This is a genomic window from Kribbibacterium absianum (assembly GCF_030067705.1).
In the GTDB taxonomy this organism is placed as follows: Bacteria; Actinomycetota; Coriobacteriia; order Coriobacteriales; family Atopobiaceae; genus Kribbibacterium; species Kribbibacterium absianum.
This window is the reverse complement of sequence record NZ_JASJEX010000004.1, coordinates 1-57,671: the sequence shown is the minus strand read 5'-3', so window position 1 is coordinate 57,671 and position 57,671 is coordinate 1. Positions and strand designations below refer to the sequence as shown.

Sequence of the window (57,671 nt, the reverse complement as noted above, 5' to 3'; positions counted from 1 at the left end):
TGCAGGGGACGGGCGGCATCGACTTCGACGGCATCGCCCGCGTGCTGCTCGTGCTCGTCGGCCTGTACGTGTGCAGCTGCGGCGCGCAGTTCGTGCAAGGGCTCATCATGACCGGGGTGACCCAGAGGATCACCTTCCGCCTGCGGGCCGACATCGCGGCCAAGATCGCCGAGGTGCCGATGGGCTACTTCGAGACCCACTCCAAGGGCGACGTGCTCTCCCGCATCACGAACGACGTCGACACGCTCGGCCAGTCGCTGAACCAGGCCATCACGCAGGTGATCACGTGCGTCACCCAGGTCATCGGCGTCACGGTCATGATGTTCGCCATCAGCCCGGTCCTGGCCGGCGTGACGCTGCTCACGCTGCCGGTGGCCCTCGTGATCGTGCTCGTCGTCGTGCGCTTCTCCCAGCGCTACTTCTTGGCCCAGCAGAACGAGTTGGGCGTGGTCAACGGCATCGTCGAGGAGGACTTCGGCGGCCAGTCCGTGATCCAGGTCTTCGATCGCGGCGAGCAGAGCGCGACGGAGTTCGACCGCGCCAACGACGACCTGTACGACAGTGCTTGGAAGAGCCAGTTCTATGGCGGCATCATGCAGCCGCTCATGAACTTCGTGTCCAACATGGGCTACGCGGCCGTGGTCATCGTGGGCGCCGGGCTCGCGGCGGGCGGGTCGATCACCATCGGCGACATCCAGGCGTTCATGCAGTACGTGCAGAACTTCACGTCGCCGATCACCCAGCTGGCCAACGTCTCCGCACAGCTCCAGGCCATGGCCGCGGCGGCCGAGCGCATCTTCGAGTTCCTGGGCGCGCCGAGCGAGTCGGAGCCCGCACGTCCCGAGACGCCCGGGGCGCGTCCGGGCGCGGTTCGGTTCGAGGACGTCGACTTTGGCTACCTGCCCGGCCAGACCGTGATTCATGACTTCTCGTGCGACGTGAGGCCGGGCCAGACGGTCGCCATCGTGGGGCCCACTGGCGCCGGCAAGACCACGCTGATGAAGCTCATGATGCGCTTCTATGACGTGGGCTCCGGGCGCGTGCTCGTGGACGGCGAGGACGTGCGCGACTACGAGCGGGGCGAGCTGCGTGGGCAGTTCGGGATGGTGCTGCAGGACACGTGGCTCTTCGAGGGCACGATTCGCGAGAACATCCGCTACGGGCGCCTCGACGCCACCGACGAGGAGGTGGAGGAGGCCGCGAGGATCGCGCGGTGCGACCACTTCATCCACACGCTGGCCGGCGGCTACGACTTCCGGATCAACGAGGAGGCGAGCAACGTGAGCCAAGGCCAGCGGCAGCTGCTGACAATCGCCCGCGCCGTGCTGGCCGACCGCCCGGTGCTGATCCTGGACGAGGCGACGAGCAATGTGGACACCCGTACCGAGGTGTTGATCCAGGAGGCGATGGACCGGCTGATGGAGGGGCGCACGAGCTTCGTGGTGGCGCACCGCTTGAGCACGATCCGCAACGCGGACCTGATCCTCGTGATGCGCGACGGCAACGTGGTCGAGAAGGGCACGCACGGGGAGCTGCTCGAGAGGAACGGCTTCTACGCGGAACTCTATAACGCTCAATTCGCCAACTGCGACTAACGCCTCCGGACGCTTGGGAGAGAGCCATTTGTCCACGTCTGGACGCTTGGGAGAGAGCCATTTGTCCACGCTCCGATCGGCTGGAGCGTGGACATTTCGCTTTGACGGGTGTGCCCGGCGCCGGCGATGAGTCCGCGCCCGTCGGGTTCCGACCACGGGTGGCAGGCGATACCGCGCCCGGACGCTCGGGAGAGAGCCGTTTGTCCACGCTGCGCCTGGCTGGAGCGTGGACATTTCGCTTTGACCGAAGCGTCCAACCGCGGACATTTCGCTCTCTCCGAAGCGTCCGGGGTAGGAGGTAGCTGGTATACCGACTGATGTCTCTCGATATGATTCAGTGTTTGTCTTGTAATCTTAACGGGTGCTGAATCTTAGATCTACAAGGGTAGATATCAAATGAGGGAGGGACAGGATGGCACGCGCACCGAGAAGGGAGGCATCCCGGCACCGGGGCGTCGGCGCCCGGGACGCGATGCCGACGGAGCCCCGCGTGGTCGCGGACTGGGACGAGCTCCGCACGATCGTGGAGCAAGGCGGGTCCCAGTGGCTCGTGCTCGAGGGAACGGTGCGCGAGACGAGCACCGTGACGGTGCCGCTTGGCTCGTCGGTGATTGTGGAGGGCCGCGACGTGCACGTGGTCCGCTCGGCCCAGCGCCGGCAGTTCGACGTGGCGGTCGGCGCGTCGGTCACATTCAGCGGCTCGTGGACGCTCGAGGGCCAGCGGTCCGCGCTCACGGGCGCCGCCTTTGCCTGCGGGGCAGTGGGATCCCACCTGTGCATCCGTGGCGCCGTGGCCGCGGTCGTCCCCGACGCCGAGCCCGACGAGGCCACCGGCTGCGCGAGCCTGTTCCAAACGGCCGGCGAGCTGATCCTGGAGGAGGGCGCGCGAGTGAGCGGATGGGTCGTCGGACGTGCCCAGGACCCATCCGCCAGCGGCGCGGCGATCCGCGTCGAGGGCGCCCGGGCCCGTCTCACGATGCGCGGCGGCGAGGTGCGCGACAACATGTGCGTGGGGTTGGGCGAGGCGCCGAGCCCGGCCGTGCAGGTGCGCGACGGGGCGCACTTCTCGTTGGAGGGCGGCGCCATCCTCGACAACAACCTCACCGGCACGGCGGCCGTCAACGGCGGCGGGGTCTACCTCAGCGAGGCGCGCCTCACTATGACCGGCGGACGGATCTCTCACAACGCGGCCTACTGCGGGGGAGGGGTGTACGCGGTGGGCGACGACCCGCGCCGCACGCTCGTGTCGCTGCTCGGTGGCGCGATCGAGGGCAACGCGGCCCAGTTCATCGGGGGAGGCGTGTACGCATCCGGGTCGCTTGCCGTGGACGGCGGCGAGGTGCTCGAGAATGCGGCGCTCTATGGCGGCGGCATCTACAACGGCGACGGCGTCCTGGCCGTGAGCTCCGGATCCATCGCCCGCAATTTTGCGATGAGCACCCAGTACGCGGGCGGCGGCGTGTACATCGGCCGCCACGGGCGCCTAAAGGGCACGGGCGGCACCATCGAGGACAACGGGTGCGAGGGCATCGGCGGCGGCGTGTACGCCAAGGGCGAGACGGAGCTCGCGGGCACGGACGTCACCGGGAACCTGGCCCAGATGGGCGGAGGCATCGCGAACGACCGCGGCGAGATGATGCTCGTCGCGGGCGTGGTGGAGGGCAACCGGGCCGTCACGGGCGGTGGCGTCCTCAACACCGGGTGCGTCGTGATCACCGGCGGCGTCGTCGCGCAGAACCGCGCCGTCGACGCCGCCGACGACCTCTGCAACCATGGCGGTTCGCTCGACCTCTCCCTCTGTGACTCCCTTGCGTGGTTCCCTGACGCCGAGGGTCGCCGTTCCTCAGAGGAGGGCGCCGAGCACGAGGGGCCGATCTCGCTCGCCCCCGCGGCTCTCGATGGGCCGCTCACGCTCCACGCCGAGGTGTCCGTCGCGGCCTGACGCCGCGCCAGGCCGCGACGGCCCCTTCGTTCACGACGGGCCCTCCCGGACCCGCCAGAGGAGGGCCCCGTGGGGTTGGGTAGGAATCTGCGACAATGGCTGACGATTCCGTTCGACTCCAGGGAGGGTCCATGGGCACAGACAAGCAGGGCGCGGTCCGGTTCGCCACGATCGGCACGTCGATGATCACAGGGCAGTTCCTCGAGGCGCTCGAGGTGGTGGACGGCGCCGAGCTCGCCGGCTGCTACAGCCGCGACGCGCAGAAGGCCGCGGATTACGCGCACGCCCACGGTGCCGAGAAGTCCTGGTCATCGCTGGACGACCTTGCCCGGGACCCGGACGTGGACGCTGTCTACATCGCGAGCCCCAACGCCTGTCACGAGGAGCAGGCGCTCGAGATGATCGCCGCCGGCAAGTCCGTCCTCGTCGAGAAGCCCTTCTGCCTGTCCCAAGGGGCCGCCGAGCGCGTGATGGAGGCCGCCAAGGAGCGCGGGGTCGTGGCCATGGAAGCCATGCGCCTGGCCCACGACCCGGCGTACCTGCAGATCCGCGAGGCCTGCGGCCAGCTCGGGCGGATCCGCCGCGCGTCGTTCCACTATGGCAAGTACTCGAGCCGCTACGACCTCGTCCTCAAGCACGAGCACACCAACATCTTCGACCCCAAGCTGGGCACCGGCGCGCTCATGGACCTCGGCATCTACCCGGTGAACGCGCTCGTGCTCCTCTTCGGCGAGCCTGACGACCTGTCCGGCTTCGCGGACACGATCGACGTCACCGGCGACGACGACCTCATCGACCTCTGCGGCACCGCGATCTTCGACTACCCCTCGATGATCGCCGACGTCGCGTACTCCAAGGTCACGACCGACCCGAGCCCGTGCACCATCGAGGGCGAGAAGGCCACGCTCGTCTTCTCGAACGTGAGCTCGCCGGAGGACGCCCGCATCGTGGCCATCGACGGCACGGTGACCGAGCTTCCCGCGCGCCATCGGGACAACGGGACCGACCACGAGGTCAACAACATGGAGTTCGAGATCCGCGACTTCACGGGCCACGTGAAGGCCAACCACTGGCCCGAGCAGGCCAACCACAACACGCTCGTCGCCCTGGGCATCATGGACGCCCTGCGCCTCAGCGAGGGCATCGAGTTCCCGGGCGACGAGCGAGACCCGGTCGCGTAGAATTCCTTTGACAGTTGCAGACATGAAGGAGGGCCCATGAGCCAGATGATCGACCGCCGGAGCGCTCTCAAGCTGCTCGGCTCCCTTGGCATCGCCGTGCCGATGACCGCCGTCCTGTCCGCCTGCGGGCAGTCGGGCCAGGCACAGGACAAGCCGCAGGGCCAGGAGGGGCCCGAGCAGACCGCCGCCGAGGAGGACGTCACCGTTCGGGTCGCGTCCCTGAAGGGCCCCACCTCCATCGGCCTCGCGGACCTCATGGTCCAAGAGGGCACACCCTACGAGTTCTCGATCTTCGGCACCGCCGACGAGGTGAACCAGAAGGTGATCTCCGGTGACGTGGACATCGCCCTCGTGCCGTCCAACGTGAGCTCGGTCCTCTATGCGAAGACCGACGGCAAGGTCCGGTGCATCGACCTCAACACCCTCTCCGTCCTGTGCCTCATCGACCGCACCGGCACGGTGACCGACCTCGGCGGCCTGGCCGGGAAGACCGTCTACATGACGGGCAAGGGCACCACGCCGCAGTACACGATGGAGTACCTGCTCGGGCAGGCGGGCCTCGCGGACCAGGTGACCCTCGAGTACGGCAGCGAGCCGAGCGAGGCCCTGGCTCAGCTGCAGCAGCACGAGGATGCCTGCGCGCTCCTGCCGCAGCCTTACGCCACGGTCGCGCTGTCCAAGGTGGAGGGCGCGGTGCTCGCGTTCAACCTCGGCACCGCGTGGACGCGGTACGCGCCCGAGGGGTCGCAGCTCGTGACCGGCGTGACCATCGTGCGCAGCGAGTTCCTGGACGAGCACCCGAGCGCCGTCACTACGTTCGTCGAGGCCCACAAGGCGAGCGTGGAGGCCGTGAACGCCGACCCCGCGGCCGCCGCGAAGATCGTGGCCGAGAAGGGCATCATCGACAACGAGGCCGTCGTGGCCAAGGCGATCCCCGAGTGCGGCATCGTCTGCACCACCGGCGACGAGATGGAGGAGGCCCTCGAGGGGTACCTGTCGGTGCTCCACGGCATGGACCCGTCCTCGGTGGGCGGCTCGATGCCGGAGGACGACTTCTACTGGCTCGACTAGCGTGGCGCCCGAGCGCTCTCACACAACGAGCGGACGCGGCCGTGCGGGCATCCGTGCGGCCGCTGCCCTTCTGTGGCTCGTGGCGTGGCAGGCCGTGGCGGGGCTCGTGGGGAGCGACCTGCTCCTCCCCGGGCCCGTGGAGACGGTCGCCGCGCTCGCGCGTCTCTGTGTGACCGCCGAGTTCTGGCGCGTGGTCGCGTGCTCGACGCTGGCCATCGTGGGCGGGTTCCTTGTCGCGTTCACGCTGGGATGCGCCCTCGGCGCCCTCGCCGCCCAGCGCCCGGCGGTGGACGTGCTGCTTGAGCCCGCCGTGAGCGCCCTCAAGACGGTGCCGGTCGCGTGCGTGGTCGTGGTGCTCTTGCTCTGGGTCGGCACCGGCGGCGTGACCTGGGCCTGCGTGTTCCTCGTGGCCTTCCCTGCGTTCTATGCGTCGATGCGGGGGGCCGTCCGCAGCCTCGACCGCGGGCGCCTCGACGCTCTGCGGCTCATGGGCGTGGGGTCGGTGCGCCGGGCCCTCGCGGCCGGATGGCCAGGGGTGGCGCCCGGACTCGCGGTCACGGCCGCCTCGGCGGTGGGCATGAGCTGGAAGGCCGGCGTTGCGGCCGAGCTCATTGGCCTCGTGGACGGCACTCTCGGCGAGCGCGTGTACCAGGCCAAGCTGCTCCTGGAGACGTCGGACCTGTTCGCGTGGACGGTCGTCGTGGTGCTGCTCGCGTGGCTGGCCGAGAGAACCTTCCGGGCGCTTCTTGCCTGGAGCGGCCGTGCGACGGGTCGTTTGGCCGTGCGGTTGGCGCCGCGGGAACGAGCCGTGGCGCCAGGCTCGGTCGGTCTCGCCCGCGCGTCGGCCGGGCACGGTGGCGATGTGACGTGGCAGGGGGTCGACCTGACCTTGGCGCCGGGGGAGCGCGCCGTGCTCTCGGCGGCGTCCGGCGCCGGCAAGACGACGCTGGTGGACGCCCTCTGCGGCCGGGTCCCGCTTTTGGCCGGCTCACGCGACGTGCCGGAGCTCGTCTCGGTGGTGTGGCAGGCCCCGTCGCTTGTGGAGGGGCTCACGGCCGAGGAGAACCTCCGGCTCGTCGCGCCGCGCGCCCTGTGGCCCCAAGCGGACGCGCTCGTGCGCTCGCTGGTAGGGGAGGACGCCGCGGGCCGTCCGGCGGCCACGCTTTCTGGAGGGCAGGCGCGCCGCGTCGAGGTGGCCCGAGCGCTTGTCGCCCCCACCTCTGCCGTCCTGCTCGACGAGCCGTTCGCCGGTCTTGACGAGGAGAGTCACGCGGCCGCTGCCAGCGCGGTGCTCGGACATCTGGCCGGGCGCCCGCTGTTGGTTGCGAGCCATGATCAGGAGGACGTGAGCCTTCTCGATGCCTCGGTGGTGCGGTTGCCGGGGTCTGCCTCCGATTAGGCAGGTGCTCAGAGCCTTCCGTATCCTCTGAAATCGCGCAATTGAGTGATGAAAGCGCGCTTCCGGCACATTCGGCAGGCGCTGCGAACCTGCCTACTCGCCTCGCGCGGCGCCGTCGAGCCCCAGAGAGGCGCGAATCGCCGCGAGCGCCGTCTCGGGTTCCAGCTCCCGCGCGCCCACGGGGCAGATGCGCACGCAGGCGCCACAACCGTTGCATCGGCGCAAGTTCGTGAGATAGGGCTCCTCCGCAGGGATGCATTGCCGAGGGCAGGCGGCCGGACAGGCGCCGCAGCCGATGCACAGGTCCGGGTCGCAGGAGGTCTTGACGTCCCTTTCCGGGTGGTCGGGGAGGGCAGGGCCTAGAGGGGGCTCGAAGCCCGGCAGGTCAAAGACCGTCTCGGCGCGGTCGAGGGTCTCCAGCGCGCTGCGGGCGAACGTGCCGAGCCGTGCCTCTTGTCCGTCTGACAACGTTGCTGGCCCGGCGCAGGGCGCTGCCGTCAACTGACTGTGGGGTCCCGCCAGTGCGAAGCCAGCAAAGGGGAGGAAACCCTGGCGCCGTGCCCATGTGTCCAAATCCTGGAGGGCCGTCCCAAAAGACCGGCTCCCATAGGTGACCACCAGCACCGCAGGCGTGAACGTGCCGCGAATTCCCGAGAGATGGGCGGCCATCTCCCTGGGTAGCCCTGCGTCGTGGACAGGGGCACCCAGCACCACCAGGTCCTGGGGCGCCAGCTCGAGCGCGACCGGGTGCCGCGTCGTGTCCACGGCCTCCGGGTCATGAGTAAAGACGCTGGCCAACCGTCGTGCGGCTGCAGCGGACGTGCCCGTGGGGCTGTAGCTCAGAGCCAGCGCGCGCTCAGGGGTCAAGGGGTACCTCCGTTTCTGGGAGTGCAGGACGGTGGTGGTCGACACATCCAAGGCTGCCAGATTCTTAGGCCATCAAGTATGTGCCTCCTGGCCCTCCAGCCGCACCACGTCATGATTCGGTGGATGGTTGATCCGCGACCGTCTACTTGAGCACTGCGACCTCCAATGAATGAGTCAGGCACATCCAGCGCCTCTCGGAAGCCCTTTACAACAACGGGATTGCCCTCTCATCAACGGTTGGGTGGTTCGATGATTGGATGAATGCGTTGTTCATGAAGAGTCGAGCATCGTGATGGCTCCGTGGATCGCGCGCGTTCCCGGCTCGGGTGTCCAAGCTGACGAGACGGCGCGTGACCGTCCCATTCATAGGGGAGAGTGCCATGGGTGCGGGGCTGTCGCGGCTGGACGACGCATAGGCCGCCCCGCCGAGTCGAGAGATTTAACACCATCGTTCTGGTGCCCCACTTTCATGTTGGGTCAAGATACTACCTAGGTTCAGCGGCGCTCCGGCGCCGCTCGGGGGTCGCGCGGAGCGCCGTGTCCGACGTGCCGCGCTGCGCAGGCCGTGCCCCGACGTTTCCATCGCCCGGCCGAGCCTCTCTCAGGGGCGTTCCGGCCGTTGGCCTTCTTCTCGAGGAGGAGCCATGTTCGACGAGAGGCTTGTCTCTGTTGGTGTCCGCGTCCAGGAGGAGGACGTCCACTGGGACCTCTCCGTGACGCAGCTGATCGAGGAGGCGCTGATTCGCCACGAGGGCGAGCTGGCGTCCAACGGCTCGCTCGTGGTGAAGACCGGCGACCGCACCGGCCGAAGCCCCAACGACCGTTTCATCGTGGACACGCCGGACGTGCATGACAAGATCGCCTGGGGCTCGGTGAACCGGCCGATGGACGAGGAGCACTACCGCCGCATCAAGCGCGGCATTTGCGAGCGGCTCTCCGAGCAGGACCCGTTCGTGATCCGCGGCCTCGCCGGCGCGCGCCGGCCGCACTCCCGCAAGTTCATGGTGGTCTGCGAGGAGGCCCACCAGGCCCTCTTCGCGAAGCAGATGCTCGTTCGCCCCAATCGCTTCGAGCTCTGGCGCTACGGCGACCCCGACTTCACGGTGCTCGCGTGCCCGAGCTTCACCTGCGACCCGACGGCGCACGGCACGAACTCGGAGGCGGCGGTGGTGATCAACTTCGCCGAGCGTGTAATCCTCGTGGCGGGCACCGGCTACTCCGGCGAGATCAAGAAGTCCATCTTCTCTGCGATGAACTACCTGCTGCCCGTCGAGGACGACGTGCTCACGATGCACTGCTCGGCCAACGTGGACACCACCACTGGCTCCGGGGCCGTGTTCTTCGGCCTCTCGGGCACCGGCAAGACCACGCTCTCGGCCGACCCGCGCCGCCAGTTGATTGGGGACGACGAGCACGCCTGGTGCCGCGAGGGCGTCTTCAACCTCGAGGGCGGCTGCTACGCCAAGACGATCGGCCTCACGCGAGTCCGCGAGCCGGAGATCTTCGGCGCGATTCGCTTCGGGGCCCTCTGCGAGAACGTCGTGCTCAACCCGCAGACCCGCAAGCCGGACTACGAGGACTCCTCCATCACCGAGAACACCCGCGTGAGCTATCCGGTCGAGTTCATTCCGAACGCGCTGCTCACGGGCGTCGCGGGCATCCCTGATGTCGTGATCTTCCTCACCGCGGACGCCTTCGGCGTGCTCCCGCCGGTGGCCCGCCTCACGCCCGAGGGCGCCAAGTACCAGTTCCTCACGGGCTTCACGTCTAAGGTGGCGGGCACCGAGGAGGGCATCGTCGAGCCGCAGCCCACGTTCTCGTCGATGTTCGGCGAGCCGTTCATGCCGCTTCGCCCGGAGGTGTACGCCCGCAAGCTGGGGGAGAAGATCGGCCGCCACGGGGTGCGCTGCTACCTGATCAACACCGGCTGGACCGGAGGCCCCTACGGCACCGGCCACCGCATCGACCTCGGCGCCACGCGCGCCATCGTGGACGCGGTGCTCGAGGGGTCGATCGAGGACAGCACCTTTGTGCACAACGACCTCTTCAACTTTGACGTGCCGCTCACGTGCCCGGGCGTCGAGCCGGGGATCCTCGACCCCAAGAGCACGTGGGTCGACGGCTGTGCCTACGACCGCACCGCGCTCGAGCTGGCGCTCATGTTCCAGGAGAACTGGGAGAAGCGCTTCCCGGGCCTAACGGACATCGCCGAGGCCGGCGGGCCCAAGGTTCCCTCCACGGCAACGGAGGCTGAGCCCCAGGGCGACCTCGACAGCCTGAAGGACCAGGACTGACCCGCTGAGACAGTCCAAAGAGACAGAACTGTCTCATCCGACCCGGTGGGACAGTCCAAAGAGACAGAACTGTCTCACGTGGCCGCTGCGGCCCCGGCCTGCCATCGGCGCCGGGGCCGTTTCCGGTATCGTGGAGGCCATCGCTCGGAAGGGGGAGCTGCCATGGCGCGGGTGTTCGTCTCGGATGTGCGGACGGTGGACTTCGAGGGGCGCCCTGCCGTGCAGGCGCTCGCGACGGTGGTCTCCGGCGAGGTGCGCGTGGGCGACCGGATCGAGGGCCAGATTGCCCGTGTCGTGGGCCTGGCGCAGACCTGTCGCACCTGCTCCTTCGGCGAGTCGCTCCAGGAGGGCGACCGCGGCGCGATCACCTTCGCGTGCGCCGGCTCGCACGACGTGGAGCCGGGCACCACTATCGGCATCGTGCCAAGCGAGTGACCCCGTCGGGCGCCGTCCTCGTATCGCACGCAACATGTGTAGCCGGCCTGGGCCATTGCCTGGGTCGGCCGTTTTCGTTACCGTTGCCCGCGCCCGCCGCTGGCTACGGCTCGTCGGCTTGGGTATCCCCTGATTGACCCACCCAACCGAAGGGACCCGCGTGCGCATCGCCTTTGTCATGGACGACCTCTCCACCTGCTCCAACGGCACCTCGCTCACGGCACGCCGCTACGCCGACGCCCTGCGCGCCAAGGGCCACGAGGTCCGGCTCCTGGGCATGGCCGCGACCGGCGCCGACACGTTGGCGGTGGACGAGCGGCACATCCCGGTCGTCACGCCGGTGTCTCGCGCCTGCGGGTTCCACTTCGCAAAGCCGGACAAGCAGGCGGTGGCCCGGGCAATCGACGGCGTGGACGTGGTGCACCTGTTCCTGCCGTTCGCGCTCGAGCGCGAGGCGTTGCGCCAGGCGCGGGCGGCGTCGATCCCGGTCTCCGCGGCGTTCCACCTGCAGCCGCAGAACGTCACGTCCAACGCGCGGATGGGGGAGGCGCCCCTGCTCTGTGCCGGCGTCCACCGCCTGTTCCGCGCCCAGCTCTATGACCACGTGCGCCACGTCCACTGCCCGAGCGAGATGATCGCCCGCGACCTGCGTCGCAACGGGTACTCGAACGCCTTGCACGTGATCTCCAACGGCGTCCCGGACCGTTTCACACCCGATGTGCATTTGGGGACTGTCCCCAAATGCACATCAGACACTGCGGGGCTGGTGCACATCGCCACCGTGGGGCGGCTCGCCCCCGAGAAGAACCAGGTCACGATCATCGAGGCCGTGCGCCGCTCGCGCCACGCGGGTCGCATCCAGCTCCACATCTTTGGCACCGGCCCGGGCGAGCGGGCACTCCGCCGCGCCGGCGCGAGCCTGCCGAACCCGCCGGTCATCGGGTTCCTCTCTCAGGAAGCGCTCGTGGAGGAGTTGCGCCGGTGCGCCCTGTACGTGCACGCGTCCACAGTGGACATCGAGGCGATGTCGGTGATCGAGGCCTTTGCCTGCGGTTGCGTGCCCGTCATCGGCGAGGCGCCTCTGTCGGCGCCTGCGGCCTTCGCGCTCACCGAGCGGTCCCTGTTCCCCGCGAAGGACGCGGCCGCGCTGGCCGAGCGCCTGGACTGGTGGATCGAACACCCCGAGGAGCAGGCCGCCTGGCGCGGACGCTACCTGGCCGAGGCAGAGAGCCTGCGCGTGGGTCGCTGCGTCGAGAAGTTCCTGGCCATGGAGGAGGCCGCCATCGAGGACGACCGCGCCTGGTACGAGAGGCGCTCGTCATGACGTCGCAGCAGCGGCGCGACCGCCTCTTCGAGGAGCCCACGCCGCGCCAGCAGCGCCACCAGAGCCTCCTGTACCGCTTCGTCCGCCCGATCCTGCGCGCCCATTGCTCCCTGTGGTTCGGCATGCGCGTGGTCCGACAGCCCGGTGCTCCGGACACGTTTGGCGGCAGCGTCGTGGTCGCCAACCATTGCTGCCTCCTGGACTCCTGCATGGTGGCCTGTGCCATCGCGCCGACAGAGGCGCGGTTCCTCGCCTTGGCCGAGAACGGCGAGGCGCGCGTCTACGGCCCGGTGGTCCGGGCCCTTGGCACGATCTTCACCGGCGAGACGATCGGGGAGGCGCGCTTCATGGTGCACCGCTGCAAGCAGGTGCTCAAGGAGGGCAACGCGCTCGTGGTCTTCCCGGAGGGCAACCTGGTTCCGTACGCCACAGAGCTGCAGCCGTTCCGGGACGGCGCGTTCCGCATCGCGCTCGGCAACGGCGCGCCTGTGGTGCCGGTCGCGCTCGTGCAGCACCGGCGCGCCTGCCTCAACCGCCTTCTGCGTCGGCGGCCGGGTTTCGACGTCCACGTCGGGGCGCCGCTGGAATCGCCCGAGCCTGGCTCGGCAAAACAAAGGGCCCGCTCTGCGCAGGAGCGGGCCCGGACGGCCATGGAGGACATGCTCGATGGCTGCTAGGGACATTTCCGACCTGTCGGCCACGTCCCAAAAGATCAGGCTGAGCGCCGTCTGCCAGGAACAGCCTGGTGCCCGTCAGGCCCAAAGAAAGAGCGGGCCGACCCTGCATCAGGTCGGCCCGCTCGACATTCGAGTCCCAGCCGCCTAGCCCTCCAGCTGCGCCTGCACCGCCGTGATCGCGATGACGGCCTCGATGTCGGTCGCGGAGCACCCGCGGGACAGGTCGTTGACCGGCTTCGCGATGCCCTGGAGCAAGGGGCCGTAGGCCTCCGCCTTGCCGAGGCGCTGGACCAGCTTGTAGCCGATGTTGCCGGCGTCGAGGTTCGGGAAGATCAGCACGTCGGCGTGGCCGCCCACCTTGGAGCCGGGGGCCTTGAGGGCGCAGACGGTCTCGTCGAGCGCGGCGTCCACCTGCAGCTCGCCGTCGCAGTGCAGCTCGGGCGCCTTCTCCTGCAGGAGGCGGAACGCCTCGGCCACCTTCGTGACCGCGTCGTTCTTCGCGGACCCCTTGGTGGAGTAGGAGAGCATCGCGATCGTGGGCTCGGAGCCCATGAGGGCGCGCCAGGACTCGGCCGAGCTGATCGCGATCTCGGAGAGCTGGTCGGCGTCGGGGTACTCGTTGAGGCCGATGTCACTGAAGATGAACGTGCCGTGGTCGCCGTACTCGCAGTCGGGCACGCACATGACCATGAAGCCGGAGACGAGCTTGGTGCCCGGCTTGGTCTTCAAGATCTGGAGCGCCGGGCGAAGGGTGTTCGCGGTCGAGTGGCAGGCGCCCGAGACGAGGCCGTCCGCGTCGCCCATCTTGACCATCATCGTGCCGAAATAGGTGTTGTCGTCCATCAGCGCGTCGGCCTGCTCGAGCGTCATGCCCTTCTTGGCGCGGAGCTCCTGGAGCTTCTCGGCGTAGGGGCGGTGCCGCGGGTCCACCTTGGGGTCGATCACGGTGGCCCCCGGGACGTCGATGGTCGCGGGGTCGCCCAGGATCACGAGGTTCGCCGTGCCCTCGGCGACGACGGCCTTGGCCGCCTCGATGGTGCGCGGGTCCTCGCCCTCGGGGAGCACGATGGTCTTGACGTCGGCCTTCGCCATCTCCTTCATCCGGCTCAGGAAGTCTGCCATGGCTGCGCGCGTCCTTTCTCTCTCGACCGCCCGCACGGGCGGCCCTCTCGTCTTGCAGATCTGTCACAACCTGCGCTCTTTCTGTGGTTCGCTCGTGCGCGTATGATGTTCCGACACCGCGCGCGCCGCCCACGAACGTCATCAGTATAGGGGCGCGTGCTACGATTTCGCAGAAATCGACGCGTCAGACCGGCGCCCCGCACCTGCGGAGACGCCATCCCGACCAGGAGGATTCATGAGCATCGCAACCGGTCTACCGGAGGACTTCAAAGCCGACGATTACGACATGCTCGTGGTCGGCGCCGGCTACGCGGGGTCCGTGGTGGCGCGCCGCTTCGCCGAGAGCTGCGGCGCCAAGGTCTGCGTGCTCGAGATGCGCGACCATATCGCGGGCAACGCCTACGACTGCTACGACGAGGCCGGCGTCCTGATCCACCAGTACGGCCCGCACATCTACCACACGTTCAACAGCCGCGTGAACTCCTTCCTCTCGCGCTTCACCGAGTTCACGGACTACGAGCACCGCGTGCTTGCGGACGTCCACGGCACGCTGATGCCGGTTCCGTTCAACCACGCGAGCCTCAAGCTCGCGTTCGGGGAGGAGCGCGGCGAGGAGCTCTACCAGAAGCTCGTTGCCACCTTCGGCGAGAACAAGAAGGTGCCGATCATGCAGCTCCGCGAGAAGAACGACCCGGACCTGCAGGAGGTGGCCGACTACGTCTACGAGAACATCTTCCTGTACTACACGATGAAGCAGTGGGGCCAGACCCCGGACGAGATCGACCCGTCCATCACCGGTCGCGTGCCCGTCTTCGTCGGCGACGACGACCGCTACTTCCCGCAGGCGCCGTACCAGGGCATGCCGGCCGAGGGCTACACGAGCATGTTCGAGCGCATGCTCGACCACGACCTCATCGACGTCTTCGTGGAGGTGGACGCGCGACAGATCCTCTCGGTCGAGGGCAACCACGTGGTGGTGCAGGGCAAGCCCTACGGCGGCGAGGTGGTGTACACCGGTCCGCTCGACGAGCTCTTCCAGTGCGACGCGGGCGCGCTGCCGTACCGCAGCCTCGACATGCGCTTCGAGACCCTTGCCATGGACCGCTTCCAGCCGGTGGGCACCGTGAACTACACCACGAGCGAGGACTTCACCCGCATCACGGAGTTCAAGAACATGACCGGCCAGGAGCTCGAGGGCGTGACGACCATCATGCGCGAGTACCCGCTGGCCTACGACCGCGAGGCGGGCATGGACGCCTACTATCCGATCATCGAGCCCGAGAACCAGGAGCTGTACCAGCAGTACCGCGACCGGGTGGGCATGATCGCGAACTTCCATCCGGCGGGCCGTCTGGCCGAGTACCGCTACTACGACATGGACGCGGTCACCGCCTCGGCGCTCGACCTGTCCGACGAGATCATCGCCGCCCACGCTTAAGGGCGTCCCGTCGCACCCGCCCCTACGAAGACCACGGAGGACAACGCACCCATGGAGAAGACCCTGACCGTCGGGATTCCCTGCTACAACTCGGCGGCCTATATGGACCATGCCGTCTCCTCCATCATCGAGGGATCCGGCGAGGCCGAGGACATCCAGGTGATCATCGTCGACGACGGCTCGACCAAGGACAACACCTGGGAGAAGGCCCAAGAGTGGGAGGCCCGCTACCCGAACCTCGTCAAGGCCATCCATCAGGAGAACGGCGGCCACGGCATCGCGGTGCTGACGGCGCTCAATGCTGCCGACGGCGTGTACTTCAAGGTCTGCGACTCCGATGACTGGTACGACGCCGACGCGCTCCAGAGCCTGCTCAAGACGCTGCGCTCGTTCATCAAGTACGACGTGCGCGTCGACCTCGTGGTCACCAACTACGTGTACGAGCACGTCGAGGACCAGAAGGAGAGCGTCGTCGACTACAAGTTCGCGCTGCGCCGCAACAAGGTGCTCACGTGGAGCGAGGTCGGCCGCTTCGGCCCGTCGCAGTACCTGCTGATGCACTCGCTCTGCTACCGCGTCGATGTGCTCCGCGACGGCGGCGTGCCGATGCCGCCCCACACGTTCTACGTGGACAACATCTACGCCTACGTGCCAATGCCGCGCGTGAAGACGCTCTACTACTTGGACGTGGACCTGTACCGCTACTTCATCGGCCGCGAGGACCAGTCCGTCAACGAGTCGGTGATGGCCGGGCGCATCGACCAGCAGCTGCGCATCACGCGCATCATGATCGACGCCTACCACCTCTACGACGACGTGCAGGAGCCAAAGCTCCGCAACTACATGTTCAACTACCTCACGATGATTATGGTGATCTGCTCCATCTTCTCGAAGCTCTCCGAGGAACCGAGCGCCCGCGCGGACTGCCATGCGCTGTGGGAGTACTTCCGCGTCTACGACCCGGAAATGTACCGGCACGTGCGCCACTCGTTCCTGGGCACGATGACGAACCTCCCGACGAAGGCGGGGGAGAAGACCTCCCTCGGCCTCTACCGGGTCACGTCCAAGGTGTTCAAGTTCAACTGACCGAGACGTGCGGTCGAATGGGAACGCCCCGCAGGCGCCACGTGGCCTGTGGGGCGTTCTTCATGCTCGGGTGCTGCGCGAGGCGGCTTGCGTCCCGGCCTCCTCAGGCGAACTTGAAAATGTTCTGCACAATTCCGTACACCTGGACGGCGGTCCATCGGCCCGCCCGTGTGTGCCTGTTGGCCAGCCCGGCCTTGGTCCACGAGATCTTGCGGGTGAGCCACGGGCTGATCTGCCTCATCCGGGCCCAGATCTGGCGGTTCTTCTCGATGGCGCCGGGGGACCCGTCCATGAACAGGTAGATGGTGCAGATGCTCATCATGCAGCTCAGGTACCGCAGCATCACCTGTGCCTGACGGGGCTCCTTCTTGTGGAGCTCCTCGTAGTCCACGAGCTCGATGGCCCGCTCGGTCACGTAGAGCTGCTGGTCGATGTTCTTGACCACCATCTCGACGTCCACGGACTGTCCCACGCGGCCGATCAGGTAGTAATAGACGTCGAGGTCCAGGTAGAGGACCGTGCGCACGTAGGGCACGGACTGCAGCACCAGGAGGCTGTCCGTGTACGAGATGCCCTCGGGGAGCTGCACGAGGGCGACGTCGCGCAGCAGTTCGGTCCGGAACCACGACGCGTGAACCATGATGATCTGGTCGGTGTTGGGGCGTCCGAGGTCCTTCCAGGCCGCCACGCGACCCTCCGGGAAGTACCCGCGGTAGCTGATCGTGTGCTGGGACTGGTCGCTCACTCGGTCGTACACGTAGTTGGTGACCACGAGGTCGGGCAGCTCGCCGCGGTCGCGCTGCTCGGTCAGGCGCGCGAGCACCTGGCCCACCGCCTCCGGGTCCACGTGGTCGTCGGCGTCGACGATCTTGAAGTAGGTCCCCCGTGCCAGGCTGATCGCATGGTTCACAACGCCGCCCCAGTTGGCGTTCGACTGGGCGATGACGCGCACGCGCCCGTCCTGCTCCGCCAGGCGTCGGGCGAGGGCGAGCGTGTCGTCTTGGGACCCGTCGTCGACGATGAGCACCTCGAAGTCGCCCGGGGCGGCGAGGATGCTGCTCACCGAGCGCTCGAGGTAGTCGGCGGCGTTGTAGGAGGGAACAACGAAGGTGACGATGGGCTGCGGTGTCTCCACGGCGAGGGGACGTCCCTTCTGGTCGGGGCCTGGGCAAGCCGAGCAAGAGTACCAAACAACTGTGGTGCTCCTGTCCACGAAGGCGCAGGGCCCCAGAAGTGCCGCGCGAGCGCGCCGTGCCCGTCTCCGTGGCGCGCGTCACCGCCCGAAGGCCGTGCGTCCCACTGACCTCGATGGCCGGGCGCCGAGCGCCGTCAAATGGATAGAAACCCGGGCGTCCCGTCGACCCGTCTCCCGAGGAGCGCCCATGTCCGATCCCGCCACGTCGCCCGTCCTGTCCGCTCTGATGGCGTCCCTCGACACCGCGCCGGCCGCCCGGGCCTTCTCGACGCAAAAGCTCGACGTGGAGCCGGGGTCGGTGAGCCTCCTGGCCCACGTGGCCGAGCGGGACGGCCGTTGGTGGGCATGGTTCTCGCTGCGTCTCGGGGGCACCGAGGAGCCTGTCGAGGACCTCTGGCACCTCGTGGACCATGTGCGCACCGGGTCCTTCCACGCCTATGGGCCGTCGGTGGCGTTCATACACGACCCTGCCGTGTTCGACGCGCGCTCCCGCGAGCTGCTGGGCTTCTTGGAGGGCCTGCAGCGTCGTCAGGCTGGGGCCGAGGGCTTCTTCGAAGGCCTTGGGCAGGCAGCCGGCACTCCGGTGGAGAGCGGGGTTCGCGAGGCCGCGCTCACTGTGGACGACCTCGTGGAGCTGCTCGACATCCACGGCGAGTTCGACGAGCCCTTGTTGTTGACGGTGGACGGCGAGGAGCGAGCCACACGCGTCCTGCGGGAGGACCCGGCACTGACGGTGACCGTGACCGAGCGGGCCGACGGGTCCCTGGCGCTTGCGCTCGACGCCCCCGCGCCGATCGTGCGCTCGGACGAGCGTCTGTACCTCTGGCGCGGGGGCCGCTTCTACAAGTGCTCCCACGACTTCGCGGCGGTGGGCGACCTGCTCCAGGGCTTCATGCAGGCGGACGCCCTTGTCGTGGGGGCCTGTGACCGGTCGCTCTTCTGCCGCACGGTGCTGCCGCTGATGGAGGAGCACCTCACGGTGGGGCTGCCCCCCGAGCTTTTGGCCGAGTACCTTGCCGGCCAGAGGGACACGGGCGCGGGGCTCGACGACCTGGTCGAGTCCTTCAAGCGCGCGAGCTCGGCGCCGTGCCCGGAGCCGGCGGGGCTCTGCGCCACGTTGCGGCCCTACCAGGAGGAGGGTCTCCGCTGGATGAACCTGCTCTGCGACATGGGGCTCGGCGGCGTGCTCGCCGACGAGATGGGGCTCGGCAAGACCGTGCAGGTCATCGCGCTCATCCTGGCCCGACAGCAGGACGCGGCCGGGTCCGGGCCGTGCGTCGTCGTGTGCCCGTCGTCGCTCGTCTACAACTGGGCGAGCGAGCTGGAGAGGTTCGCGCCGCGCCTCTGCGTCGAGACCCTCACGGGCGCGTCCGACGCGCGCCGGCGCAAGATGGACGGCCACGCGCAGGTGCTCGTGTGCTCGTACGACATCGCGCGCATCGACTGCGGCGCCCTCGCGGCCCTGCGGCCGTACCTGCTCGTGCTCGACGAGGCCCAGTACATCAAGACGCCGGGCGCCAAGACCACGCAGGCCATCAAGCGCATCCCGGCCGAGCACGCCTTTGCGCTGACGGGCACCCCGGTCGAGAACCGTCCGGCCGAGCTGTGGAGCATCTTCGACTTCGTGATGCCCGGGTACCTGGGCTCGTTCCGGCAGTTCCGGGCGCGCTTCGGCCTCGACATCCTGGCCGGCAGCGAGGAGGCTGCGGACGAGCTCCACACCCTCGTCGCACCGTTCCTGCTGCGCCGTAAGAAGGCCGATGTGGCTCGGCACCTGCCCGAGAAGCTCGAGTCGACGGTCGTGACGCCGCTCACGGCGGAGGAGCGGGCCGTGTACGAGGAGCACGCGGAGCGCCTGCGGGCAGCTCTGCAGGGGGGTGTCGCTGGGGAGCCTCTGGGCGAGCGGGGCGCCGAGGTGCTCGGCGAGCTGACGCGCCTGCGCGAGGCCTGCTGCTGGCCGGGCCTGGTTGACGACGGGTTCACGGGGCCGAGCTCCAAGGCCGACGTGATCCTCGAACTGGTGCAAAACGGCCAGGCGGCGGGGGAGCGCGCCCTGGTGTTCTCGCAGTTCACGGGCTTTCTGGACCTGCTCGGACGGCGGCTGGACGAGGCGGGCGTGCCCTATTACCGGCTCGACGGCTCGACGTCCAAGCGGCAGCGGGCGGACCTCGTGGAGCGGTTCAACGGAGGCGACGTGCCGGTGTTCCTGATCAGCCTCAAGGCGGGCGGCACGGGGCTCACGCTGACCGGAGCGTCAATGGTGATCCATGCGGACCCGTGGTGGAACCTTGCCGAGGAGGAGCAGGCGACGGACCGCGCCCACCGCATCGGCCAGACGCAGACCGTCAAGGTGTACAAGGTCATCGCGCAGGACACGGTGGAGGAGCGCATCGTGGAGCTGCAGCGGAAGAAGGCGCGCTTCGCCGGCGAGCTGGTGGACCAAGGGGGCGCCGACCTCGCCGGGATGTCCCCGCAGGACCTCTTGGCCCTGCTCGAGGAGGGCCGGTAGCTACATCGGGCCGCGCTGGCCGTTGGCCGCCGTTGACATGTCTCGTTGCGTCCGTTGGCCGACGGGCACACCTGGCCCGCGACCGATTCTCATCGGTTAAGGTTATCTTCATCGATCCAACCGACCCATCGGACGAGGAGACAACCGTGGTACCCAGAGCTCCCATCGAGCGCGAGTGCGACGTGCTGGTCATCGGTGCCGGCGTTGTGGGCTGCGCCATTGCCCGCGAATTGACGCGCCGCGACCTCGCGGTGCACGTGGTGGAGGCGGAGGAGGACGTCTGCTGCGGGGCGTCCAAGGCCAACTCCGGCATCGTCCACGCCGGCTTCGACGCGAGGCCGGGCACCCTCATGGCCCGCCTCAACGTGCAAGGGGCGGCTCTGATGCCCGGCCTCTGTGCCGAGCTCGACGTGCCGTACCGCAACAACGGCTCGCTCGTGCTCTGCTTCGACGACGAGGGGCGCGCCGGCCTCGAGCGCCTGCTGGCCCAGGGTCTCAGAAACGGCGTCCGCGACCTCTCGATCGTGGGCGGCGACGAGGCCCGCGCCATCGAGCCCACGGTGTCGCCCGAGGTACGGTGGGCGCTCTGGGCGCCGACCGCCGGCATCGTGGACCCCTTCCTGCTCACGGTCGCCCTGGCCGAGAACGCCGCCGAGAACGGCGCCGAGTTCTCGTTCAACGAGCGCGTTGCGGCTGCCGAGCCCGCCAGAGGTGGGTGGCTCGTCACCACGAGCGCCGGGTCCTGGCGCGCGGGCGCGGTGGTGAACGCCGCCGGTCTGGACTCTGCGCGCCTGTTCAACGCCACTGTGGGCGACGCCGCGCCGCGCCTCTCGATCACACCGCGGCGCGGCTCGTACTACCTGCTCGACAAGACTGCGGCGCCGGTGCCCTCGGTCACGCTGTTCCAGCTGCCCACCGACAAGGGCAAGGGCGTGCTCGTCGCGCCGACCTGTCACGGCAACACGCTCGTGGGACCGACGGCGGTGGACGTCGAGGACCCGCTCGCCACCGAGACCACGGCGGCCGAGCTGGCCGACGTCGCCGAGAAGGCGGTGCGCTCGGTGCCGGACCTGCCCCTGCGGAGCGTGATCACCTCGTTCGCGGGGCTGCGCGCCCATGAGGCGGGCCACGAGTTCGTGATCCGGGAGAGCGCCCCGGGCTTCTTCAATGCGGCAGGGATCGAGTCCCCCGGCCTCACGAGCGCGCCGGCCATCGGCGTCATGGTCGCGGACGCGGTGTCCCGCGCGCTCTGTGCGACGCAGCGGGGCGATTTCCAGGGCGAGCGCCTGGGCGTTCCACGGTTCGCGGACCTGCCGGGGGAGGAGCAGGCGAGCCTCGTGGCGGAGCGGCCGAGCTACGGCCACGTCGTGTGCCGCTGCGAGCTGGTCACCCAGGGCGAGATCGAGGACGCCTGCCGCCGACCGGTGCCTCCACGGACGCTGGACGGCGTGAAGCGACGCCTGCGCGCGGGCATGGGCCGGTGCCAGGGCGGCTTCTGCACGCCCTTTGTGATGCAGGTGCTCGAGCGGGAGCTGGGCCTGGCGCCGAGCGAGGTGCACAAGAGCGGTGCCCGCTCGTGGATCGTCGACGGTCCCACCAAGACCGGCGCGGACGACCCGGTTGCGAAGGGAGGCGAGCGATGAGGCGCGACCTCGTGATCATTGGAGGCGGGCCGGCCGGTCTCGCTGCCGCCGTGGCGGCCTATGGCGCGGGCGCCCGGGACATCCTCGTGCTGGAACGTGACGTGGAGCTGGGCGGTATCCTCAACCAGTGCGTGCACAACGGCTTCGGGCTCCATGCCTTCAAGGAGGAGCTGACCGGCCCCGAGTACGCCGCTCGCTACGTCGAGATGGCCCGCGAGCGGGGCATCGAGTGTCGATGCGGCACCACCGTGCTGGACGTGAGCAGCGAGCGGACCGTCACGTGCCTGTCGCCCGAGCGCGGCCTCGAGACGGTCGAGGCCGGCGCCGTCGTGCTGGCCATGGGGTGCCGCGAGCGGCCGCGGGGCGCGCTCAACATCCCGGGCTACCGGCCGGCGGGTGTTTTCTCAGCGGGCACCGCGCAGCGGCTCGTGAACCGGGAGGGGCTCATGCCGGGCCGGCGCGTCGTGGTGCTCGGCTCCGGCGACATCGGGCTCATCATGGCGCGCCGCATGGCGCTCGAGGGCGCGGAGGTGCTCTGCGTGGCCGAGCTCATGCCCTACTCGGGCGGCCTCAAACGCAACATCGTGCAGTGCCTCGACGACTTCGGCATCCCGCTTTTGCTCTCCCACACGGCCACGCGGGTGCTCGGCCGCGAACGCGTTGAGGGCGTGGAGATCGCCCAGGTGGACGGGCACGGCGCCCCGATTCCCGGCACCGAGCGGGTCTACGAGTGCGACACGCTGCTGCTGTCCTGTGGCCTGTTGCCCGAGAACGAGCTCTCGCGCCAAGCGGGCGTCGGGCTCTCGTCCGTGACCGGCGGCCCGGTGGTGGACGAACGGCTCATGACCGACGTGCCGGGCGTGTTCGCCTGCGGCAACGTGCTGCACGTCCACGACCTCGTGGACCATGTGAGCGAGGAGGCCGCCCACGCCGGGCGGGCCGCGGCGGCCTATGTGGCCGGCGGCGAGGGGGAGACCGGCAGACGCGTGGCCATCGAAGCGGGCAGCCATGTGCGCTACACGGTGCCCTCTTCGGTGGACCCGGCGCGGCTCGACGGGCCGCTGACCGTGCGGTTCCGCGTGACAGAGCCGCTGCGCGACGTCGCGCTGGTCGTCAGCGCGGACGGCCGTGAGCTTGTGCGCCGGAAGCGCCGCGTCGTCGCCCCGGGCGAGATGGAGCAGGCGGTGCTGGGGCCTGCGGTGCTCGCCGACGTGACCGGGCCCGTGACCGTCTCGGTCGAAGGAGGTGACCGTGGCTGAGACCATCGAGCTCACCTGCATCCGGTGCCCCATCGGGTGCCAGCTCTCGGCCGTGCTGGAGGACGGCACCGTCGTGCGCGTCTCGGGCAACACGTGCTCGCGCGGCGAGGCCTATGCCCGCGCGGAGGTGGCGGACCCACGCCGCACGGTGACAGGGACCGTGGCCGTGCGCGGCGGGGCGTGGCCGGTGACCAGCGTGAAGACCGTGCCGGACGTGCCAAAGGACGCAGTGCTCGACGTCGCCCGTGCGCTCTCCGAGACCGTCGTCGACGCGCCGCTCGCCATCGGCGACGTGGTCGTCGCCAACGTGTGCGGCACCGGCGCGGACGTCGTCGTGACCAAGCCCGTCGATGTGCAAACAGGGACAGTCCCGTTTTGCACATCAACATGCAAATGAGAAGGGACGCGGCATGGCTGACCCGCGCTTGATCCTCGCCATTGACCACGGGACCACCTCGTCCCGTGCGATCCTCTTCGACCACGACCGCGCCGTGGCCGGCGTCGCCCAAAAGGAGGGAGCGCTCTCGTACCGGCAGCCGGGGTGGGTCGAGCAGGACGCAACGCAGGCGTGGCTCGACACGATGGCCGTCGTGGCGCAGGTCCTCAACGAGACCGGCACCGACCCAGGGCAGATCGCCGCGATCGGCATCTCGAACCAGCGCGAGACGTGCCTTCTCTGGGACGCGAAGACCGGGCTCCCGGTGGCTCCGGCAATCGTCTGGCAGTCGCGGCAGACGGCCGACATCTGCGACCGCTGGAAGGCGGATGGGCTCGAGCCGCTCGTTCGCGAGCGCACCGGGCTCCGCATCGACCCGTACTTCTCGGCTTCCAAACTGGCGTGGCTGCTCGAGAACGTCCCCGGGGCCCGCGAGCGCGCCGAGGCCGGCGAGCTGCTCTTCGGCACCATGGACACGTGGCTCGTGTGGAAGCTCACTGGCGGCGCGGCACACGTCACGGACGCCTCCAACGCGTCCCGGACCCTGCTGTGCGACATCGCGTCCACCAGCTGGGACGAGGAGCTGCTCGAGGCCTTTGGGGTGCCGCGCTGCGTGCTGCCACGGATCGTCGACACCTCGGGGGCGCTCGCCGTGACCCAGCCGTTCGCCTTCTTTGGCGCGGAGGTGCCCATCTGCTCGATCGTCGGCGACCAGCAGGCGGCGCTCTTCGGTCAGCTGTGCCTCGAGCCCGGCATGGCCAAGAACACCTACGGCACGGGCGGCTTCCTGCTGATGAACACCGGCGGGTCCATCGTGCGGTCCAACAACGGCCTCCTCTCGACGGTCGCGTGGCGCCGCGACGGACGCACCACCTACGCGCTCGAGGGCTCCGTTTTTGTGTCCGGCTCCTTGATGAAGTGGCTGCGCGACAACCTGGGGCTCATCGAGGACGTGGGCGAGACGGCCGCGATGGCGCAGCGTGCGGGCACCTCGGGCGGCGTGTTCATCGTGCCCGCCTTCGTGGGTCTGGGGGCGCCGTTCTGGGACGAGAGCGCGCGGGCGAGCATCCTCGGGCTCTCGCTTGGCACGACGCACGACCAGCTGGTCCGTGCGGCCCTCGAGTCGATGGCGTTCCAGGCCCGCGACGTGCTCGAGGCCATGGAGGGCGACTCCGGCGTGCCGCTGCAGATGCTTCGCGTGGACGGGGGAGCGGCGGCCAACGACTTCCTCCTGCAGTTCCAGGCGGACCTCTGCCAGATTCCGGTGGAGCGGTTCTCGCTCACCGAGCTGACGGCGCTCGGTGCGGCGTACCTGGCCGGCCTAGGTTGTGGCTTCTGGGCCGAGGGCGACCTCTCCGCAGAGCTGGAGCGCGTCTTCGAGCCCGAGCGGCCGGCGCCCGAGATGGACCGGCGCTATCGCCAGTGGATCCACGCGGTGGACGCGTGCCGCTCCTTCAAACCCAACGACGTCCCGTGATGTGCATTTAGGGACAGTCCCCAAATGCACACATGCACGTTTCGTCACTCAAAGGAGGCACCCATGCCACGCACCGGCCGGCGTCGCTCGAGTTCCGGAATCTATCACGTCACGAGCCGCGGGGTGGGGCGCCTCGCGATCTTCGAGGGCGACGAGGACAAGCTCGCGTTCCTCAACCGTGTGCGCCTGGTGCTGGCCGACGAGCGGGACGTGAGGCTCTTCGCCTGGGTGTTGATGGACAACCACCTCCACTTCGTCGTCGAGGATCCGCACGATACGCTCAATCGGTTCTTGGCGCGCATAACCGGCCCGTACGCGACCCGGTTCAACGAGCTCCATGGGCATGTGGGGCACGTCTACCAGAATCGCCCGCACGTCGTGCCCGTTGAGAGCGACGAGCAGCTTCTCAACACGGTGCGCTACGTGCACCAGAACCCCGTGCGGGCCGGGCTGTCGCCGGACTGCGACTGGCCATGGTCGAGCTACCGAGAGTACCTGGGACAGCCCGGACTCGTGTGCCCCGACCTCGTGCTCGAGATGCTGGGAGGGCCGGACGGATTCCGGGCCTTCCACGAAATCATGCCAAGCGCCGTAGAGACCGCCGCGCTACGGAAGGGCCTCCGAGCCCACGTGACCGACGTGGACGCCACGGCTGTCGTTCGAGAGCTCCTTGGCGACCGGCCGCTCGAGCAGATCGGGAAGCTCGGCCGAAAAGAGCGGGACGCCGCGCTCCGGCACCTTAAAGCGGTCGGTCTCACGGCTAAGCAAATCGAACGCCACACCGGGGTTGGGCGCGGCATCATCGGCCGCGCGTGACAACGTGCAAAACGGGACTGTCCCCAAATGCACATGCGAGAGACGTGCATTTGGGGACTGTCCCTACAGGCACGTTGTGAAGAAGCGGTCGACGACCTCGGCGATGGCCGCGTCATCGCACGAGGACTCGAGCCGCTGGACCTTCTCGGGAAGGACCGCCTCGAGGCCCTCGGACACGTTGCTCACCACGAGGGACAGGCCCGCGTCCTCGAGCATCGAGAGGTCGTTGAGCGAGTCGCCCACGGCCACGGTCTCCTCGACCCCCACACCGAGCGCGTTCGCGGCCTCGAGCAGCCCCGACCCCTTGCCGACGCCCAGCGGGTTGAACTCCAGGTATCGCTCGCTCGAGTAGGACGTCTCAAGCGTCGCGAGCAGCTCCGGCAGGTCGCGCCGCAGCTCCGCCTCGACCGCGCGGAGGAACGGCACGTCCAGATCGTGGAACAGCACCTTGTACACGGGCTCGACGTCAATGGCCGAGAAGGCCTCCTCCCAACCCGTCTCGACGATCTCCATGCGTCCGTCCACAAAGGCCCGCTCAGCCTCGGTCACGTTCGTGACCAGGGTGCGGTCGCCAAGGTACACGTGCGCACACAGCTCGCGCTGCTGAGCCTGCTCGAGAAGAGCCCGCGCCGCGTCGCCCGACAGCGGGTGGCCGACGATGAGGGTTCCGTCGTTGCGGTACACCGTGCCGCCGTTGAGCGCGATGGTGACCTCGCTCGGATCCCCTGCCGTGCCAACCTGCGCTAAGGTCCCCTGCACGCTATAGAACGGGCGCCCGGTGGCAACGACGAAGTGGCCGCCCTGCTCCTGAAGCCGGCGCGCCGCCTCGAGGTTGCCCGGATGCACGGTCTTGTCGTGGCCGATGAACGTCTCGTCCATGTCGCTGGCGATGAGTTTGTACACGCGGGGCTCCCTTGCTCGTGACGGACCAGATCAACCCTAGCAGGAATGTGCATTTGGGGACTGTCCCCTGTGCATTTGGGGACTGTCCCCAAATGCACGTCTACCGCGAGGCGGCGCCCGGGACCCCGAGGAGCGTCTCCGCGCTGCGGCAGCCGTCCACGATGGCGCGCGCCAGCGCCCGCTGGGCAACGATGCCCACCACGTCCTCCGGCGCCGGCACGGGGCCGTTCGCCATCACGAAGACCGTGTCGCCGTCGTTGGTGGTGTGGGACGGCACGATGCACCGCGCATAGGCGTCGCCGCACATCTGGGCCACCTTCGTGCACTGGGCCTTCGAGAGCAGCGCGTTGGTGACCACGCAGGAGATAGTCGTGTTGCTGCGGGGGAGCGGTGCGTCACCGGCTGTGACTTGGGACGCCCCCTGTGAGAACATCGCCGAGATGGCGCCGAGCGGGTCGGGGATCACGTCGAGCGAGGCGCCGGCGACCCGTGCGCCGGCGACCCACTCCTCGGTCTCGGGGTCGCGCACCGAGCCGACCGCGTTGACCGCCGCGATCGCGCCCACCACAAGCGGCCCCTCTTGCTCCACGGCCCAACCGAGGCCGCCCTTCATGCACTGGGTGGGGCCGGCGAACTTGCCGACGGTGCAGCCCGTCCCTGCGCCCACGTTGCCCATCGCGGTCACGTCCGCGGTCCCGTCGAGCGCGGCGCGCACCGCCTCGGCCCCCTGGGCCTCGCCCGGGCGCACGGCCGCATCGCCGAAACCGAGGTCGAAGACGCACGCGCTCGACACGATTGGCACGCGGCACACCTGCATGTCGAAGCCGATGCCGCGCGCCTCCAGCTCGTTGGCGGCGCCCGCGGCCGCAGCGAGCCCGAACGCCGACCCCCCCGAGAGGACCACCGCGTGCAGCTGCTGCACCATCTCCTCGGGTCTGAGCAGGTCCGTCTCGCGGGTCGCCGGGGCGCCGCCCGCCACGTCCACGCCGCCGACGGCGCCGTCCGGGCACACGATGGCCGTGCAGCCGGTCGCTGCGGACGGGTCGGTCCAGTGGCCGACGAAGAAACCGGGGATGTCGTTCAGGGTGAGGCCCATGTCGGGCTCCTTTCTCGGTCGGTGCGCGGCAAGGGACCCTCGCCACGTGCCGGCGCGTTGTCAGAGGCCGTTGATGAAGGTGCGCAGCTCGCGGGCCACGCGTGCGATCGGCAGCCCGACCACCGTGTCGTAGTTGCCACGGATGCCCTTCACAAAGAGCCGCCCTTGGCCTTGGATCGCATAGGCGCCGGCCTTGTCCATGGGCTCCTCGCTCTGGGCGTAGGACCAGACCTCTTGGGGCTCGAGGGGATAGAACTCCACGTCGGCCGTGTCCACAAAGGAATGGGTCGAGACGCGCCCGTGGCCGTCCTTGACGGCCAGGCACACGCCCGTCGAGACGTGGTGCCGTGTGCCCGAGAGCCGGCCAAGCATCGCCTCGGCGTCCTCGTGGTCCTTCGGCTTGCCGAGCACGGCGCCGTCGAGCCACACGACGGTGTCGGCGCCCACGACCACCTCGTTGGGGTCGGCTCGGTCCATCACGGCCAGCGCCTTGCTCGTGGCGAGCCGCTCCACCAGGGCCTCGGGCTCCTCGTCCGGCTCGGCCGACTCGTCAATGTTCGCCGGGATAGTGCGGCAGACGTAGCCGCCCTGCTTCATCAGGTCGATGCGGCGCGGCGACTGGGAGGCCAGGATCACGGGCGCTCCTTTCATCGATGGCTTGTTCGTGCCTGAAAACTCTACCGCAAAAGGAAAGGGCGCCAGGAGGGTCGCATCGGCCCTCCTGGCGCCCGAGGTCCCGCTCAAACGCGGTGCGTCAATGGATGCAGCCCCAGGCGGTGTCCGGCACCAGCATGCCGGCGGCGACCCTCTCGGCCTCGTCCTTCCCCACGAGCGCGACCGCGAGCGCAAGGCCGAAGGGCACGGCGAAGGCCGGGCCGGACCCGGTGATCAGGTTCCCGTCCACATACACGCCGTTGTCTGCCGGGCGCACGCCGGCCGGGAAATCGGTCTCCCAGCCCGGGTAGCAGGTGGCCACGCGCCGGTCCAGCTTCTTGAGCGTGGCGAGCAGCGACGGCGCCGCGCAGATGGAGCCGACGAGCGCGCCCCGGTCCATGCGCGCGGCGAGGGCCGTCATCACGGCGTCGTTCTCGCCCAGGCGCTTGACGCCCTCGGCGCCCCCGGGCGTGACCATGAGGTCGTACTCGGCGAGGTCGAGCTCCTCCACCGTGGCGTCGCAGGTCACGACGACCCCTTGGGCGCTCGTGACCGTGCGGCTGCCGCAGCAGCCCGCGAGCGTGGTCTTCACGCCCGCGCGGCGCAGCACGTCGCACGGGGCGAGGGCCTCGATGGTCTCGAAGCCGTCCGCGAGCATGATGGCGCAGGTCTTGTCCATGGCAAATCTCCTCTCATCAGCGGGATCGGGCACCGTGCCGAGGGTGCCCGTCCTGCGCGGCGCGCCCTAGCGGCGCCGGAGCAGGGTCACGCTCTCAACGTGGTACGTCTGGGGGAACAGGTCCACCGGCTGCACCCAGTCGGCCTGGAACGCGCCACGCTCCTCGAACCGCGCGATGTCCCGCGCGAGCGTCGCGGGATCGCAGCTCACGTACGCGATGGCCCGTGCCGGCGTCTCCGAGAGGAGGTCCACCACGTGCTCGGCAAGCCCGGCGCGAGGCGGGTCCACCACCACGATGTCGGGGTCAGCGTCGTCGGGGAACTCGCGCCCGGCGTCGCCGCCCACGGCGTCGACGTTCGTGAGGTTCGCCCGCTCGAGGTTCTTTCGGAGGTCGCGCACGGCCGGCCCGTAGCTCTCCACCGCGTCGACCCAGGCGCACCGGCGCCCGAGGGGCAGCGTGAACGTCCCGGCGCCGGAGTAGAGGTCCATGGCGACGTCCTCGGGGCCGGGCTCGAGCGCCTCCAGCACGAGCGACACGAGCGCGTCGGCCCCCTTGGTGTTGACCTGGAAGAAGCTCGGGGCCGAGACCCGCATCTCCTCCTCCAGTACGCGCTCGTCCCAGGCACCGATGCCGTCGAGCCGCTCGACGCGGGTCACTTTGCGCGCCCTCATCGAGTCCTTGTCGCCCTTGAGCATCGGCCGCACGATGCTCGTCACCTTCTTGCCCTGCTCGAGCATGCGGACGGCCTGGGCGCGGGGGAACGGCCCCGTCGAGGTCCACACGGCGATCTCCGCCTCACGGGTCCGCCGAGAGCCGCGCAGCCCCACGCGGTCGAGCGCAAGGCCGTGCGAGTTCGCCAGATAGCCAAGCGCCCCCGCGGCGTGCTTGAGGAGCTTCTTGTGGGACGGGTCGAAGAGCAGGCACTCGTCCACCTTGACCACGCCCTCGCCGCGCGCGGCGTGCAGCCCGATGACCGTCTTGCCCCGCTGCTCCGCGGCCGCCAGCTCGATCTTGTTCCGGTAGCCCCATGGGTCGCCCGGGTCCCGGCACGGGCGCACGAGCCTCTCTGTCCGCTCGACGCCCAGTTTGCCGATCCGCACGAGCGCGTCCACCACGTTCGCGCGCTTCGCTGCGAGCTGGGCGGCATAGTCCAGCTGGGCCCACGGGCACCCGCCGCAGATGCCGGCATACGGGCACCGAGGTCGCACGCGGTCGGGCCCCGCCTCGAGCACCTCTACCACGTGCGCCTCGAGGCAGCGCTTGCCGTCCTTGTCCACGGCGGCCTCGACCACGTCGCCCGGGCAGGCCCCCGAGACGAACGCCACGCGGCCGTCCTCGGCATGCGCGACGGCGCCGGGCCCGTAGCTCATGCGCTCAACGGTGAGTCTCATCGGTGCCCCTCGTGTTCGTGTCCGTCCGGCTCCTCCGAGCCGCGCGCTCGGCCTCGCGGCGGTGCTGCTCGGCGTTCTTCTGCTCCACGCGCTGGCGCGCCCTCTCGGCGGCCTCCGGCCCTTGGAACAGCGTTCGGATACCCAATCCGATCAACGAGAACGCGGCGGCGAACCGGCTCGGCTTGCGCGTCGCGAGGGCGCCGCCGGCCTTCTCGGTGGCCTCGCCCACGAGGTCGGGGCGCACGAACGCCCCGGCGTCAGCGGGCGCAGGGCTCGGATCCGTCGGCGCGAGCGGCTCCTCCGGTCGCGGTGCGTCGGTGGCCACCGCGCCCTCGGACCCAGCGACGGCGACGCCGCCGTTGTCCTTGGGCGCGCCGGAGAGCGGCGCGGTGTTGGCCTTCACGGCGGCGTCCGCGTCGGCGAGCGGCTCGTCGTGGTCCGTCACGGCCTGCGCGAGCATCTCGTCCTCGACCATGGGCTCTTCGGACACCGTTGGCGCCGGCCCGGTGGGACGCGTCGACGGCTCGCTCGCCAGCGGGTACGACGAGTACAGGGAGATCAGGCGCCGGATCACGTCGGGCGGCAGCGACGCCAGCTCGGGCGCCAGCGGGGCCTGGCGCCCCTGGGAGCGGATCCGCGCGTGATGGTAGGCCAGCGCGATCAGGACGTCCTGGCTGTCCAGCAGCGGCGCGTCCGGCGCCGCCTCGACGCGCTCCCAGGTGCCGATGCTCGTGAGGCGGCGCGCCTTCACGTTGTCGCTCATCTGGAGGTCCATGTACTCCACCACCATGGCACGGCACGTGGGGTCGAGCACCGGGAACGCGATCTCCACGCGGCGCTCGGTGTTGCGGGTCATCATGTCCGCGCTCGAGAGGTACACGGTGTCGGCGCTCGGGCCGAACGCGTACACGCGGCTGTGCTCCAGGAGGCGCCCGACGATCTGCCGCACCTCGAGGCCGTCGGTTCTGCCCGCGATCCCCGGCTTGATGCAGCAGATGCCGCGGACGATGAGGACCATCTTGACCCCGGCCTGCGTCGCCTCCGCGATCTTGTCGATCACGTCGCGGTCGGTGAGGGAGTTCATCTTCATGAACACCTGGGCCGGCTTCCCGGCCCGGGCCCGGGCGATCTCGCGCTCGATGCCGCGCATGATGAGCGGCTTGAGCCCGGTGGGCGCGACGCCCAGGTACTTGTAGGAGCCGCGAAGGTTGCCGAGGGTGAGGTTGCGGAAGAAGTTGTTGCCGTCCTCGCCGATGCCCTTGTCGGCGGTCATCAGCATGAAGTCGCTGTAGAGCCGCGCGGTCTTCTCGTTGAAGTTGCCGGTGCCGAGGCACGTGATGCGCGTGAGCCCGTCGTTGTCGTGATAGGTGACCTGGCAGATCTTCGAGTGGCACTTGAACCCCTCGGAGCCGTAGATCACCGTGCACCCGGCCTGGTCCAGGCGCTCGGCCCATTCGATGTTGTTCTTCTCGTCGAAGCGGGCGCGGAGCTCCATCAGCACCGTGACGTCCTTGCCGTTCTCGGCCGCCGCGATGAGCGACTCGCACAGGCGCGAGCGGGTGGCCACGCGGTAGAGCGTGATGCGGATCGAGATGCAGCTGTCGTCGCTCGCCGCCTGGGCCACGAGGTCCAACAGCGGCTTCATGGACTCATAGGGGTAGTAGAGGAGGACGTCGTGGTCCTCCACCTGCTCGCGCACCGGGCGCTTCGGGTCCACCATCGGCGACTGCTGCGGCTCGAAGGGCTCGAAGAGCAACGCCTGGCGGTTGCGGTCCGGCAGCTTGGACTCGAGGCTGTAGACGTACGAGAGGTCAAGGGGCATCGCCATGCGGCTCACGCGGTCGGGGGAGAGGCCGAGCTCCTCGCGGACCAGCTCCTCCAGGCGCGGGCCGAGCGACCCTTCCAGCTCCACGCGCACCGGCTCCAGGCGCATGCGGCGCTTGAGGATCTTCTTCATGTGCTCGCGGTAGTCCTCTTCTTCCTCCACGCCCTCGCCGTCGGGGTCCACGTCGGCGTTGCGGGTGACGCGCACGACGGCCGCCGAGACCGGGCGGTACGCGTTGAAGGAGTCGGACAGCACGAGCCCCTGCGCGATGACGTCCTCCACGAGCGCGTAGCGGAACCGCTCCTGGCGGCTCGGCAGCTCCACCACGCGCGGTGCGGACGCCGGGACCTCCACCATGCCGAGCAGCTCGCCCTCGGCGCCGGCGTCCAGCGCGCACATCACGTAGAGCTGGCCGTTGCGGAGGTTGGGGAACGGGTGCCGCGGGTCGACGACGAGCGGGGAGAGGATCGGCGCCAGGTTGCGCTCGAAGTACCGGGCGACCGCCACGTTGTCCTTGTCGTCGAAGTCCTCGCGCCCCACGCGCTCGAGGCCGAAACGGACCAGCTGCCGCTCGATCGCCGCGAACGCCCCCTCCTGGCGCCCGAGCATGTCGGGCAGCTCGCCGAAGATCGCGTCCAGCTGCTGCTGCGGCGTCATCCCGCTCTTGTTGTCCAAAGGGGGTCGCTTGAGCGTGGTGAGCGTGGAGAGGCCACCCACGCGGATCATGAACCACTCGTCCAGGTTGCTCTGGAAGATCGCGCAGAACTTGAGGCGCTCGAAGAGCGGCACCTCGGGCGTCAGGGCCTCCGTGAGGACACGGTCGTCGAAACGGAGCCAGGAGAGCTCGCGGTTCTGGGTGTAGGAATAGTCCCGCTCGTGCTTCTCGGGCGCCTCGTTCTTGGGTCTGGCCTGCTTCGAGCGCTCGTGGCCCTTCTTGTTGGCCTGCTTGGCATAGGCGGCCGAGGCCGAGCCCTTCTTCTCGCGCAGGGGTTTGGGCGTGTCGCGCCGCAGCTTCTTGTCCTGGGCCTTGTCTTGGGCGCGCTTCTGCTTCTTGCGCGCCTTCCTGGATTCCTTTCCGCTTCCCTTTTTGGGGTTCTTGGCCATGGTGGGTCCTTGTCCGCGGGGCGTTCCCCGCCGTTGGGTGTCTGTGAGGGCGACTAGCGGTGTTCTTCCCGAGCGGGTCGGGCGCCGCCGCCTCCCGCCGTCGTTCCCCATTAAAACGCAACGTCACGAAGGCTGGCGACGCCTTTCAGCTTCCGTTACCGGCTCGTGCACCGGGCGTGACTTGCTGCCATGGTTCGAGGTCGCCGGGGCGGCGCCGCTCGCGAGTGGCGCCTGTGGGCCGACGAGCGGTTCTGTGATGGTTCAGCATGCATTGACAAAGGACACGGCCGGTCGGGTACGCAATAGGTGGAACGACATCGATATATGCGGTTTTGCCAGTGAATATGCACGAGTTGCCGCGTTTTTGCTCGATTCATGTTGAAGTCAGCAGATGCAATAGGAATTGATATCGACCGATGTGCCGCCAAGAATCCAGAAAACCGCAGGTCAATACCGCCATGTCCCTCATTCCTCCACAGTTGGACAGGTTTTTTCCACGTGACCCCCGTTCAGGGGTTCTAAGAGACCGTTCGGGGGAACCTGTAACAATATGCACGGCCGGTACTCATAATGGGTTCCGGAAAACGGGTCTGAGGGCGTCCGCCCCCTAATAAAAAGCGAGCGGACAACCCGAAGGTCTGACCGGCAGGGACGCGGCGCTCCAGGACGGCGCCGCGCCGACCTAGGAGGAGGCACTATGTCCAAAGGGCTACATGTCTCGAGCGAGATCGGGCAACTCAAGAAGGTCTGCCTGCATCGCCCGGGAGACGAGCTCCTGAACCTGCCCCCGGATGAGCTGGAGCGTCTGCTGTTCGACGACGTCCCGTTCCTCCAGGTGGCGCAGGAGGAGCACGACACCTTCGCGCAGACCCTGCGCGACCAGGGCGTCGAGGTCCTCTACCTCGAGAAGCTGGTGGCCGAGGCGCTCGACGCGCACCCCGAGGCACGCGACGAGTTCCTCGACCAGTGGGTCGAGGAGTCCGGCGTCACCGGGAAGCACGCGCCGCAGATCATCCGCGAGTACATCGACTCGTTCAAGGACAACCTTGAGATGGTCGAGCACACGATGGCCGGCGTCACCAAGCAGGAGGTCCAGCTCCCGGTGAAGGCCAACGAGACGCTGCGCTCCATCGTGGGCACCGACGGCGACACCGAGAGCGACCTGCTCGTCGACCCGATGCCCAACCTGTACTTCACCCGCGACCCGTTCGCGGTGGTCGGCAACGGCGTGAACCTGAACCGCATGTACTCCGTCACCCGCAACCGCGAGACGCTGTACGGCAAGTACATCTTCAAGTACCACCCGGACTACTGTGACGTGCCGCTGTGGTATCGCCGCAACAGCGCCTACCACACCGAGGGCGGCGACGTTCTGAACCTCAACAGCCACGCCATCGCGGTGGGCATCTCCCAGCGCACCGAGGCCGCTGCCATCGACGTCATGGCGAACCACATGTTCTGGGGCAAGGAGGAGTGCCCGATCACCGAGATCTATGCGTTCAACATCCCGGTCTCCCGCGCCTTCATGCACCTCGACACGGTGTTCACCCAGATCGACCGTGACAAGTTCACCATCCACCCGGCCATCATGGGCACCCTCCAGGTGTTCAAGCTGACGCCGGGCAAGGAGGTCAACGACGTCAAGATCGAGGAGATGAACGACACCCTCGAGAACACGCTCGCAAAGATCCTCGGCCTCGACCAGGTGACCCTGATCCCGTGCGGCGGCGGCGACCCGATCGCGGCTGCGCGCGAGCAGTGGAACGACGGCTCCAACACGCTCTGCGTGAAGCCGGGTCAGATCTGCGTGTACCAGCGCAACAACGTCACGAACGAGATCCTCTACAAGGCCGGGCTCGACCTGCTTGTGATCCCGTCCGCCGAGCTGTCCCGCGGCCGTGGCGGCCCCCGTTGCATGTCCATGCCGTTCTGGCGCGAGGACGTGGAGTGGTAACGCTCCTTCGATAGGCCTCCTCCATGGCCGGGGAACCGCGTTCCCCGGCCATGGTCGAGTTGGTTCGACAATCCCTTGGTTTTTGGGAACGCGCCGGCGCGTCCGGCGCTCACAGAAAGGAGCCCGCATATGGGCGTCAACCTTCGTGGCCGCAGCTTCCTCAAGCTCCTCGACTTCACGCCGCAGGAGATCGAGTACCTGATCGACCTTTCCATCAACTTCAAGAACATGAAGATGAACGGCGTGCCCCACAAGTACCTCACGGGCAAGAACATCGTCCTCCTGTTCGAGAAGACCTCCACGCGCACCCGCTGCTCCTTCGAGGTGGCCGGCTACGACCTGGGCTGCGGCGTCACCTACCTCGACCCCGGCAGCTCCCAGATGGGCAAGAAGGAGTCCATCGAGGACACCGCCCGCGTGCTCGGCCGCATGTATGACGGCATCGAGTACCGCGGCTTTGATCAGGACCTGGTCCAGGAGCTTGCCGACAAGTCCGGCGTGCCCGTCTGGAACGGCCTGACCGACGAGTTCCACCCCACTCAGATGATCGCCGACCTCATGACGATCAAGGAGAACTTCCCGCAGGGCCTCAAGGGCCTCAAGCTCACCTACATGGGCGACGCCCGCAACAACATGGGCAACTCCCTCATGGTGGCCTGTGCCAAGATGGGCATGAACTTCACCGCCTGCGGCCCCAAGGAGCTGTGGCCCGCCGAGGACCTCGTTGAGACCTGCAAGCAGATCGCGGCCGAGACCGGTGGCTCCGTCACCCTCACGGACGACGTCGACGAGGGCACCAAGGGCGCCAACGTCATCTACACCGACATCTGGGTCTCCATGGGCGAGCCCGACTCCGTGTGGGAGGAGCGCATCAAGCTGCTGTCCCCGTACCAGGTGACCACCAAGGTCATGGACAACGCCGCCGACGACGCCATCTTCATGCACTGCCTGCCGTCGTTCCACGACCTGCAGACCACCATCGGCCAGGACATCTACGAGAAGTTCGGGCTCAAGGAGATGGAGGTCGCCGACGAGGTCTTCGAGTCCAAGCGCTCCCGTGTCTTTGACGAGGCCGAGAACCGCATGCACTCCATCAAGGCCGTCATCTACGCGACCCTGAAATAACAGTCGCAACGAGGAGGGGAGGCTCCAACCTCCCCTCCTTTTTCTTTCTCTCGCATCTGTATGCACTGTGAAATCAGGGGTGCGTTCGATGCATCGGCCAAAGGAGGAAGCATGGCAAGCAAAGAGACCACGGAGAAGGTGAACCCCAACGGCATCGGGCTGTTCGGGCTCATCGGCATCGTGGTGAGCTCGTGCATCGGCTCGGGGGCCTTCGCGCTCACCGGCCAGATCGCAGGCGTCTCGGCTCCCGGCCCGGCGCTCATCGCGTGGCTGATCGTGGGCGTGGCGTTCCTCTGCCTGGCGCTCTCGCTCAAGAACCTCGCGGACCGGCGCCCGGACCTCGACGGCATCTTCAGCTATGCCACCGCCGGCTTCGGGCCGTTCGCCGGTTTCGTCTCCGGCTGGGGCTACTGGCTGTCGGCGTGGCTCGGCAACGTCGCGTTCGCGACGATCATGATGTCCACGATCGGTTACTTCTATGCGCCGTTCCTGCCGGGGAACACCGTAGCGTGCATCGTGATCGCCTCCCTGGTGATGTGGGGCATCACCATCCTCGTGATGAACGGCGTCGAGAGCGCCTCGTTCATCAACGCCATCGTGATGGTGGCAAAGGTCGCAGCGATCGCGCTCTTCCTGCTCTTCTGTCTGATCAGCTTCAACGCTGGCATCCTCACCGAGACCTTCTGGGGCAACGTGGCGACCAATGTCGCCCAGATGGCCGAAGAGGCGGACCTGGGCTCGGTCTCGGACCAGATCATCAACTGCCTGATGATCATGATGTGGTGCTTCATCGGCATTGAGGGCGCCTCGGTGGTCTCCGCTCGCGCCAAAAAGAAGTCGCAGGCCGGCGAGGCCACGGTCATCGGCCTGGTCGCGCTGCTCGTGATCTACATCGGCATGTCGATCCTGCCGTTCGGCGTCCTGCCGTTCACCGAGGTGGCCCAGATGGACTACCCGGCGTCCGTGTACGTCTTCAACACGATCGCCCCGGGCTGGGGCGGCGCCTTCCTCTCGATCGCGATGATCATCTCGGTGGCGGGCTCGTGGCTCTCGTTCACCATCCTGCCGGCGGAGACGACACAGCTCATGGCGGACCACAAGCTGATCCCGGCCAAGTGGGGCGAGCTCAACAAGAAGGGCGCGCCCGGGTTCTCGCTGCTCATCGTCGGCGTGTGCACCCAGGTCTTCATGGCGACGCTGATCTTCACCGAGGACGCCTACAACTTCGCGTTCTCGATGTGCACGGTGGCCATCGTGATCACCTGGGCGCTCGCGAGCGCCTACAACATGGTGTACTCCTTCGGGAACGGCCAGGTGGGCGAGGGCATCGCCGGCCTGATCGCCACCGTGTTCCTCGTGATCGCCACGCTGCTCAACGGCTGGAGCTACCTCATGCTCACCTGTGTGGGCTACATCCCCGGCATCTTCGTCTACATCGCCGGGCGCAAGGAGCACCACGAGAAGCCGTTCACGGGCCCCGAGATGGCCTGCATGGCCGTGATCTGCGCGGCCGGCGTGATCGCCCTCGTGCTCCTGGCGATGGGCATCATCAGCTTCTAATCGACAACGGCCTGCCCGCTGGCATTACAATCGGCGCTCGAGTCCCATGGGTCGGCTCGAGCGCCCCTTCGTCCCAGGGAGGGAGCCCTATGAACGTCGTGCCGATTCCCAACGAGGTGTGGCTCAACGACTACGAGCGCGACGCGGTGTGGGACATCGCGCAGTCGTCGGTGTCGTCCTTCACCTATCCGGAGGTCATGGCCCTGGACGGGGAGGGGGGAGCCAAGGCTCGCGCGCTTCTCGAGGCAGAGCCCATGAACTACGGGTGGATCGAGGGCTCGCCGGGGTTCAAGCGCGCGGTCGCCTCGCGGTACCGCCGCGAGGTGCCCGACTCCCAGATCCTCCAGTTCAACGGGGCGTCCGGCGCAAACCTCGGCGCACTGACCGCCCTGGTGGGCGCCGGCGACCACGTGGTCGTCGAGTGGCCCACCTACCAGCCGCTTTGGGAGATCCCCCGGGCCTTGGGCGCCGACGTATCCCTCTGGGAGCTGCGCCGCGAGAACGATTGGAAGCCGAACCTGGACGCGCTGGAGCGGCTCGTGCGCAAGGACACGAGGCTCATCTGCCTCAACAACGCCGCCAATCCCACCGCCGCCGTGCTGTCCCCGGACGACCTCGAGCGCATAGCAGAGATCGCCCGGTGGTCGGGCGCCTACGTCCTCTCGGATGAGGTGTACCTCCCGGTGGTGGAGGACCAGGGCTTCGTGTCCATCGTGGACGTGTACGAGAGGGGCGTCGCCACCAACTCGCTGTCCAAGAGCTACTCGGTGCCCGGCTGCCGCATCGGCTGGACCGTCGCGCCCGACGGGCTGTCCGACAAGATCCGTTCGGTGCGCGACTACACGCTGATCAGCGCCGGCGTGCCCAACGACGTGATCGCGACGCTCGTGCTCGAGCATGCCGACCAGGTGCTCGACCGCAATCGTGCGATCGCGGCCGAGCGGGCGGCCACCGTGGAGGCGTGGCTGGCCAAGCAGAGCCGTGCCAGCTGGGTGGCGCCCAACGGGGTGCCGGTGTCGTACCTCTCGCTCGACCTGCCCGCCGAGATGGACGACCGCACGTTCTGCCTCAAGATCCTGCGCGAGCGCGGCGTCCTTCTGATTCCCGGCTCCTGCTTCGAGCTGCCAGGCGGCGTGCGGCTGGGCTACTGCTGCCCGGCCGACGTGCTGGACATGGGCCTGACCCTTTTGGGGGAGGCCCTGGCGGAGCTCTAGAGCTCCGCGCCGGGCACGCGGGCCCCGGTTGCCGGTCCTGGCCCTGCGTTCGTCGCGTGACGCATCGTCGCCGTCGGGCGCGAGACCTTTGAATAACCTATGCGCACGAGTGCATAATGCCAAGCGAAACAGGCTTCTCGTGAATCGGGAGGCCTGTCTCTTTCTCTGGCCCCTCGGCTTCTTTTCCATCCGTTTTCTCTGGAGGGGGTCTTTCGCCGAAACCCGGTTGCCGTTCGCCGTCTCAGGGTCGCGCTTCCCCGTGAACGAGAGAGCGGGACCCATCGAAACACGTGGTTCTCCCTTGCGTTCGAAGACCGCCGGCGGTTGCCATTTTCGTCCGAACGGCACTCGGTGAGCCATTCATCTTTCTGTATGTCGTGTGAATCGACTTTGGGTAAACTGAGCCCTGTATCCGCTGCGACCCCGCCCAGAGTGGGGGTCCGGTTGTCGGTCAGGGCCCGAAGCCCTGAGGAGGAAAGGAGCCTTTGGCAATGGCTGAAGCTACCAAGAAGAAGAGGGAGATGCTGTCGTCCTACACGATCTTGATCATCATCTTGATCGCCGTGGCGCTCATCTCCCTTGCGATGTCCGGGGCGTTCCCCGACATCACTGCGGCCACGCTGCCCGACATCGTCATGGCCCCCTACGAGGGCTTTGTCGACGCCATCGACGTATGCATCTTCGTCATGGTCCTCGGCGGCTTCCTGGCGATGGTGGACGCCTCGGGCGCCCTCAACGCCGGCATCTCCGCGCTCGTCCGTGGGATGGGCGGCAAGGAGGAGTGGCTGATCCCGATCATCATGGTCGTGTTCTCGCTGATGGGCTCCACCTACGGTTTCTGCGAGGAGACCGTGGGCTTCTACGCCCTGCTCGCCGCCACGATGATGGCCGCCGGCATGGACGTCCTTGTGGGCGCCGCCGTGGTGCTCCTCGGCGCGGGCTGCGGCGTGCTCGGCTCCACGGTGAACCCGTTCGCGACGGGCATCGCGGCCGCCACCCTCACGGACATGGGCATCCCCGTCGACCAGACCGTGGTCATCGTGCTCGGCTTGCTGCTGATGGTCGTGGCCGACGCCATCTCGATCATCTTCGTGATGAACTACGCCAAGAAGGTCAAGGCCGACCCCAACCGCACGCTCCTGGGCAACCATGAGCGCCAGGCCGCCCAGAAGGAGTACGGCGAGGCCGCCAAGGCCGTCTCTGAGACCACCCAGATCACCGGCCGCCAGAAGGCGGTGCTCGTCCTCTTCATCACCACCTTCATCGTGATGATCATCGGCTTCGTGCCCTGGGAGGACCTGCACGTCGACGCGTTCAACGCCGGCTATGCCACCGAGACCACCTCTGACGCCATCACCGGCGAGGACATCATCGCCGCGTGGGACGACGCCGGCGTGGGCGGCGAGCTGGTGTTCAACACCGAGCCCGACGCCGTCATCACCGAGGAGGTCCAGACCTCCATGGGCTGGAGCGCCTTCCTCACCGGCACGCCGCTCGGCCAGTGGTACTTCGCGGAGGCCACCTGCTGGTTCCTCCTGATGGGCATCATCATCGGCATCGTCGCCGGTCTCTCCGAGCGCGAGCTGGTCGACGGCTTCATCGCCGGTGCCGGCGACATGATGGGCGTCGTGCTCGTCATCGCCCTGGCCCGCGGCGTCTCCGTCCTGATGGCCAATACGGGCCTCTCCGACTGGATCCTCACCACGGCGGCCGCAGGCCTCAAGGGCGTGAGCGCCATCGTCTTCGCGCCGCTCTCGTACCTGCTGTACGTGGCCCTGTCCTTCCTCATCCCGTCGAGCTCCGGCATGGCCGCGGTGTCCATGCCCATCATGGGCCCGCTCGCGGTGGAGCTGGGCTTCTCGCCGTCCGTCATGGTCCAGATCTTCTCTGCGGCCAACGGCTTCGTGAACCTCTTCACGCCGACCTGCGGCGCCATCATGGGCGGCCTCGCGCTCGCCCGCGTGGACTACAGCACCTGGCTCAAGTTCGCGGCCAAGCTGCTCGTGATCCTGTTCTTCGTGCTGATGGTCGTCCTGACCGTCGCCTGCATGGTGGTACCGGCCTAGCTGGAAAAGGGACATCGGCTCCTAAGGGGCCCTGCGGCGAGCCGCGGGGCCCTTCTTTTGGCACGAGGGTGCCCCTCTTCTTCGGGGTGCCCGCAAGAGTGCGGACGCTCCGGTCAAAGCCAAATGTCCACGCTCCAGCCGATTGGAGCGTGGACACAGCGCTTTGACGGAAGCGTCCACGGGCGGCGCGAAAAAACGTGAGATTGGCACTTGCGGGGTGGGGGAGAGGCGCTATACTTCTTTCTCGTGCCAAAGGCGCACCGCGAATTCCTCGGTAGCTCAATGGTAGAGCACGCGGCTGTTAACCGCGCTGTTGTAGGTTCGAGCCCTACCCGAGGAGCCAGATTCTTCAGCCCCCCTGTGGGGCTTTTTCTTTATGCAGAGGCTGGGCTGTCAGCGCCGGTTCCATGGGCGCTCCATGGGCGCCCTGAAAGCCCATGGTATCTTTGTCCATCGGGTTCGCGGCGCCCGACGCCGCCCCTTTGTCCCTGACCCCTCGAGCACGGAGGTTCCGTGGCCACCACCGAGGAACAACGCCTGACCTACCAGCAGGCTACGTGGAACACCGGCGCCAAGCGAGACATCGCCGTCCTGCAGGAGCTTGTGCGCAAGGACTTCAAGCTCAAGTACCGCCGGAGCGTGCTCGGCATCGTGTGGTCGGTGCTCAACCCGCTTCTGATGATGCTCGTGATGGCGGTGGTGTTCACCCATTTCATGCGCGGCGCCGACATGCCGGCCAACGTCTACCCGGTGTACCTGATCATCGGCAACATCACGTTCGGCCTGATGAGCTCGGCGACCTCCGACGGCATGTGGTCGATCATCAACGCGGCGCCCCTGCTCAAGAAGGTCCGCGTGAACCGCCTCGTGTTCCCGGTCGAGAAGGTTCTCTTCGCCGTCGTGAACTTCGCGCTGTCACTCATCGCCGTGGCGCTGGTCATGCTCGTGTGCCAGGTCCCGCTCGGCTGGCAGGCGATCTTCCTCGTGCCGTTCCTCGTGTACTTCCTGGTCTTCTGCATCGGCCTGTCGCTGCTCTTGGCGACGCTGGCGGTGTTCTTCCGCGACGTCATCCACCTGTGGGGCGTCGTGACCACGGCCTGGATGTACGCGACCCCGATCTTCTACACCCTGGACCTTCTGCCGGCGACCCTGCAGGGGCTCATGAAGTGGAACCCGCTCTACCAGTACGTCGACTACTTCCGCACCTGCGTCCTCTACCAGCAGGTGCCCTCGCTCGAGGCCAACGTCATGTGCGTCCTCATGGCCGTCGTGATGCTCGCCATCGGGCTGCTCGTGTTCCGGAAGAACGAGCACAAGTTCATCCTCTTCATCTAGGAGTCCCCAGTGGCCATTATCCCGAACGCGCCCGACAGCGGCTCCATCCTGACCGCCCACGAGGTGGCGCCCGACGCCGAGACGCTCATCAGCGTCAACAACGTGAGCATGATCTTCAACATCGCGTCCGAGCAGCTCAACTCCCTCAAGGAGTACTTCATCGCGCTCGTGCGTCGGAACCTCTTCTTCAAGGAGTTCCGCGCGTTGGACGACGTCTCCTTCACCGTGAAGCGGGGGGAGGCCTTCGGGCTCGTCGGCACCAACGGCTCGGGCAAGTCCACGATGCTCAAGTGCATCGCCGGCGTGCTGGAGCCGAGCGAGGGGTCCGTCACCGTCAAGGGCACCATCGCGCCGCTCATCGAGCTGGGCGCCGGCTTCGACATGGACCTCACCGCGCGCGAGAACATCTACCTCAACGGCGCGCTGCTCGGCTACAAGAAGGCGTTCATCGACGAGCACTACGAGGAGATCATCGACTTCGCCGAGCTCCGGGACTTCCAGGACATGCCGCTCAAGAACTACTCGAGCGGCATGGTGGCCCGCATCGCGTTCGCCATCGCCACGATCACCGAGCCGGACATCCTCATCGTCGACGAGACCCTCTCCGTGGGCGACTTCCTGTTCCAGCAGAAGTGCGAGCGGCGCATCCAGGAGCTCGTGGAGTCCAACAACGTCACGGTGCTGCTCGTGAGCCACTCCATCGACCTCGTGGAGCGCATCTGCACGCGCGTCGCCTGGATCGAGAAGGGCGAGCTGCGCATGGTGGGCCCGACGCGGGAAGTGTGCGACGCCTACAAGGCGCTGGGGGCATGACGATGGCGCCTGCGGAGCCCTTGTTCAGCCTGGTGCTCTGCGTCTACGGCGTGGAGCCGTACATCGCGCGCGCGGTCCGGTGCCTGCTGGACCAGCGCTGCGGGGACTTCGAGCTCATCCTCGTCGACGACGCCTCGCCGGACGCCTCGATCGAGACCGCCCTCAACGAGGCGGCTGGCGACGCGCGCGTGCGCGTCGTGCGCCACGAGAGCAACCGCGGGCTCTCCGCCGCCCGCAACACCGGCCTCGAGGTGGCACGGGGACGTTACGTCTGCTTCCCGGACCCTGACGATGAGACTGGGCCGGACTTTCTCTCGGCCGCTGCCGCCGCCATTGAGGCCCAGGACCCCGACATCGTGGTGGAGGGGCTCGAGGAGCGCTATCTGGACGGCGCCGGCGGGTTCGTCTACGCGAATCGCGTCACGGCCCCGTCCGCGGTCGCGCGGGGAACGGACGAGGTGGCCGGCCTCGCGCTGCCGCTCGAGGAGCGCACGCTGCTCGGCTATGTCCACACGAAGTTCTTCCGCCGCGCGCTCGTGGCCGACCTCCGGTTCGATTCCGGCCTCACGGTCTCCGAGGACTTCTTCTTCTCCCTCGGCGCCTTCGAGCGCGCCCGCACGGTCTGCGTCCTCGACGTGGCCGAGTACCGCTACCAGAAGCGCTCGGGGAGCTTGACGGGCGGCCGCTACGACTCACAGCGCTACACCCCGGACTACTACGACGTGCACCGGGCGCGCATCCAGACCATGCTCGATTTCCTCGAGGCGCACGGCATCGCCGACGACGAGGCCATGCAGACGCTCGGCGCGCTGTACGGCCGTTATGTGGTCTCGACCCTGATGCGCCAGGCGGCCCCGGTGGGCGGCCTGTCGAAGGGGGAACGCCGTGCTTGGGCTCGCGAGCTCAAGCGCGACCCGCTTTTCCAGCGGCTGATCCCCGTGGCGCGGGCACGGCGCTCTCGCGCGCTGGCCGTCTCGCTCGGGGTGCTGAGGTCCGGGTGCGTCCCGGCGATGCTCGCACTCGGCACCGCTGTGAGCCGCGCGAAGGCCCAGGGACCCGGCCTTGTCACGAAGATCCAATCGGAGCGCTAGGAGGGCACCGTGCAGCCGCAGCTGACCGTTTGCGTGCCGAGCTACAACGTCGAGAGCTGCCTGTCGACGGGCCTGGAGACGCTGGCGCTGTCGCGCTTCGCGGGGCGCCTCGAGGTCATCGTCGTGGACGACGGCTCGTCGGACGGCACGCGCCAGGTGGCCGACCGCTATGCGGAGCGGTGTCCCGAGGTGGTGCGCGTGGTGTCGCAGGAGAACGCCGGGCATGGTGGGGCCGTGAACACCGGGCTCGCCCTCGCGCGGGGGCGCTACTTCCGCGTCGTGGACGGCGACGACTGGGTGGACGTGGACGGGCTCGACGCACTGCTCGACGCGTTGGCCGGCCTGAGCTCCGACCTTGTCGTCGACTGGCGCTGCGACGTCCGCATGGGCACGGGCGATCGGGAGCCGCGGCCGCTGCCGGCCGGTGTCCCGGTGGGGGAGTGCGTGCCTCTCACGACGGTCTCGGACGTGCTTGCGCGGAGCTCGGCGGCCCAGATACACACGGTCAACGCGAGCACGGACTTCGCGCGCCGGCTCGGCCTCAGGCTCCTGGAGCGCACCTTCTACGAGGACAGCCAGTACGTGATCGAGCTCACGAGCCAGGCGCGCACGGTCACGTTCCTGGACATCGAGGTCTACCAGTACCAGGTGGGGAACGCGTCCCAGAGCGTTGCGGCGCCCAACTACGTGCGACGGTTCGCCGACCACGACCGCGTCGTGCGCCGTGTCGCCGAGTTCGCCGAGGAGCGCCTCCTCGATCCAGGGCTCGAGGAGGCGCGCGCGGCCTATGTCCGCGAGCGCGCACGGCTCCTCGTGAACACGCACTACAACATCATGCTGGTCTATGACGACGACCGGAGGCGCGGTCGTGCCCGTGCCAGGGAGTTCCGCTCCTGGCTGGCCTCCGAGCACCCATGGCTCAAGAAGGCCACGGACCGTCGGTACTACGAGGGCCTCGCGCTCGGCGCCGTTGGCGGCTCGGCGCGGTTCCTCGACCGGGTGAAGGGGCGCATGGCCCACGAGGCATAGCCCATCCGAAGCTGGCATGCCAAAAAAAGGCACCCTGTATACCCATTTCTGACGGTCTTGTCCACAGGAAAGCACTGGCCCGCCTTTTACCTGTTACGAACGTCCCCTGGGCGAATCCGCTGCGCTTTTTGCTTTGTGTCCCATCATAACAATGCTTAAAGAGGCGCGATCGAAGCGCCGACAAGCTCCGAAGGGACAGGTGGAACCATGAAGAACGTCACGCGTCGCAACTTCCTTGGCGGGTCCGCAATCGCGGTCGCAGGTCTTGGTCTTGTCGCGTGCAGTGGTGGCTCGGCCGGCGACGGCGCCCAGGCCGAGGCAGAGTCCGGCGACTCCGTCGGCGCTGACGCCGAGCTCGTGGCCGCAGCCCAAAAGGAAGGCTCGCTCGTCGTGTACGGCTCCTGCGAGGAGGAGTACCTGACGGCCGCGTGCGACCACTTCAAGGAGCTCTACGGCATCGACGTCCAGAGCCAGCGCCTGTCCACCGGTGAGGTTCAGGCGAAGATCGAGGAGGAGAACGGCAACCCGAGCGCCGACGCGTGGTTCGGCGGCACCTCCGACCCCTACAACGAGTGCGCCGCCGCCGGCCTGCTCGAGCCCTATGACGCGGCCAATGCCTCCCACATCACCAAGGACATCTACAAGGACGCCGACAACAACTGGTTCGGCATCTACACCGGCATGCTCGGCATCATGTACAACAAGGACGAGCTCGAGCGCCTCGGCATCGACGCGCCGAAGGACTTCGCGGACCTCACGGACGCCAAGTACAAGGGCCTCATCTGGAGCTCCAACTACAACACCGCCGGCACGGCGAAGCTGATCATCAACACGGCCATCCAGAAGTACGGCCACGACGAGGGCATCCAGTGGCTCGTCGACCTCGACAAGAACGTGCAGGTCTACACCAAGTCCGGCTCCGGCCCCTCCAAGAACGTCGGCACCGGCGAGTGCGTGCTCGGCCTCGGCTTCCTGCACGACGGCATCTACCAGATCGTGGACAACGGCTACGAGAACATCGGCATGCAGGTCCCGACGTCCGGCACCACCTGCGAGGTGGGCGCCACCGCCATCTTCAAGGGCGCCGCGCATCCCAACGCCGCCAAGCTGTGGGTCGAGTACGCGCTGTCCCCGGAGTGCGTGGAGCTTGCCGCGCAGAACGGCTCCTACCAGTTCCTCGTCATCGACAACGCCACCCAGCCCGAAGTGGCCACCGAGTACGGCCTCGACCCGGACAACACGATGGACTACGACTTCGAGGACGCCAAGAAGAACACCTCCACCTACGTCGAGGAGGTCATGGCGGCCCTCGGCGGCGGCGACGACCGCTTCCAGACCGAGTAGAGGAGCGAGGTCGGTCTGACCGTCGCCTCAGTGGCGACGGAGGCTCAAGCCATGATGCCGGGGGGTCCTCCCTCCCGGCATCTTCGCTGTAGAGGGGCAAGCTGAAGGCTTGCTCCAAGACTCAAGGAAAGGGGGATGTCCGTGGCCAAGGACCAAAGCGCCGCTCTCGACCGCAAGAAGTTGCTCGGCGACCCCATCATGATGACGACCATCGTCGTCCTTATCGCGCTTTTGACGCTCTTCATCCTGTACCCGCTGGCCATCCTTTTGGTTGACAGCTTCATCACCGACAGCGGCCCGTCGCTGGCGGTGTTCGACCGCATCTTCCAGATGGGGAGCTTCACGACGGCCATCACCAACACGCTGGCGGTGGGCTTCCTCGTGGGCATCTGCTCCGCCCTCGTGGGCTTGCTCTTCGCCTACGTCGAGGAGTACGTGCAGCTCAAGACCAAGTTCATGCGCGGTCTGTTCGCGCTCGTCTCGATGTTGCCGGTGGTGAGCCCGCCCTTCGTGCTGTCGCTCTCCATCATCATGCTGTTCGGCAAGGCGGGCATCATCACGCGCTACGTGCTCGGCATCTACGACAACAACGTCTACGGCTTCTGGGGCATCTTCATCGTCCAGACGCTGACGTTCTTCCCGGTGTGCTACATGATGCTCAAGGGCCTCCTCCGGAACATCGACCCGTCGCTTGAGGAGGCGTCGCGCGACATGGGCGCCTCCCGCTGGAAGGTCTTCACGTCCGTGACGCTGCCGCTCATCGCCCCGGGCCTCGGCAACGCGTTCCTCGTCACCTTCATCGAGTCCATCGCCGACTTCGCGAACCCGATGATCATCGGCGGCTCCTACGACACCCTCGCCACGACGATCTACCTGCAGATCACCGGCGCCTATGACAAGCAGGGCGCCGCCGCGATGGCCGTCGTGCTCCTGTGCATCACGCTCGCGATGTTCGCCGTGCAGAAGTACGTGCTCGAGGCCAAGTCCACGGCGACGCTCTCCGGCAAGGCGAGCCGCGCCCGCATGCTCACCACGGACAACTCCGTGCGCATCCCGCTGACGCTCCTCTGCTCCGTCTGCGCCATCTTCGTCGTCGCGATGTACATCTGCGTGCCGTTCGGCGCCCTCTTCAAGACCTGGGGCTACGACTTCACGCTCACCGGCAAGTGGTTCGCGCAGGTGTTCACCAAGTACCACGGCCTGCAGGCCTTCGGCGACTCGTTCCTGCTCTCGCTCATCGCGGCGCCCATCACGGCCCTGCTCTCGATGGTCATCTCGTACCTCGTGGTGAAGCGCGACTTCCACGGGCGCGGGTTCATCGAGGCCGTCTCGATGCTCGCCATGGCGGTGCCGGGCACCGTCCTCGGCGTGGGCTACATCCGCGGCTTCTCCGGCGGCCTGTTCCACACCGGGCTCCTGCAGGGCATCTACGGCACGAGCGCGATCCTCATCATCGTGTTCGTCGTGCGCTCGCTGCCCACCGGCACGCGCTCCGGCATCTCGGCGCTGCGCCAAATCGACAAGTCCATCGAGGAGTCGGCCTACGACATGGGCGCCGACAGCTTCACGGTGTTTCGCACCGTGACGCTGCCACTCATCAAGGAGAGCTTCCTCTCCGGCCTCGTGACGGCCTTCGTGCGCTCGATCACGGCCATCTCCGCGATCATCCTGCTCGTGACGCCGTCCACGTACCTGATCACGGTGCAGATCAACGAGTTCGCCGAGAAGGGCAACTACGGCATCGCCTGCGCCTTCGCGACCATCCTGATCATGATCACCTACGGCGCGGTCCTCATCATGAACGCCGTCATCCGTCGCTTCGGCACGAGCCGCGCGACCAAGGCCGACAAGGAGGCCGCCGAGGCGATCGGCACCGATTACGTCGAGAGCGGACAAGTGGAGGAGCTCTAACCCATGGCAAAGGAAAAGAAAGGCGTCCGGCTGGACCACATCTCAAAGATCTACCAGGACCCCAAGACCAAGAAGGACTTCTACGCCGTCCACGACGTGTCGCTGGACATCGCGCCCGGCGAGTTCGTGACGCTGCTCGGCCCCTCCGGCTGCGGCAAGACCACGATCCTGCGCATGATCGCCGGTTTCGAGAGCCCCAACGAGGGCGAGATCTACCTGGGCGGGGAGCCGATCAACGAGCTCACCCCCAACAAGCGCGACACCGCGATGGTGTTCCAGAGCTACGCCCTCCTGCCGCACTACAACATCTTCGACAACGTGGCCTACGGCCTGAAGCTCCGCAAGGTACCCAAGGACGAGATCGCCAAGAAGGTGACGAACATCCTGCACCTCGTGGGCCTCGACGGGATGGAAGACCGCATGACCAACCAGCTGTCCGGCGGCCAGCAGCAGCGCGTGGCGCTCGCGCGCGCCCTCGTGCTCGAGCCCGGCGTGCTGCTCTTTGACGAGCCGCTCTCCAACCTGGACGCCAAGCTCCGCGTGGACATGCGCAACGAGATCCGCCGCATCCAGCAGGAGGCCGGCATCACCGCTGTCTATGTCACGCACGACCAGTCCGAGGCGATGGCTCTCTCGGACAACATCATCATCATGAAGAAGGGCGTCGTGCAGCAGATGGGCGATCCCCTCACGGTGTACTACGAGCCCGCCAACGAGTTCGTTGCCGACTTCATCGGCGAGTCCAACTTCCTGCGCGGCACGCTGGCGGAGAAGGACGGGCACCACGGCCAGGCCACCATCGAGGGCAACCCGGTGGACGTGTCCAACGTCGGGCACCTCAACGTGGGCGACGACGTCACGCTGGTGCTGCGCCCGGAAGCGGCGGCACTGGCCGACGAGGGCGTGCTGCCCTGCACGGTGACGCTGTCCCGCTTCATGGGCAACTACCACAACTACCAGGTGAAGGTGGGGGACACCCTCGTCAAGATCACCGACTTCAATCCCAAGAACCACAAGATCTACGACGTGGGCGACGAGGCGTTCGTGGCCTTTGGCCCCGAGGACGTGCACGTGCTCTAGGCCCTTCGGGCGGGGCGGTCGCGGAGAGCGGCCGCCCCGTTTTTTGTGTTTGGCCGCTGGCCGGCGGGGGCTTCTCGCCGCAGGCGCCAAGGGGCACAATTCACTGAGCTTTGAACCTGTCCCGTTGCCCGTCTCGGAGGTGCCATGAACCCAGCCGTCGCTCTGACCGAGCAGGAGCCGCCGCTCTTCACCATCGTGATGTGCGTCCACGCCACGGAGGACTACGCGGCGGACGCCGTGAGATCCGTCCGCGCCCAGTCGTTCCCCGACTGGGAGCTGCTCGTGGTGGACGACGCGTGCCGGGACCACTCGGTGCTTCGGGTGCTTCGTGCCGCACAGGACGACCCGCGGGTGCGGCTCATCCACAACGACCTGCGCCAGGGGCTCTCCGAGGCCCGCAACCGGGGCATCCGGCACGCCCGGGGGCGCTACGTGTGCTTCTTCGACTGCGAGGACGTCGCCGAGCCCACGTTCCTCGAGGTGGCGGCCCGCGCCATTGACGTCGAGGACCCGGACATCGTGGTGGAGGGTCTCACCGAGGACTTCTTCAACCGGCGCGGCGACGTGGCCTACAGCGAGGAGCGCACGCCCCACCGGGCCTTCCTCACCGGCCCCGCCGTGCAGACGGTGGTGCTCGACCTCGAGGAGGAGCACCTGATGGGCGCGATCTTCACGAAGTTCTTTCGCCGCGAGCTCCTCGACGGGCTTCGGTTCGAGAGCGGCGGAGAGCCCTACGTGGCCGACTTCTTCTTCACGTTGGCGGCGATCGAGAGGGCCCGGTCCGTCGCGCTCCTTCCCGAGACGCCCTACCACTACGAGAAGCACATCCGCGGTGAGCGGCAGAAGACCCTCACCACGGGCACGTTCCTCGAGCGGCACCGCCGCACGGCCGCGATCCAGGATCACCAGCAGCGGTTCGGGCTCGACACGGACGAGTCGCGCAACCGGCTCGGCACGCTCTACGCCCAGTACGTGATGGACGAGCTGGGGCGGCTGACGGACCTGGAGAACTACGTCTCCAAGGAGGAGCAGGAGAGGTGGCTCGCGTTCCTGCACGAGGACCCGCTGTTCCAGATGCTCGTGCTCGACGCCGAGCCCACGCCAGGGCTGCTGAGGTCCCTGATGCACAAGGCGCTGACCTCCACCGGGCCCAACAGCGCCCTGACGCTGGCGCACCTGATGGGGTACCTGAAGAGCTTCGGCCCGGAGACCTTCTCCCGCTCGCAGGAGTGACCCGTCTGCCCGCGACCGTGGCGCGTGACCAAAATGTCACGCCGGACGGCGCCCGGTTCCCTTATACTTTCATCCGCTAGCCGCCTTAGCTCAGTGGATCAGAGCGTTCGCCTCCGGAGCGAAAGGCCGTGGGTTCGAGCCCCACAGGCGGCACCATTGCAACGGTCGAGGCCGGGAGCAGCACGTTCGCTGGCTCCCGGCCTTTTTCGCAGCCGAGGACGGGGAGGGGACAGTGGCGGACGCAGTCCACGGGGCTCCAGGAGCCCCTGAGGGGCCGTGCGAGGAGCAGCCCTTCGTCGCCACGCCCGATTCGGGCCTCACGGAGGCAGAGGCCGAGCAGCTCACGGCGGAGGGCAAGTCCAACGTGGACGTCTCGCCCCGCACGCGCACGGTGGGGCAGATCGTGCGGGACAACGTCTGCACCCTGTTCAACGCGGTGAACGTTCTTCTGGCGGTCGTGGTGTTCCTCACCGGCAGCTACCGGAACATGCTGTTCATGATCATCGTCGTCTGCAACGCGGCCATCGGCATCTTCCAGGAGGTGCAGTCCAAGCGCGCCGTGGACCAGCTCTCCATCCTTGCGGAGCGACCGGTCCGCGTGCGCCGGGGAGGGAAGGTGGTCGAGGTCCCGTCGACGGGGGTCGTGCAGGGCGACCTCGTGCTGCTCTCCTCGGGCGACCAGGTGCCGGCCGACCTTCGGGTGCGCTCCGGCAAGGTGGTCATGAACGAGTCGCTCCTCACCGGTGAGTCCGAGCCCGTGCGCAAGGGCCCCGACGACCGGCTCCTCTCGGGGTCGTTCGTGACGGCCGGGTCCTGTGTGGGACAGGCCGTGGCCGTGGGCGCCGCCTCCTTCGCGGCGCAGATCAACGACGAGGCCCGCGCCGCCAAGCCCATCGAGTCCGAGATCCGCTCCACGCTGCGCTTCATCGTGAAGCTCGGCACGTGGGTGCTGCTTCCGGTGGGAACGGTGCTCTTCCTGCGCTCCTTCTTCGACGGCGGGTCCTGGCAGGACGCCGCCCTCACCACCGTCGCGGCCGTCACGGGGATGATCCCTCAGGGGCTCGTGCTGCTGACGAGCTCGGTGCTCGCGATCTCGACGGTCCGGCTCGCGATGCAGAAGGTGCTCGTCCAACAGCTCTACTGCATCGAGGCCCTCGCCCGCGTGGACGTGCTGTGCCTCGACAAGACCGGGACCATCACGAGCGGCGCGATGACGGTGGAGAAGCTCATTCCCGAGCCGGGCGTCGAGCGTGAGGACCTCGTGAGCGACCTGGTCACCGTGATGGCCGCCAATGCCGACGACGCCAACGACACGGCCCGGGCGGTGCTCGCCTACCAGGAGGAGCATGCGCTCCAGCCCCGTGTCATCACGCGGGCGGTGCCCTTCTCGAGCGACCGTAAGTATTCGGGCTGCCTGTTGGAGACGGGCGGCGGCCTTGCGGTGGGCGCGGCCCAGTTCCTGGTTCCCGATCGTGCGGACGCGTTGGCGGCTGCAGAGCGCGAGGCCGGTGCGTGCGCGCGGCTCCTGGCCGTGTGCCGGGTGGAGGGGTTCGACAAGGACGACCGTTTCACGGGCGTCCCCGTCCTGCTCGGCTTCGTCGCCATCTCGGACCAGGTGCGCGACTCGGCGCCGGCCACCCTTGCGTACTTCAAGGAGCAGGGGGTCGGCCTGCGGGTGATCTCGGGCGACGACCCTCGAACGGTCGCGGCGATCGCGCAGGAGGCGGGGGTGCCTGACGCCGACGAGTACGTCGACGCCACGACCCTCGACACCCCCGAGAAGCTCAAGCGCGCGGCCCGTGACTGCCGGGTGTTCGGCCGCGTCACGCCGCAGCAGAAGCGAGACCTCGTGCTCGCCCTCCAGGCCGAGGGCCACACGGTGGCGATGACGGGCGACGGCGTGAACGACGTGCTCGCCCTTCGGGAGGCGGACTGCTCGGTGGCCATGGCCGGGGGCTCGGACGCCGCCCGTTCCGTGGCCGAGATCGTCCTCGTGGACGACGACTTCTCGCACATGCCGGCCGTGGTCGCCGAGGGCAGGCGCTCGATCAACAACCTGCAACGCTCTGCGGCGCTCTTTCTGGAGAAGACGGTCTTCTCCATCGTCGTGGCCACGCTGTGCATCATCGTCCCGCCGTACCCGCTCCTGCCGATTCAGCTGACGCTCGTCTCGGCGGCGGTGATCGGCATCCCGTCGTTCGTGCTCGCGCTCGAGCCCAACCACGACCGAGTGAGGGGCTCGTTCCTCGCCAACGTGCTCGCTCACGCGGTGCCTGCGGCCCTCGCCATCTCGCTCGGGCTCGCCATCGTGGTCTTCGCCCGTTACCCGTTGGGCATGAGCGCGGCCCAGGTGTCCACGATCGCCACCTGCGTGACGGCCTCCGTGGGTCTCGCGTTGGTCCGGTGCGTGTCCAAACCGCTCAACTGGCTGCGCCGTCTCCTCTTTTGGGCCATGCTCGCTGTGGTGGTGCTCGGCGTCTCGGTCTTCGGCAGCTTCTTCGAGGTCGCGACCCTGACCTGGCCGCTTGCCGGTTTCCTGGCCCTCGTGGCCGGGGCCGCGCTGGCCCTGTTCTTCGCCTTGTTCCGCCGCTCTGTGGCCGATGCCGACAACCCGGCCGGCCCCTATCTGAGATTCGCCCGACGCGTGGAAAAGAGGACCCATGACCGACGTGAACGCCGCCGCGCACTCCGCCGAACAGGCCGAGCGGTTCGCAACCTCCGTTCTGGAGGCCCGGAGGACGAAGACGCTGACGGCCGGTGACGTCGCCCGCTCCATCGTCGACGTGTCACGGATACCGGGCGCGCTCCGTCTGCCCCGCGCCTCGGTGCGCCTGTTGGAGAACGTCGTGCGGCGCGCGGCCACCGATGAGGAGGCGGTGCGCCAGGCCTGGGAGGTGGTGTCGGCCGGCCTTGAGGGGCGTGCCGGCGGCGAGGTGGACTTCTGGCCCGCGCGCGTGCTGTTCCAAGACTTCACCGGTGTGCCGATCTTCGTGGACTTTGCGGCCATGCGGGACGCCGTGGCGGCCGACGGGGGAGACCCGACGCTTGTGAACCCGCGCATCCCCTGCGTGCTTGTCGTCGATCACTCGGTGTGCGCGGACGTCGCCGGCTGTGCCGATGCCGCCTTCGAGAACCAGCGGATCGAGGCGCGCCGCAACGCCGAGCGCTTCTCGTTCCTCAAGTGGGCGGGCGCCTCGTTCGACAACGTGCAGATTGTGCCGCCGGGCCAGGGCATCTGCCATCAGCTGAACGTCGAGGTCTTCTCGCCGGTGGTGGCCGTCGACGCCCTGCACGAGGGCGAGGAGCTGGCCTGCTTCGACACGCTTGTGGGCAGCGACTCGCACACGACGACGGCCAACGGCATCGGCGTCCTGGGCTGGGGCGTCGGCGGCATCGAGGCAGAGGCGGCCGCGCTCGGTCAGCCGCTCCCGATGCGCGTCCCCGAGGTGGTCGAGCTCCGCCTCACCGGGCAGCTGCCGGACGGGGCGCAGGCCATGGACCTCGCGCTGACGGTCGCAAAGCTCCTGCGCGAGACCGGCGTCGTGGGATCCATCGTCGAGGTCACGGGCGACGGCGTCGCCGGCCTCACGGTCCCCCAGCGCGCCTGTGTGGCCAACATGTCCCCGGAGTACGGCTCGACGGCGGTGCTCTTCCCGGTTGACGAACAGTGCGTCGACTACCTGCGCCTCACGGGGCGTCCGGAGGACGAGGTGCGCTTCGTCGAGGCCTACTATCGGGCAGAGGGCTGCTGGGGGCTCGAGGGCGCCCGCGTCTACGGCAGGACCGTTGAGCTGGACCTCGGCACCGTGCGTCCCTGCCTGGCGGGGCCGAGCCGTCCTCACAACCAGGTGTTCCCGGAGGGTCTCCGCGAGCGCTTCCGTGCGGTCGCGGAGCAGAACGGCCACGGCGACTTTCAGACGCTCCGGACGGTCCCGGTGGGGGCGTCCGACGAGGCGCTCGGCCACGGCGCCCTCGCGATTGCGGCCATCACGAGCTGCACCACCGCCACCGATCCGGCGATGATGGTCGCCGCCGGCCTCACGGCCCAGAAGGCGCTAGACGCGGGCCTCGAGCCCAAGCCATGGGTCAAGAAGGTCCTCGCGCCCGGCAGCCACGCGGCGTCGCTGCTCTTGGAGCGGGCCGGCCTCGCCGCCCCGCTGGCGCGGCTCGGCTTCGAGACCTGCGGCCATGGCTGCATGAGTTGCATCGGCAACTCCGGGCCGGTGCTCCCGGGCATGCACGAGGCCGCCGAGGACCTCGAGCTCGCGAGCGTGCTCTCGGGCAACCGCAACTTCGACGGCCGCATCTCGCCGGACGTGGCACAGAACTACCTCGCGTCGCCGGCGCTCGTCGTGGCGTACTCGCTGGCTGGCACCGTCGACGTCGACCTCTCCACAGAGCCGGTCGGGATCGGCGCTGACGGCGAGCCGGTGATGCTCTCCGACCTGCTCCCGAGTGCCGCCGAGGTGCAGGAGGTGCTCGACGCGGTGCTGTCCCCGTCCCTCTACGAGGAGGGCACGGCGGGGCTCTTCGACGGCGACGCGGCCTGGCGCCTGCTTCCGGACGCGCAGAGCGACACGTTCCCTTGGGACCCGACGTCCACGTACATCCGTCGGCCGCCCTACTTCGAGATCGCGCGCCCCTGCGACTCGTGGTCGCTCGATGGGGCGCGGTGCCTCGCGCTGCTCCCGGACTTCGTGACCACCGACCACATCTCTCCCGCCGGTGCCATCGCGCCGGACTCGCCGGCCGCGCGCTACCTCGAGGAGCGCGGCGTGGCGCCGGAGGACTTCAACACGTACGGCTCGCGCCGCGGCAACCACGAGGTCATGGAGCGCGGCACCTTTGCCAACGTGCGCTTGGAGAACCGCCTCGCCGACGGGCGCCGCGGCGGCTACACGCGCGACCTCCTCACCGGCGAGGTCGTCCCGGTGTGGGACGCCGCCGACCACTACGGCGACGCGCCGCTCGTGGTGGTTGCCGGCAAGATGTACGGGAGCGGCTCGAGCCGGGACTGGGCGGCCAAGGGCCCGGTGCTCCAAGGCGTGCGCGCGGTGATCGCCGAGTCGTTCGAGCGCATCCACCGCTCGAACCTCGTCGGCATGGGCATCGTGCCGCTCGAGCTCGCGGACGTGAGCCTGGCCGCGCTCGGGCTCGATGGCACCGAGGCCTTCTCGGTGGCGCCGTTCGACCTGTCCGTCGGTGGCACTGTCACCGTCCGCGCCGTCAAGGCTGATGGAGAGGCGGTCGAGTTCCCGTGCCGCGTCCGTGTGGACACGGAGACCGAGGCCGGCTACCTGCGGAAGGGCGGTATCCTTCCGTACGTTCTGGATCAGATCGCCCATTAGTCCGCTAGGATACGAGGGCTTCCGACGACGTCCGGGGAGGAGGAACGACCGGTGAAATGCCCGCATTGTGGGACCCATGTGGCCGACGGCACCGCCGTGTGCCCGGCCTGCCATGCCTCGCTCGAGGCCACGGCCGTTCTTCCACGTCTTCAAGGGTCGTACTGTCCTAGCTGCGGCGCCATGGTTCCGGAGGGGTCGGAGTCGTGCCCCAAGTGCGGCATGCCGGTGAGCCCTTCGCCCAAGAGCGTGAAGACCAAGGAGCGACGCCCGTCCCCGAGCCAGGAGACCGGTCGGCTCCCCCGGATCGAGCCGGCCCTTCCGGCCGAGCAGGACCTCAAGGACCCCTACCTTCACGAGCAGCCGGTCCGCATGCGCTCGGTGGTGCTCGCGGCCATCGCGTGCGTCCTCGTGGTGGGGGGCGCCGTGCTCCTCATCACGCACCCCTGGGACCCCGACGCGTTCGCCACCCGGGCCACCGAGCCCGCGGACACCTCGCAGGCTGGATCGGTGGCGGCCGTGACCACGCTGAGCGGCCAGGACGCTGCGACGAACGCGGACGACGTCAAGTCCGGCGACGAGACCACCTACGAGTCGCTGAAAGCCGACTACCAGGCCCTCGGGGAGTACGCTGCCGCGCTCGACGACTCTGTCGAGCGCCTCGAGGGCACCGGCATCACCGGCGACTCCTCGGAGCGCGAGGCGGGGAGGAGCGACGCCGCCGAGCTCGCGGTCAAGATCTCCAACGCCATCGCCGACATCCAGGCCGTCGACGTGACGAGCGGCACCTATGCCGAGGCCCGCGAGGAGCTGCTGAAGATCGGCAACTACCTGCGCAACCGCTCGGACATCGTGAGCTCCGCGTGGACACAGGCCGCCTCGTCGAGCGACCCGAAGGCCGACAGGGCGCAGATCCTGCAGCCGGTGCGCGGAGAGGGCTCCTCGTACGGTTCGCTCTTCAAAGAAGGTTACGCGAACTTCAAACTGGAGGCGCCTGCGGCCGACGCCCAGTGAGCGACGACCCCCCCGGGGTTGATTTGCAGAGCCATCTGAACATTTGAGGCGCTGGCCGGGTTCCCGCAGCCAGATGGACGCGCCGGCCGCGCCCGTGAGGGCGCGGCGGGCGCGTCCCCCCTGTTGTAGGATGCGTGG

General features: G+C 68.1%; 42 protein-coding genes and 2 tRNA genes (1 of these 44 running past the window's edge). 35 read left to right on the top strand and 9 right to left on the bottom strand.

Features of this window, described 5'->3' with window-relative positions:
- From QJ043_RS08155 to QJ043_RS08135, 5 genes are all read left to right on the top strand, one after another.
- Positions 1–1,595: the 3' portion of an ABC transporter ATP-binding protein gene (locus tag QJ043_RS08155; RefSeq protein WP_283722795.1), read on the top strand. The gene continues 208 nt to the left of window position 1, outside the view; the window shows 1,595 of its 1,803 coding nt (coding positions 209–1,803); the start codon falls outside the window, past its left edge; the stop codon is at positions 1,593–1,595.
- 412 nt (positions 1,596–2,007) lie between these two features.
- On the top strand, positions 2,008–3,537 hold the full coding sequence (locus QJ043_RS08150) for a hypothetical protein (RefSeq protein WP_283713198.1): 1,530 nt from the start codon (positions 2,008–2,010) through the stop codon (positions 3,535–3,537).
- Positions 3,538–3,668: 131 nt separating this feature from the next.
- Positions 3,669–4,718: a Gfo/Idh/MocA family protein gene (locus QJ043_RS08145; protein ID WP_283713197.1), complete on the top strand. Its 1,050-nt coding sequence runs from the start codon at positions 3,669–3,671 to the stop codon at positions 4,716–4,718.
- A 36-nt stretch (positions 4,719–4,754) separates the two neighbouring features.
- A complete protein-coding gene (locus QJ043_RS08140; protein WP_283713196.1) occupies positions 4,755–5,789 on the top strand; it encodes an ABC transporter substrate-binding protein in 1,035 nt (344 codons plus the stop codon).
- A 1-nt stretch (position 5,790) separates the two neighbouring features.
- Positions 5,791–7,188 carry an ATP-binding cassette domain-containing protein gene (locus tag QJ043_RS08135; RefSeq protein ID WP_283713195.1) on the top strand — a complete coding sequence of 466 codons (1,398 nt, stop codon included), beginning with the start codon at positions 5,791–5,793 and terminating at the stop codon, positions 7,186–7,188.
- Positions 7,189–7,281: 93 nt separating this feature from the next.
- On the opposite strand, the gene QJ043_RS08130 is transcribed toward QJ043_RS08135, so the two are convergent.
- Positions 7,282–8,055, bottom strand: coding sequence for a 4Fe-4S dicluster domain-containing protein (locus QJ043_RS08130; protein ID WP_283713194.1), 774 nt, complete (start codon positions 8,053–8,055; stop codon positions 7,282–7,284).
- Positions 8,056–8,699: 644 nt separating this feature from the next.
- On the opposite strand from QJ043_RS08130, the gene pckA reads away from it, so the two are divergent.
- The 4 genes from pckA (at position 8,700) to QJ043_RS08110 (ending at position 12,785) form a co-directional block, all read left to right on the top strand.
- Complete coding sequence (pckA, locus tag QJ043_RS08125; protein WP_283713193.1) at positions 8,700–10,349, top strand: phosphoenolpyruvate carboxykinase (ATP); 1,650 nt, start codon at positions 8,700–8,702, stop codon at positions 10,347–10,349.
- Positions 10,350–10,511: 162 nt separating this feature from the next.
- On the top strand, positions 10,512–10,784 hold the full coding sequence (locus QJ043_RS08120) for a hypothetical protein (protein ID WP_283713192.1): 273 nt from the start codon (positions 10,512–10,514) through the stop codon (positions 10,782–10,784).
- A gap of 160 nt (positions 10,785–10,944) precedes the next feature.
- Complete coding sequence (locus QJ043_RS08115) at positions 10,945–12,108, top strand: glycosyltransferase (protein WP_283713191.1); 1,164 nt, start codon at positions 10,945–10,947, stop codon at positions 12,106–12,108.
- On the top strand, positions 12,105–12,785 hold the full coding sequence (locus QJ043_RS08110; protein WP_283713190.1) for a lysophospholipid acyltransferase family protein: 681 nt from the start codon (positions 12,105–12,107) through the stop codon (positions 12,783–12,785). Before QJ043_RS08115 ends, QJ043_RS08110 begins: the two co-directional genes overlap by 4 nt.
- Before the next feature lie 144 nt (positions 12,786–12,929).
- Here QJ043_RS08110 and pta read toward each other — a convergent pair whose 3' ends face one another.
- On the bottom strand, positions 12,930–13,907 hold the full coding sequence (gene pta / locus QJ043_RS08105; protein WP_283713189.1) for a phosphate acetyltransferase: 978 nt from the start codon (positions 13,905–13,907) through the stop codon (positions 12,930–12,932).
- Positions 13,908–14,142: 235 nt separating this feature from the next.
- Between pta and glf the strand changes: the two genes are divergently transcribed.
- Together glf and QJ043_RS08095 are read left to right on the top strand one after the other, a co-directional pair.
- Positions 14,143–15,345 (top strand): UDP-galactopyranose mutase, encoded by a 1,203-nt coding sequence (gene glf / locus QJ043_RS08100; RefSeq protein WP_283713188.1) that lies wholly within the window; start codon positions 14,143–14,145, stop codon positions 15,343–15,345.
- A 51-nt stretch (positions 15,346–15,396) separates the two neighbouring features.
- The gene (locus QJ043_RS08095; RefSeq protein WP_283713187.1) at positions 15,397–16,431 is read left to right on the top strand and encodes a glycosyltransferase family 2 protein; all 1,035 of its coding nucleotides are present in this window, start codon (positions 15,397–15,399) and stop codon (positions 16,429–16,431) included.
- A gap of 103 nt (positions 16,432–16,534) precedes the next feature.
- On the opposite strand, the gene QJ043_RS08090 is transcribed toward QJ043_RS08095, so the two are convergent.
- Positions 16,535–17,566 (bottom strand): glycosyltransferase family 2 protein, encoded by a 1,032-nt coding sequence (locus QJ043_RS08090; protein WP_283713186.1) that lies wholly within the window; start codon positions 17,564–17,566, stop codon positions 16,535–16,537.
- Positions 17,567–17,813: 247 nt separating this feature from the next.
- Between QJ043_RS08090 and QJ043_RS08085 the strand changes: the two genes are divergently transcribed.
- The 6 genes from QJ043_RS08085 (at position 17,814) to QJ043_RS08060 (ending at position 25,766) form a co-directional block, all read left to right on the top strand.
- Positions 17,814–20,135, top strand: a complete 2,322-nt coding sequence (locus QJ043_RS08085) for a DEAD/DEAH box helicase (RefSeq protein WP_283713185.1) — start codon at positions 17,814–17,816, stop codon at positions 20,133–20,135.
- 146 nt (positions 20,136–20,281) lie between these two features.
- Positions 20,282–21,778, top strand: a complete 1,497-nt coding sequence (locus QJ043_RS08080; RefSeq protein WP_283713184.1) for an NAD(P)/FAD-dependent oxidoreductase — start codon at positions 20,282–20,284, stop codon at positions 21,776–21,778.
- Positions 21,775–23,037: an NAD(P)/FAD-dependent oxidoreductase gene (locus QJ043_RS08075; RefSeq protein ID WP_283713183.1), complete on the top strand. Its 1,263-nt coding sequence runs from the start codon at positions 21,775–21,777 to the stop codon at positions 23,035–23,037. The genes QJ043_RS08080 and QJ043_RS08075 overlap by 4 nt, the downstream gene beginning before the upstream one ends.
- The gene (locus QJ043_RS08070) at positions 23,030–23,434 is read left to right on the top strand and encodes a DUF1667 domain-containing protein (protein WP_283713181.1); all 405 of its coding nucleotides are present in this window, start codon (positions 23,030–23,032) and stop codon (positions 23,432–23,434) included. Before QJ043_RS08075 ends, QJ043_RS08070 begins: the two co-directional genes overlap by 8 nt.
- A gap of 13 nt (positions 23,435–23,447) precedes the next feature.
- On the top strand, positions 23,448–24,950 hold the full coding sequence (gene glpK, locus QJ043_RS08065) for a glycerol kinase GlpK (RefSeq protein ID WP_283713180.1): 1,503 nt from the start codon (positions 23,448–23,450) through the stop codon (positions 24,948–24,950).
- A gap of 63 nt (positions 24,951–25,013) precedes the next feature.
- Positions 25,014–25,766 carry a transposase gene (locus QJ043_RS08060; RefSeq protein WP_283713178.1) on the top strand — a complete coding sequence of 251 codons (753 nt, stop codon included), beginning with the start codon at positions 25,014–25,016 and terminating at the stop codon, positions 25,764–25,766.
- 63 nt (positions 25,767–25,829) lie between these two features.
- On the opposite strand, the gene QJ043_RS08055 is transcribed toward QJ043_RS08060, so the two are convergent.
- The 6 genes from QJ043_RS08055 to ppk1 all read right to left on the bottom strand — a co-directional run bounded on the left by QJ043_RS08055 (position 25,830) and on the right by ppk1 (position 33,419).
- A complete protein-coding gene (locus QJ043_RS08055) occupies positions 25,830–26,669 on the bottom strand; it encodes an HAD family hydrolase (RefSeq protein WP_283713177.1) in 840 nt (279 codons plus the stop codon).
- 100 nt (positions 26,670–26,769) lie between these two features.
- The gene (locus tag QJ043_RS08050; protein ID WP_283713176.1) at positions 26,770–27,765 is read right to left on the bottom strand and encodes a P1 family peptidase; all 996 of its coding nucleotides are present in this window, start codon (positions 27,763–27,765) and stop codon (positions 26,770–26,772) included.
- A 60-nt stretch (positions 27,766–27,825) separates the two neighbouring features.
- On the bottom strand, positions 27,826–28,401 hold the full coding sequence (locus QJ043_RS08045) for a Maf family protein (RefSeq protein ID WP_283713175.1): 576 nt from the start codon (positions 28,399–28,401) through the stop codon (positions 27,826–27,828).
- Positions 28,402–28,519: 118 nt separating this feature from the next.
- Positions 28,520–29,098, bottom strand: coding sequence for a DJ-1 family glyoxalase III (locus QJ043_RS08040; protein ID WP_283713174.1), 579 nt, complete (start codon positions 29,096–29,098; stop codon positions 28,520–28,522).
- Between the two features lie 66 nt (positions 29,099–29,164).
- Entirely contained in the window at positions 29,165–30,490 is a 1,326-nt protein-coding gene (gene rlmD / locus QJ043_RS08035; protein ID WP_283713173.1) for a 23S rRNA (uracil(1939)-C(5))-methyltransferase RlmD, read from the bottom strand.
- Complete coding sequence (ppk1, locus tag QJ043_RS08030; RefSeq protein WP_283713172.1) at positions 30,474–33,419, bottom strand: polyphosphate kinase 1; 2,946 nt, start codon at positions 33,417–33,419, stop codon at positions 30,474–30,476. Before ppk1 ends, rlmD begins: the two co-directional genes overlap by 17 nt.
- A gap of 697 nt (positions 33,420–34,116) precedes the next feature.
- Here ppk1 and arcA point away from each other — a divergent pair.
- From arcA to QJ043_RS07940, 18 genes are all read left to right on the top strand, one after another.
- Positions 34,117–35,373 (top strand): arginine deiminase, encoded by a 1,257-nt coding sequence (arcA, locus tag QJ043_RS08025; protein WP_283713170.1) that lies wholly within the window; start codon positions 34,117–34,119, stop codon positions 35,371–35,373.
- A gap of 129 nt (positions 35,374–35,502) precedes the next feature.
- Entirely contained in the window at positions 35,503–36,498 is a 996-nt protein-coding gene (gene argF / locus QJ043_RS08020; protein WP_283713169.1) for an ornithine carbamoyltransferase, read from the top strand.
- Positions 36,499–36,609: 111 nt separating this feature from the next.
- Positions 36,610–38,058 carry a basic amino acid/polyamine antiporter gene (locus QJ043_RS08015; protein WP_283713168.1) on the top strand — a complete coding sequence of 483 codons (1,449 nt, stop codon included), beginning with the start codon at positions 36,610–36,612 and terminating at the stop codon, positions 38,056–38,058.
- 89 nt (positions 38,059–38,147) lie between these two features.
- A complete protein-coding gene (locus QJ043_RS08010; protein ID WP_283713166.1) occupies positions 38,148–39,272 on the top strand; it encodes an aminotransferase class I/II-fold pyridoxal phosphate-dependent enzyme in 1,125 nt (374 codons plus the stop codon).
- 491 nt (positions 39,273–39,763) lie between these two features.
- Complete coding sequence (locus QJ043_RS08005) at positions 39,764–41,338, top strand: YfcC family protein (RefSeq protein ID WP_283713164.1); 1,575 nt, start codon at positions 39,764–39,766, stop codon at positions 41,336–41,338.
- Positions 41,339–41,606: 268 nt separating this feature from the next.
- Positions 41,607–41,681 (top strand) — tRNA-Asn (locus QJ043_RS08000).
- A gap of 170 nt (positions 41,682–41,851) precedes the next feature.
- Complete coding sequence (locus QJ043_RS07995) at positions 41,852–42,673, top strand: ABC transporter permease (protein WP_283713163.1); 822 nt, start codon at positions 41,852–41,854, stop codon at positions 42,671–42,673.
- 9 nt (positions 42,674–42,682) lie between these two features.
- Positions 42,683–43,486: an ABC transporter ATP-binding protein gene (locus QJ043_RS07990; protein ID WP_347177739.1), complete on the top strand. Its 804-nt coding sequence runs from the start codon at positions 42,683–42,685 to the stop codon at positions 43,484–43,486.
- Positions 43,483–44,577 (top strand): glycosyltransferase family 2 protein, encoded by a 1,095-nt coding sequence (locus QJ043_RS07985; RefSeq protein WP_283713162.1) that lies wholly within the window; start codon positions 43,483–43,485, stop codon positions 44,575–44,577. Before QJ043_RS07990 ends, QJ043_RS07985 begins: the two co-directional genes overlap by 4 nt.
- Positions 44,578–44,586: 9 nt before the next feature.
- Positions 44,587–45,606, top strand: a complete 1,020-nt coding sequence (locus QJ043_RS07980) for a glycosyltransferase family 2 protein (protein ID WP_283713161.1) — start codon at positions 44,587–44,589, stop codon at positions 45,604–45,606.
- A 207-nt stretch (positions 45,607–45,813) separates the two neighbouring features.
- Positions 45,814–46,950 (top strand): extracellular solute-binding protein, encoded by a 1,137-nt coding sequence (locus QJ043_RS07975; RefSeq protein WP_283713160.1) that lies wholly within the window; start codon positions 45,814–45,816, stop codon positions 46,948–46,950.
- Positions 46,951–47,091: 141 nt separating this feature from the next.
- A complete protein-coding gene (locus tag QJ043_RS07970; protein WP_283713159.1) occupies positions 47,092–48,861 on the top strand; it encodes an ABC transporter permease in 1,770 nt (589 codons plus the stop codon).
- Between the two features lie 3 nt (positions 48,862–48,864).
- On the top strand, positions 48,865–49,941 hold the full coding sequence (locus QJ043_RS07965; protein ID WP_283713157.1) for an ABC transporter ATP-binding protein: 1,077 nt from the start codon (positions 48,865–48,867) through the stop codon (positions 49,939–49,941).
- A gap of 144 nt (positions 49,942–50,085) precedes the next feature.
- Positions 50,086–51,174 (top strand): glycosyltransferase family 2 protein, encoded by a 1,089-nt coding sequence (locus QJ043_RS07960; protein ID WP_283713155.1) that lies wholly within the window; start codon positions 50,086–50,088, stop codon positions 51,172–51,174.
- Between the two features lie 79 nt (positions 51,175–51,253).
- A tRNA-Arg gene (locus tag QJ043_RS07955) sits at positions 51,254–51,330 on the top strand.
- Positions 51,331–51,406: 76 nt separating this feature from the next.
- Entirely contained in the window at positions 51,407–53,935 is a 2,529-nt protein-coding gene (locus QJ043_RS07950; RefSeq protein ID WP_283713154.1) for an HAD-IC family P-type ATPase, read from the top strand.
- Positions 53,835–56,522, top strand: a complete 2,688-nt coding sequence (acnA, locus tag QJ043_RS07945; protein WP_283713152.1) for an aconitate hydratase AcnA — start codon at positions 53,835–53,837, stop codon at positions 56,520–56,522. The genes QJ043_RS07950 and acnA overlap by 101 nt, the downstream gene beginning before the upstream one ends.
- A gap of 51 nt (positions 56,523–56,573) precedes the next feature.
- Complete coding sequence (locus QJ043_RS07940) at positions 56,574–57,533, top strand: zinc ribbon domain-containing protein (protein WP_283713151.1); 960 nt, start codon at positions 56,574–56,576, stop codon at positions 57,531–57,533.
- The last annotated feature ends 138 nt before the right edge of the window (positions 57,534–57,671 follow it).

What these genes read in the sequence shown, in the direction of transcription:
- QJ043_RS08005 (WP_283713164.1), top strand. Translation starts at nt 39,764, where the DNA reads ATGGCTGAAGCTACCAAGAAGAAGAGGGAGATGCTGTCGTCCTACACG.
- glf (WP_283713188.1), top strand. Translation starts at nt 14,143, where the DNA reads ATGAGCATCGCAACCGGTCTACCGGAGGACTTCAAAGCCGACGATTAC.
- QJ043_RS08015 (WP_283713168.1), top strand. Translation starts at nt 36,610, where the DNA reads ATGGCAAGCAAAGAGACCACGGAGAAGGTGAACCCCAACGGCATCGGG.
- QJ043_RS08060 (WP_283713178.1), top strand. Translation starts at nt 25,014, where the DNA reads ATGCCACGCACCGGCCGGCGTCGCTCGAGTTCCGGAATCTATCACGTC.
- glpK (WP_283713180.1), top strand. Translation starts at nt 23,448, where the DNA reads ATGGCTGACCCGCGCTTGATCCTCGCCATTGACCACGGGACCACCTCG.
- QJ043_RS08095 (WP_283713187.1), top strand. Translation starts at nt 15,397, where the DNA reads ATGGAGAAGACCCTGACCGTCGGGATTCCCTGCTACAACTCGGCGGCC.
- QJ043_RS07965 (WP_283713157.1), top strand. Translation starts at nt 48,865, where the DNA reads ATGGCAAAGGAAAAGAAAGGCGTCCGGCTGGACCACATCTCAAAGATC.
- QJ043_RS08050 (WP_283713176.1), bottom strand. Translation starts at nt 27,765, where the DNA reads ATGGGCCTCACCCTGAACGACATCCCCGGTTTCTTCGTCGGCCACTGG.
- arcA (WP_283713170.1), top strand. Translation starts at nt 34,117, where the DNA reads ATGTCCAAAGGGCTACATGTCTCGAGCGAGATCGGGCAACTCAAGAAG.
- QJ043_RS08110 (WP_283713190.1), top strand. Translation starts at nt 12,105, where the DNA reads ATGACGTCGCAGCAGCGGCGCGACCGCCTCTTCGAGGAGCCCACGCCG.
- QJ043_RS08040 (WP_283713174.1), bottom strand. Translation starts at nt 29,098, where the DNA reads ATGGACAAGACCTGCGCCATCATGCTCGCGGACGGCTTCGAGACCATC.
- QJ043_RS08120 (WP_283713192.1), top strand. Translation starts at nt 10,512, where the DNA reads ATGGCGCGGGTGTTCGTCTCGGATGTGCGGACGGTGGACTTCGAGGGG.
- argF (WP_283713169.1), top strand. Translation starts at nt 35,503, where the DNA reads ATGGGCGTCAACCTTCGTGGCCGCAGCTTCCTCAAGCTCCTCGACTTC.
- QJ043_RS08145 (WP_283713197.1), top strand. Translation starts at nt 3,669, where the DNA reads ATGGGCACAGACAAGCAGGGCGCGGTCCGGTTCGCCACGATCGGCACG.
- acnA (WP_283713152.1), top strand. Translation starts at nt 53,835, where the DNA reads ATGACCGACGTGAACGCCGCCGCGCACTCCGCCGAACAGGCCGAGCGG.
- QJ043_RS07985 (WP_283713162.1), top strand. Translation starts at nt 43,483, where the DNA reads ATGACGATGGCGCCTGCGGAGCCCTTGTTCAGCCTGGTGCTCTGCGTC.
- QJ043_RS08010 (WP_283713166.1), top strand. Translation starts at nt 38,148, where the DNA reads ATGAACGTCGTGCCGATTCCCAACGAGGTGTGGCTCAACGACTACGAG.
- QJ043_RS07975 (WP_283713160.1), top strand. Translation starts at nt 45,814, where the DNA reads ATGAAGAACGTCACGCGTCGCAACTTCCTTGGCGGGTCCGCAATCGCG.
- QJ043_RS08140 (WP_283713196.1), top strand. Translation starts at nt 4,755, where the DNA reads ATGAGCCAGATGATCGACCGCCGGAGCGCTCTCAAGCTGCTCGGCTCC.
- QJ043_RS08085 (WP_283713185.1), top strand. Translation starts at nt 17,814, where the DNA reads ATGTCCGATCCCGCCACGTCGCCCGTCCTGTCCGCTCTGATGGCGTCC.
- QJ043_RS08150 (WP_283713198.1), top strand. Translation starts at nt 2,008, where the DNA reads ATGGCACGCGCACCGAGAAGGGAGGCATCCCGGCACCGGGGCGTCGGC.
- QJ043_RS08075 (WP_283713183.1), top strand. Translation starts at nt 21,775, where the DNA reads ATGAGGCGCGACCTCGTGATCATTGGAGGCGGGCCGGCCGGTCTCGCT.
- pta (WP_283713189.1), bottom strand. Translation starts at nt 13,907, where the DNA reads ATGGCAGACTTCCTGAGCCGGATGAAGGAGATGGCGAAGGCCGACGTC.
- QJ043_RS07960 (WP_283713155.1), top strand. Translation starts at nt 50,086, where the DNA reads ATGAACCCAGCCGTCGCTCTGACCGAGCAGGAGCCGCCGCTCTTCACC.
- pckA (WP_283713193.1), top strand. Translation starts at nt 8,700, where the DNA reads ATGTTCGACGAGAGGCTTGTCTCTGTTGGTGTCCGCGTCCAGGAGGAG.
- ppk1 (WP_283713172.1), bottom strand. Translation starts at nt 33,419, where the DNA reads ATGGCCAAGAACCCCAAAAAGGGAAGCGGAAAGGAATCCAGGAAGGCG.
- rlmD (WP_283713173.1), bottom strand. Translation starts at nt 30,490, where the DNA reads ATGAGACTCACCGTTGAGCGCATGAGCTACGGGCCCGGCGCCGTCGCG.